The sequence below is a fragment of the Micromonospora sp. NPDC049102 genome, from assembly GCF_043197485.1.
Lineage (GTDB): Bacteria > Actinomycetota > Actinomycetes > Mycobacteriales > Micromonosporaceae > Micromonospora.
This window is the reverse complement of the sequence record NZ_JBICTE010000012.1, coordinates 115,115-171,324: the sequence shown is the minus strand read 5'-3', so window position 1 is coordinate 171,324 and position 56,210 is coordinate 115,115. Positions and strand designations below refer to the sequence as shown.

The window sequence follows — 56,210 nt, the reverse complement described above, 5'->3', positions numbered from 1 at the left end:
GCGTGGTCTGCTGGTGTGGATCGCCCGGGACTCGCCGGTGGCACACGAGGTGACCGAGGCGGGGCTCAACATGCGGGCGGTGCCGTTCGCCCAGTGGATCTCGTCGTCGTACCGGTTGGCGCACGGGCGGTGGAACGGTCCGCCGCTGCTGAAGTTCCTGCCCGCCGGGGCCGCGCATTCGGTGTGGTGGTTCCGGGACGCGCAGGGCCGGTTCGCCCACTGGTACGTCAACCTGGAGGAGCCCGGCGTCCGCTGGGACGACGGCCCGGTGGCCGGCGTCGACGTGGTGGACCAGGACCTCGACGTGGTGGTACGTCCCGACCTGAGCTGGCAGTGGAAGGACGAGGACGAGTTCGTCGAGCGGCTCGCCTTCGGCGACGACTACTGGGTGACCGACGAGAAGGCCGTCCGGGCCGAGGGCGAAAGGGTGATCGCGCTCGCCGAGGCGGGGAAGTTCCCGTTCGATGGCACCTGGTGTGACTTCACCCCGCCGGCAGACTGGGACGTACCGGATAAATTGCCCCCGGGGTGGGACCGTCCGCCGGTGCGCTGAGAGGTGTTCCGGATCACCGGTGACGTGGTGTCCGGGTCCGATGCGAACGATCGGCGGCGGATCTGGCAGAATGGGTCGCTGGTATCCGGCGCGCGTCCGGCGCCCTCTAACCCGGGCACGTCGCCAGTCCACCGAGTAGTCTCCGGCCCAACCCCACGGGTCCGGTCGGCGCTCACCCATGCACACCGCCCGCACGGGCCGGTGAGATCGCAACAGGAGCGAAACAACTGTGGCCGTAAAGATCCGGCTCCTGCGGATGGGCAAGATCCGCAACCCGCAGTACCGCATCGTCATCGCCGACTCGCGCACCAAGCGTGACGGCCGGGCGATCGAGTTCGTCGGGGTGTACCAGCCCAAGGAAGACCCCTCGATCATCGAGGTCAAGTCGGAGCGGGTCCAGTACTGGCTGTCCGTCGGCGCCCAGCCGAGCGAGGCGGTGCAGCGGCTGCTGGAGCTGACCGGTGACTGGCAGAAGTACAAGGGCCTGCCGGCCCCGCCGCCGCTGAAGGTCGCCCCCGAGCGGGCCGACCGCAAGGCGGCGTACGAGGCCGAGGCGAAGGCTGCCGCCGGGCTCGCCCCGGAGACCCCGGCCAAGCCGGCCAAGAAGGCCGCCAAGGCTGCCGAGGCTCCGAAGGCTGAGGCTCCGGCGGCGGAGGCTCCGGCGACGGAGACCCCCGCCGAGACCCCCGCCGAGACCCCCGCTGCCGACGCCGGTGAGCAGGCCTGACATGCCTCTGCGTCCCGCGTTGGAGCACCTGGTCAAGGGCATCGTCGACCACCCGGACGACGTCCGGGTCCGGCTGGTCGATTCCCGTCGGGGCAAGCGGCTGGAAGTCCGCGTGCACCCCGAGGACCTCGGCACGGTGATCGGGCGGTCCGGCCGGACCGCCAAGGCGCTGCGTCAGGTGATCGGCTCCATCGGTGGGCGCGGAGTACGCGTCGACATCGTCGACTCGTACTGATGCAGCTCGTCGTCGGAAGGATCGGCAAGCCGCACGGCGTCCGCGGTGAGGTCACCGTGGAAGTGCGGACCGACGAGCCCGAGGCGCGGTTCGCCCCCGGTACGGTGCTGCGCACCGAGCCGGGGGCGACACCCCCTCCCACCATCGATGAGCCCGGGGTGCCGTTCCAGGTTCCCGCGGAGCTGACCATCGGGGAAGCCCGCTTCCATCAGGGTCGGGTGCTGATCGCGTTCGAGGGTGTCCTGGACCGCAACACCGCCGAGGCTCTGCGCGGGACGCTGCTCGTGGTGGACAGCGCCGACGTCGAGCCTCCGGACGACCCGGAGGAGTTCCACGACCACCAGCTGGTGGGCCTGGCCGTGGTCACCCTGGCCGGCGAGCGGTTGGGCGAGGTCGCCCGGATCGACCACGCGCCGTCGTCCGACCTGCTGGTGCTGCGGCGTCCCGAGGGTCGTACCGCGCTGATCCCGTTCGTCCGGGCGATCGTCCCGGAGGTCGACCTGGCCGGTGGACGCGTCATCGTCGACCCGCCGGCCGGCCTGCTCGATCTTTAGGACCACCCCGCATGCGCGTCGACGTCGTGTCGATCTTTCCGGAGTACTTCGCCCCGCTGGACCTGTCACTGATCGGTCGTGCCCGGGCCAACGGCGTACTCCAGCTCGCCGTGCACGACCTGCGGACCTGGACCCACGACGTGCACCGCACGGTCGACGACACCCCCTACGGCGGCGGCCCGGGGATGGTGATGAAGCCCGAGCCGTGGGGCGCGGCGCTCGACGCGCTCGCCCCGGACGGGGCCGCGCCACCTCGGCTCCTGGTGCCGTCGCCAGCGGGTGTGCCGTTCACCCAGGCCATGGCCCACGAGCTGGCCGCCGAGCCGCATCTGCTCTTCGCCTGCGGCCGATACGAGGGCATCGACCAGCGGGTCCTGACGCATGCCGCCACCCGGATGCCGGTCACCGAGGTGTCGCTCGGTGACTACGTGCTCTTCGGCGGCGAGGTGGCGGTGCTCGTCGTCCTGGAGGCGATCACCCGGCTGCTGCCCGGGGTGTTGGGCAACGCCGGCTCGCTGGACGAGGAGTCGCACGCGCACGGCCTGCTCGAGGCGCCGATCTACACGAAGCCGCCGAGCTGGCGTGGGCACGACGTGCCGGAGGTCCTCCGCTCCGGAGACCACGGCAGGATCGCGCGCTGGCGGCGGGAGGAAGGGCTGCTGCGGACGGCGGACCGGCGTCCGGACCTGCTGGCCGCGCTGCCCGCCGACCGGCTCGACAAACGGGACATCGCGGCGCTGGAACGAGCCGGATTTCAGCCACCGCCGGGGGATGTGGCAAAGTAGGGGGGTTGCCGTATCCGTCCACGCCCGTGGGCGGCTGCGAGGATCCCCGACCGGGGTCGGCTCGCCGACCGCCACCCGGGGATCAGAATCACCCACCCGCGCACCGAGTGACGGTGCGCCGTGAGCCTTACGAGGACGCAGCGATGAACATCCTGGACGCCCTTGACGCCCAGTCGAAGCGGACCGACCTTCCCGACTTCCGTGCCGGTGACACCGTCAAGGTGCACGCGCGGGTCGTCGAGGGCAACCGGTCCCGTGTCCAGATCTTCCAGGGCGTCGTGATCCGCCGCCAGGGTGACGGTCTGCGCGAGACCTTCTCGGTCCGCAAGGTCAGCTTCGGCGTCGGCGTCGAGCGGACCTACCCGCTCAACGGCCCGGGCATCGACCGGATCGAGATCGTGACCCGCGGTGACGTGCGTCGCGCCAAGCTCTACTACCTGCGCGAGCTGCGCGGCAAGAAGGCCAAGATCAAGGAGAAGCGCGAGAAGCAGCCCAGCTGACTTCCCGCTCGCCACGCCGCCTGAGCTGCGCGTATGCCGTACCGACCGGACCGCACTACCCTGGTCGTACGGGCGCAGCCAGGCGGTGGTCCCGCCCACGAGGCGGGCAGCCGTCCACAACCGCCCGCGGAGCCTCGACGAGGCTCCCGGGCGGTGGTGTTTCTGCGGACCGGGGAGTGGTGACGTGGTGCAGACGCTTGACGAGGACGGCACCGTCGATCCGTGGCGCCGGCGGGTCCGCCGTGGCCGCCGCCAGATGCCCCTCTGGCAGGAGCTTCCGCTGCTGCTGGTGGTGGCCTTCTGCCTCGCGGTACTGATCCGCACGTTCCTGCTCCAGGCGTTCTTCATCCCGTCCGGTTCGATGGAGGACACCCTCCTGATCGGCGACCGGGTGCTGGTCAACAAGGTCGTCTACGACGTCCGTGACCCGGTGCGCGGCGAGGTGGTGGTGTTCCGGGGCACCGACCGTTGGGCGCCCCAGGTCGACGCGCAGCCGGAGCCCGGGTTCGCCGGAAAGCTCGGCCGGACCGTCGGCGACCTGGTCGGGGTGAGCCGTCCCGGCGAGAAGGACTTCATCAAGCGGGTGATCGGCCTGCCCGGTGACCGGGTGAAGTGCTGCGACTCCCAGGGGCGGGTCACCGTGAACGGCACCCCGCTCGACGAGCCGTACGTGCTGCGCGACTCGCCACTGGATCTGCCCCCGAACCCGCAGGAGTGCCGGTCCCGGCGCTTCGACGAGGTGGTCGTACCGCCGGGTCAGATCTTCGTGATGGGCGACCACCGCGAGGTCTCCCAGGACGCGCGCTGCCAGGGGCCGGTGCCGATCGACAACGTCGTCGGCCGGGCGTTCATGGTGGTCTGGCCGTCGTCGCGCTGGGCGGCGCTGTCGGTGCCGGCGACGTTCGACGACGTGGCCGCGCCGGCCACGGCCTCCTCCGGTGCGCCGCCGGTCCGCCCGTCCCCGCAGGGCGGTGTGCTGCTGATCCTCCCGCTGGCGGCCGCGCTGAGGGGTTCCCGCGCGTTCCGGACGGTGACGTCCGGCCCGGCAACGTAGGCTCCTTGGCGTGATTGACGAGCAGACCGACAAGCCCCGTAGCTCCTTCTGGAAGGAGCTGCCGATCCTGCTGGGTGTGGCGATCCTGGTCGCGGTGTTGGTCCGCGCCTTCGTGCTGCAGACCTTCTTCATCCCGTCCCCGTCCATGGAGAACACTCTCAAGATCGATGACCGGGTTTTGGTCAACAAGCTGGTCTACGACTTCCGGTCACCGCACCGCGGTGAGGTGATCGTGTTCAAGGCACCCACCGAGTGGAGCGGCAACCCCGACGGCGAGGACTTCATCAAGCGGGTGATCGGCGTCGGCGGCGACCACGTGGTCTGCTGCGACCCGCAGGAACGCCTGATGATCAACGGCAAGTCGCTCGACGAGCCGTACATCTTCTCGATCGACGGTGTCCAGGACAAGGCCGCCGACCAGGAGTTCGACATCACCGTGCCGAAGGGCCGGCTGTGGGTGATGGGCGACCACCGCTCGGCCTCCGGTGACTCGCTGGAGCACTGGCAACAGTCCGGGCAGAACATCACCGAGGCCACCATCCCCGAGGGCGAGGTGGTCGGGCGGGCGTTCACCGTCTTCTGGCCCGTCAGCCGGGCCACCTGGCTGACCGTGCCCGACCAGTTCGACGGCATTCCCAAGCCGTAGAAGCGGACGGGGCATGGGCGATCGGCCGCCCGTCTGGCAGGCTGGTGCGGTGACCGTGAGGAGTGAGAGCACGGGCCCGGAGGCCGCGAACAGCGCCCTCCGTGTCTGCACCCCTCGACGCGCGGCCCGGGTGCTGCTCGTCGACGCGGCCGGCCGGATCCTGCTGTTCCACGGCTTCGACCCGGTCCGCCCGGCGCACCGCTACTGGTTCACTCCGGGCGGCGGGCTCGACGAGGGGGAGTCGCCGGCGCGCGGGGCGGCCCGTGAGTTGGCTGAGGAGACCGGGCTACGGGTCGAGCCCGCCGAGCTGGGCGAGCCCGTCTGGTCGGACGAGACCGAGTTTCCGTTCGACGGCGGCTGGTACCGCCAGGAGCAGGACTTCTTCCTGCTCAGGGTGCCCGGGTGGCAGGTCGACACCATCGGTTTCACGGACATCGAGCAGCGCAGCATCGCCGGTCACCGCTGGTGGGCGCCGGCCGAACTGGCCGCCAGCGGCGAGCGGTACTACCCGCCCGAGTTGCCCGACCTGCTGGCCCGTCTCCTGCCGCCGGCTGGCGAGGCGTCGTGCTGACCCCGCCGCGTACCGTCGTGCGCCGGGAGGCCGGTCTGTACGCGTTGGAGCGCGCATTGCAACGGCGCGGCTTCCGGCACGTGGCCGGCGCCGACGAGGCCGGCCGAGGGGCGTGCGCCGGGCCGCTGGTCGCCGCCGCCGCCGTGCTCCCCGAGGGGCGACGCGGCGAGATCGACGGACTCGCCGACTCCAAGCTCCTCACCCCGGCCAGCCGGGAGCGGGTGTACGCCGAGGTCGTCGACCGCGCAGTCGCGTACGCCGTGGTGATCATCCCGGCGGAGGAGGTCGACGCCCGGGGGTTGCACGTGTGCAATCTGGCCGCGATGCGTCGGGCCCTCGCCTCGCTCACCACCCGACCGGAGTACGTGCTGACCGACGGCTTCGGCGTGGACGGCCTCGGTGTGCCGGGGCTCGCGGTGTGGAAGGGCGACCGGGTGGCCGCCTGTGTGGCCGCGGCCAGCGTCCTCGCCAAGGTGACCCGGGACCGGATCATGGTGGAGTTGGACGGGGTGTACCCGGCGTACGGCTTCGCCGAGCACAAGGGCTACATCACCCCGGAGCACAGCGCGACGCTGCGCGAGCACGGGCCGTGCCGGGAACACCGCTTCTCGTACGTCAATGTCGCCACGGTCTCCGGCCGCGACGGCCGGCCGCCGCGCGCCCGGCGGCCCGTCGACCCGGGCTCGGACGAGCCGATGGGGCACTCCCGCGCGTCAGGGGGTACCGTCGGCGTGGCGTTGGGCGAGCAGCCTCGGCCTTCGGCGCCGGTGGGGGAAGATGTGGTCATGGAAGGCGGAGTGCGATGAGCGCGGAAGATCTCGAGAAGTACGAGACCGAGATGGAGCTGCAGCTCTACCGGGAGTACCGCGACATTGTCCGCCAGTTCTCCTACGTGGTGGAGACCGAACGCCGGTTCTACCTGGCCAACCAGGTCGACCTGCACGTGCGCAACTCCGACGGCGAGGTCTACTTCGAGGTCGAGATGCACGACGCCTGGGTGTGGGACATGTACCGTCCTGCCCGCTTCGTGAAGAACGTCCGGGTGATGACCTTCAAGGACGTCAACGTCGAGGAGCTGGAGAAGCCGGACATCTCCCTGCCCGCCGACTCCGGCTTCGGCAACTGACCAACCGGTCGCCCCACGGCCCCCACCCGCGGCTGACCCACCGGTCACTCGGCCGGCACCACGACCTCGACGCGCTGCACCAGATTGTTGGCGAAACCGCCACGGTTCCACGGCTGCTCGACCGGCTGGGTCCGCCCGGACGCGTCGGTCGCCCGCGCGCTGAGCACGTACCGGCCGGGCGTCGCCGTCCACTCGTACCGCCACCGCCGCCAGGCGAACTCGCCGCCCGCCGGCGGGTCCAGCTCGGCCGGCGCCCAGCTCGCCCCGTCGTCGACGCTCACCTCCACCGCCACCACCGGCGCGTGCCCCGACCAGGCCCGACCGTCCACCGTGCACGGTCCTGCCCGCAGCACCCGACGGCGCGTCATGAAGTCCGGGAAGCCCGGCGGGCGGACCAGCGCACGCGGCTCGATCCGGGTGACCGCCTCGCCCGGGTCGTCGGCGTTGCGGCGCAGCCGGTAGGCGACCGCGTTCTGGTAGCCGTCGAACGGCGTCGTCCGGACGTCGATCGAGTGCAGCCACTTGACGTGCGCCATGCCGTACCAGCCCGGCACGATCAGCCGCAGTGGCGCGCCGTGCTGCGGCAGCAGGGGAGCCCCGTTCATCTCGTACGCCAGCAGCACCTCCTCGCGTAGCGCGTCGGCGATCGGCAGCGCCCGCTGGTAGTCCTGCTCGACACCCCGCTCGACACCGTGATCGGCGCCCGTGAAGACCACGTCGACCGCGTCCGCGCCCAGGCCCGCCTCGCGCAGCAGCGGCGCGAGTGGAGTGCCCGTCCACTCGGCGTTACCGACCGCCTCGACCAGCCACGGCTGACTCACCGGCCGGGGGTGCAGCAGGGCCCGACCGTTGCCGGCGCACTCCAGGGTGACCCGGTGGGTGACGCGGGGCCGCTCGCGCAGATCTGCCAGGGTGACGGTCGACGGCCGTTCGACCGCGCCGCCGATGGTCAGCGCGTGCGTGGCCGCATCCAGCTCCGGGATGTCGTAGTGGATCAGCAGGTAGTGCAACCCGGCCGGGGTGACGTCGTAGCGCAGCGCCTCCAGCGGAAGGCCGTGGTTACGGGCGGCGAGCTGCAACTCGTCGGCGCTGATCGCCTCGTCCGGTGCGGCGAGCCGCGACGGGCCGCTCACGTCGGCCACGCTCGGCCCCCGGTCGTCGACAGTGGTCATGCGGCCTCCCCGGTGCCAGACGACGCCACCCGCCGTACGCGGCCAGCCTAGGCCCTCTGCGGCCGTCTGCGGCCCTCCGGTGGTGGTGACCTGGTCCGGCGGACGCCGGGCTGGGGGGAGATCGCATAACAGATCATCGAGCCGCTGGGTGGTCGTCCACAGAGCCTCCGGTTGTCCACAGCTTCGACGCACGGGCTGGCGGACGAGCCGGTCTCGGTCGGAGGCTGCGGCCATGCGACCGCCACCTGTCGATCCGATCCGCCGTACGCTGCTGCTCTGCGTCGCGCTCCCGCTCGCACTGACCGTGCAGCTCTGCGGTCTGGCGGTGCTCGTCGCGTCGGTGCCCGGCCAGCCACCGACGCCGACCGTGCCGATCGCGTTCCAGGCTTCCGCCCCTGCGCCCGATTCCGCCGAGCGCTTCCGCTGGCCGCTCGACGGGCCACCGCGACTGGTGCGCCGCTTCGACCCGCCACCCCAGCCGTGGCTGCCCGGCCATCGCGGCGTCGACCTGGCCGCGCCGGCCGGAACCGTGGTCCGTAGCGCCGGGCCGGGCACCGTGCTCTTCGCCGGCCTGGTGGCCGGTCGACAGGTGGTCACCGTGGGGCACGCCGACAGGCTGCGGACCACCCACGAGCCGGTCCAACCCGCGGTACGCCCCGGTCAGGCAGTCGCCACAGGCGCGCCGCTGGGCGAACTGCTGCCCGGCCACCCGGGTTGCCCGGCAGACGCGTGCCTGCACTGGGGCCTGCGGCGGGGCGACGAATATCTCGACCCGCTGGCCCTGCTCGGCCTCGGCCCGGTGCGGCTGCTCCCGGTGCGCCCGGTCCGCTCGATCGGGGAAACGGGGTCAGCGCTGGGCGAGCAGCGCCGGCAGCCGCACGGCCAGCCGCTCGTACTCGTCGGCGCTGTTGTAGACCTGACCGGTGAGCCGCAGCCAGCCGCGACCGTCCCAGCTCATCACCGCGACCTCGGCGGCGAGCCGCGCGCCGATGCGCGTCTGCAACGCCCGCGCCGCGTCGATGGTGGTCGCCGTGCCGGCTGGCAGCGGGATGAGGCGCAGGGCAACCCCCGGTCCGCCGGGGTCGGGCAGATCGGTGGGGGGCACGCCGAGCGCGTCCCCCACGACCCGCTGGCCGTACGCGGCGAGCGCGGCGTTGTGCTGACGCACCCGATCGACGCCGAGGCTGCGCAGCGTGAACAGTCCCACCGGGGCGGCGAGCCACGAGGTGTAGTCGAGGGTGGCCTGCCATTCGATCCGAGTCGGAAAGCCCGTCTCCTGCTCCCACGACACGACCAGCGGTTCGATCCGCTCCCGCCACGGCGGGGCGACCGTCAGCAGGGCGGTGCCGCGCGGGGCGTACCCCCACTTGTGCAGGTTGCCCGCCCAGAAGTCGGCGCCGATGCTGGCGACCGTGGTGGAGAGCATGCCGGGGGCGTGTGCGGCGTCGACCAGGACCGGCACATCGCTCTCGTGGGCCACTGCCACGATGGCGGCGGTCGGGAAGAGCTTGGCGGTGGCGGAGGTGAGCTGGTCGACGACGAGCAGCCGGGTCCTCCCCGGGCGCAGGCCGGCCCGGATGGTCTGCACGATCTGCTCGTCGCTGGCGTCCAACGGGATCGGCAGGACCCGGCTCACCGCGCCGGTGCGGCGGCACTCCCGCGCGATGGCCAAACTGACCGCCCCGTACCCGTGGTCGGTACTGAGGATCTCGTCGTCAGGGCGTAGGCCCACCGACTGAAGCACCAGGGCGACGCCCGTGGTGGTGTTGCCGATCAGCGCGCTGCCCTCCGGGTCCGCGCCGAGGAACCCGGCGAGGTGCCGCCTGGTGTGCGCGATCCGGTCGACGAGCCCCTGGGTGAAGAAGCGCAGCGGGTTGGCCTCCATCTCGTCGCGCAGCCGCTGCTGGGCCCGCTGCACGCCGATCGGCACCGCGCCGAACGACCCGTGGTTGAGATGGCTGACCGCCGGGTCCAGGGAGAAGAGCAGGCGGGCGCCCGGAATCGGCTCGGGGGGCTGCGGGGCACTCACCCGATGATCGTAACCGTCGAGTCGTCCCGACCTTCGGTCCTCGATCAGGCGCGGGGATGGGCCTGCCGGTAGGCGGCGCGCAGCCGCTCCACCGAGACGTGCGTGTAGATCTGCGTACTGGCCAGCGACGAGTGGCCGAGCAGTTCCTGCACGGCGCGCAGGTCGGCCCCGCCCTCCAGCAGGTGGGTGGCGGCGGAGTGGCGCAGCCCGTGCGGGCTGGTCCGGGGCAGGCCGGCGGCCTCGGCGTACCTGCCGACGATCTGACGGGCGCTGGTCGGATTGAGCCGACCGCCACGGGCTCCGAGCAGCAGCGCGCCCCCCGAACGCGGGACGACCAGCGCGGGACGGCCCTGCCGCAACCACTCGTCGAGCGCACGCTGCGCCGGCACCCCGTACGGCACCGACCGCTCCCGACCGCCCTTGCCGAAGACCCGGACCACCCGTCGGCCGTGGTCGACGTCCTCGACGTCCAGCCCGCACACCTCGCTGACGCGTACGCCGGTGGCGTAGAGCAGTTCCAGCAGCGCCCGGTCGCGCAGGACCACCGCCGCGTCGGCCGCCCCTGCCGTCGTGGGGTCTCCGCCCGGGGTGGACTCCGTCGTGGGCGTGCCGGTTGCGACCGCCGGGTGCCGGGGTGGTGCATCGAGCAGCGCGGCGGCCTGGTCGGCGCGCAGGACGCTGGGCAGTTCCCGGTGCGCGCGAGGGCTGGCCAGTGCGGCGCCCACGTCGGTGGGGAGCAACCCGGCGCGGTGTGCCCACGCGCTGAACGCCCGTGCCGAGGCGGCTCTGCGTGCCAGTGACGTACGGGCGGCGCCGATGGTCCGCTGTCGGGCCAACCAGCTCCGCAGCACCGACAGGTCCACCTCGCACAGTTCTCGGCAACCCATCCGGACGGCGTGGTCGAGCAACGCGACCACGTCGGTGACGTACGCGCGGACGGTGTGCGTCGACCGGTTGCGGACCTGGGACAGGTGCGCGGCAAAGTCGTCGACCGCGTCGCGGAACGCGGGCGGCAACTCCTGGTGGGTGGCCCGGGTGCCCCGGGAGGCCCGGCTCACGGCCGCCGCGCCGACGGCGGCTTTGCGGTGGCTACACCCCCACGGACAGTTGGCACGGCACCAGCGTACGGCTCTACCGGCGATCGGCCGGACCCTTGGGCTTGTCGAGAGGAGCGAGGGCGTAGCCGTCGTCACGTCGTACCACCATGGACAGCGCTTCGAGTAGCGACAGCTTGCGGAGGGCGGTGCGCACGTCCAGGCCCGCTCGGGCGGCGAGGGCGTCCACACCCCGTGCGCCCCGGCGGGGCAACGCCTCCAGCACCGACCGGGCGTCGTCGTCCAACGCGTCCGTCGGCCGCTGCGGGCCACGGGCCAGCGGAGCCAGGTCCGCACCGATGCGACCCACCTCCTCGAGTACGTGTGCGACCCCGGTGACCAGCCGAGCCCTGGGGTTCTCGCGCAGTAGCTCGTGCGCGCCGACGGACATCGCCGAGGTCACCGGCCCGGGCACCACCATGGCCACCCGGCCGGTGAAGATGGCACGCCGGGCCGTCTGCGTCGCGCCGCTGCGCGCCGACGCCTCCACCAGGACGGTGCCCAGCGTGCCGCCCGCGATCACCCGGTTGCGGATCAGGAACCGGGGCCGCAGCGGCTCGGCACCGGGCGGCCACTCACTGACCAGCAGGCCCGTATCGGCGATCCGGTCGAAGAGGGCCGTGTTGCCCATCGGGTACGGCCGGTCCACCCCGCAGGCCAGCACCGCCACCGTCAGCCCGTCGGCGTTCAGGGCGCCCCGGTGGGCGGCGGCGTCGATCCCGAAGGCGCCACCGGAGACAACCGTCCAGTCCCGCTCGGCCAGCCCGTATCCCAGATCGGTGGCCACGTGTTGGCCGTAGCCGGTGGCAGCCCGCGCGCCGACCACGGCCACCGAGCGGTCCAGCGCCTCGCCGAGCGGCCACGCGCCACGTACCCAGAAGCACAGCGGGGGCGCGGTCTCCGCGTCCACCCGGCGGCTCAGGTCCGGAAGTCGCAGGCTGGTGAGATCGGCCACCCGGGCCGGCCACTCGTCGTCGTCCGGTGTGACCAGACGTGCGCCGAGCCGATCTGTCCGGTCCAGGGCCTCGGCCGCCACGGCACGAGCGTCGCCGGCGGACATCCGAGCGGCCACGGCGGCGGACAACCGCCGGTCGGGGCTGCCGCCGTCGAGCAACAGATCCAGCGTCGCCACCGGCCCCAGCCGTTCGACCAACCGGTACACCGTTCTCGTGCCCGGCTCGGCCAGCCAGGTCAACGCCACGCGGGCCAGCCTGCTCTCCTCGTCGGCGCTCATGCCGTCTCTCCTGTCCGTAGCTGGGTCGCCTCTCGTACGTCGTCGCAGTCCGGCCGATCCCGGCCGTCCAGATCCGCGATCGTCCAGGCCATTCGGATCACCCGGTCGAAGCCCCGCGCCGAGAGCGAGCCGGAGTCGAGCCGGCCGCGCAACTCGGCGGTGACCAGTGCCGGTAGCCGCCATGGCGGGCGGCGCAGGAGTGGACCGTCCACCTCGGCGTTGAGGCGTCGTCCGAGGCCGGCCCAGCGGGTGGCCGCCGCGCTGCGGGCCGCCGCGACCCGGGCGGCGACCGTGGCCGAGGACTCCGCGTCGCCACCGGATGCCATCAGCTCCGCCGCACGTACGGGCATCAACCGCACCTGCACGTCGATCCGGTCGAGCAGCGGCCCGGAGAGGCGGCCCAAATAGCGGCGGCGGACCAGCGGCGAGCACTCGCAGTACGCGTCGCCGGACGGCTTCGCGCAGGGGCACGGGTTGGCGGCCAGCACCAGTTGGGTCCGGGCCGGGTACTCGGTGCCGCCCCCGCTCCGGCTCAACAGGATGCGACCGTTCTCCAGCGGCTGGCGCAGCGCCTCCAGCGCCCCCTTGCTGAACTCCGGCGCCTCGTCCAGGAACAGCACCCCGCGGTGCGCCAGGGACACCGCTCCGGGGCGGGCCAACCCGGAACCGCCGCCGACGAGGGACGGGATCGTCGCCGTGTGGTGAGGTGCCTGGAACGGCGGGCGGCGCAGGAGTCGACCGCCCGGCGGCAGCAGCCCGGCGACCGAGTGCAGAGCGGTCACCTCCAGCGCAGCGTCGTCGTCCAACTCGGGCAGGAGTGACGGCAGCCGCTCGGCAAGCATCGTCTTGCCGGCGCCCGGAGGGCCGAGCAGCGCGATGTGGTGCCCACCTGCCGCGGCGACCTCCAACGCCCGACGACCCAACTGCTGCCCGGCGACCTCGGCGAGGTCGGGGCCGCCGAGAACCGGTGCCGGGGCGTCCGGGGGTGGTTCGATGAGCGGGCTGCCGTCGCGCACGAAGGCGACCAGGCGGTGCAGCGTGTCCACCGCCCGCACCCGTACGCCGGGGATGACCGCGGCCTCGGCCGCGTTGCCGGTCGGCACGATGACCCGTTCGATGCCGGCCCTGGCCGCGGCGGCGACCATCGGCAGCACACCGCGCACCGGCCGGACCGTGCCGTCGAGGCCCAACTCGCCGAGAACCACGACCCCCTCCAGCGGGAGCAGCGGCAGCTCGCCCGACCCGCCCAGCAGCGCGGCGGCGATGGCCAGATCGAACGCCGAGCCGAACTTCGGCAGCGTGGCCGGCAGCAGGTTCAACGTGATGCGCCGGTTCGGCCAGCGTTGGCCGGAGTTGACCACGGCGGCCCGGACCCGGTCGCGGGCCTCGTGCAGGGCCGTGTCCGGCAGGCCGGAGATCACCACCGCCGGCAGGCCGGCGGCCAGGTCCGCCTCGACCTCGACGAGGTGGCCGGTGACGCCGACCAACCCCACGCAGAGGACCTTCGCGTAGCTCATGGCGCGTCGCCGATGCGTCGGTGGCGCATCTCAGAACGCGCCCTTGACGTGGTCGACCTGCGCGGGACCGGCGGTGGGCAGCCGCACCGACAGCACGTCGAACCGCACCTCGGCGGCGCTCGTGCCGGTCTCGGCGAGCCAACGCGCGGCGAGCCCGCGCAGGCGGCGGGCCTTGGAGGGCACGACAGCCTCGGCCGGCGTGCCGAAGGTGTCGCCCCGACGGGTCTTCACCTCGCAGAACGCGAGCACCGGTCCGTCCCAGGCGATGATGTCGATCTCCCCGTCCGGGCAGCGCCAGTTCCGGACGATCGGGTCTAGTCCCGCCTCGCTCAGGTGCCGGGCGGCGCACCGCTCGCCGTACGCGCCGACCGCCTGGTTCCGCTTCGTCATGGCCGCGACGGTGCCCGGTCGAGTGCGCACGCCGCGACCCCGCCGCGCCCCGCCTGTGGATGACGGTCGTTCTGTGGACAACCGGACGATCAAGCCCCTGCTGTGCTACGACGCGGAGTGGGCGGTGGGGTCGACCAACCCTGCCGGGCCGAAATGGCGCGGGCACGGCCCCGTCGCATACGGTGCCTGACGTGGACGGACGACGGAGCTTTCCGGAAGATCAGGAGCCGCGCTGGCACCCCGACGAGCGGGGCCGCGGTTACGGCGAGCCCGAGTGGCGCGGTACGGGTGAACCGCGATACCGCGACGGCGATATCCCCGAGCAGCGTGGCATCGAGGACGGACGCTCCGTCGAGGACACCGGCGTCGGCCGACGCCGTGAGCCGGACCCCACCCGCTTCGGTGGTGCGTCAGAACCCGACTCGGGTCGTTTCGGCGCGGTGGACGCGGGTCGCTTCGGCGGTGCCCCGGAACCGGACTCCGGGCGGTTCGGTGCCGTCGAGGCGCAGCCGGGGCGGTTCGGCGTCGGGGAGGCAGATTTCGGGCGCGTCTCCGACCCGCTGGGTGACGCCCGCACCGACGCGGACGGTTACCGGACGACGCGCTCACGCAGGGCGGATCGGGATCCCTCGGAGATCTCCGGTGAGCTGCCCGGCCGCCGGGCCGCCCGAGAGCCACTGGCCATGACGACGCCGGACACCGTCCGAGACACCGTGTCGACCACCGCCCGGGACACCGGGCTGGTGACCGGCGGCAACGTCGGCCCGGCCCCCACCGGGGACGTCGGGCCGGCGGTCGCTCTGCTCGGTGGGCCGGGCCTGCCCGGGGAGCAGAGCCAGCCCGTCCCGCTGGCCGAGCAGAGCCGGCCCGCCCTGCTCGCCGGATACCCGATCGTCGAGCCGACCCGGGGCGGCAGCGGGGAGCACCCGCATCCGCTGGAGATGCCGACCGGCCCGATGCCGGGGATCGGCCCCCGCACCGACCCGACCGGGGGCGACGCACCGGCGTACCCTCCGGCGCCGGACGGTGTCTACCGGACCCGCCGGCCGGCGTTGGCGGCCCTCTTCGCCCTGCTGGCGTTGATCTTCGAGATCCCCGCGCTGCGGGTGTTGCTGGCCGGCGTGACGGGTGACCCGGTGGACGCGGGCAACGTCGTGGTGGGCATCTGCCTGGTCGCCGGGCTGCCGATCTTCGCAACCGGGCTGTACCGGCTCAGGACGGGCGGACTCGCGCTCTCCGACAGTGGTCGGGGTTGGCTGCGCCCTCCCACGGCGTACCTGACTGTCGGTCTCGTGCTCTTCGTCGCCGCGGCGCTCGCCGCCGGCTGACCCGCCGCGCGGCACCCCGGCACGGTGGAACCGGGGAGGGGCGTACACTGGCCAACTGGCGACCGCCTTGCGCGGTCGACCTCGCGCGCCCTCTTCACGAATCGTCGTGTAGCGACGGCCTCCCTGGTCCCGATCTTGATCGGGTCCACCATGGGCCGGCGACCAGGCGCCAGGACGCCCGGCCACCGGCCGGGCGTGACAACCAGGGATCTTGAGGAGTACCCACACCATGGCCGTCGTGACCATGCGTCAGCTGCTGGAGAGCGGTGTCCACTTCGGGCACCAGACCCGGCGCTGGAACCCGAAGATGAAGCGCTTCATCATGACCGAGCGCAACGGCATCTACATCATCGACCTGCGCCAGACTCTCGACTACATCGAGAAGGCGTACGAGTTCGTGCGTGGGACCGTCGCGGAGGGTGGCAGCATCCTCTTCGTCGGCACCAAGAAGCAGGCCCAGGAGGCCATCGCCGAGCAGGCGACGCGGGTCGGTCAGCCGTACGTCAACCACCGCTGGCTCGGTGGCATGCTGACCAACTTCCAGACCGTGTACAAGCGGCTCCAGCGGATGAAGGAGCTGGAGGGCCTGGGTGACCTCAGCGGCACTGCCGCCGGTTACACCAAGAAGGAGACCCTGCAGCTCTCCCGCGAGAAGATCAAGCTGACCCGCACGCTGGGTGGTCTGCGGGACATGCAGAAGCTGCCGGCCGCCGTCTGGATCGTCGACACCAAGAAGGAGCACATCGCCGTCGACGAGGCCCGCAAGCTGGGCATCCCGGTGATCGCCGTCCTCGACACCAACTGCGACCCGGACGAGGTCGACTTCCCGATCCCGGGTAACGACGACGCCATCCGCTCGGCCGAGCTGCTGACCAAGGTCGTCGCCGCCGCCGTCGCGGACGGTCTGATCGCGCGTTCCGGCCGTCGCCGGGGCAACGACGAGAAGCCCGAGGGTGTCGCGAGCGACGAGCCGCTGACCGAGTGGGAGCGCGAGCTGCTCGAGCCGAAGAAGGCTGACGAGTCGGCCGCCCCGGCCGAGCAGCCGGCCGCTGCCGCCACCGAGCAGCCCGCCGCCACCGAGGAGTCGGCGCAGGCCGCCACCGAGCAGCCGGCGGCCGCCACCGCGGAGTGACCGTACCGTCGCCGCCCGCCGTCCGTTTTCACGAACGGCGGGCGGCGACGGTACGACGGGCAGGTTCCGCCCGAATCCGGGTAACCGGCACCTCTGACCATCCACACGCCGACTCAACATCGAAGAGAGAGCCATGTCCCAAATCACCGCCGCGGACGTCAAGAAGCTCCGCGACCTCACCGGCGCCGGCATGATGGACAGCAAGAAGGCGTTGACCGAGGCCGAGGGCGACTTCGACAAGGCCGTCGAGATCCTGCGCGTCAAGGGCGCGAAGGACGTCGGCAAGCGGGCTGGCCGTACGGCCGCCAACGGTCTGGTCGCACACTCCGGCAAGGCGCTGCTCGAGCTCAACTGCGAGACCGACTTCGTCGCCAAGACCGAGTCGTTCATCGCGCTGGCCCAGCAGCTGGTCGAGCACGGTGAGCGTTCCGGCGTGAACAACGCCGAGGAGCTGCTCGCCAGTGAGCTCGACGGCAAGGTCGTCGCGGACCTGATCCAGGAGCAGTCCGCCAAGATCGGCGAGAAGCTGGTCCTCAACCGCTTCGCCAAGGTCGAGGGCACCACCGCGGTCTACCTCCACCGCAAGGCGCAGGACCTGCCGCCGGCCGTCGGCGTGCTGGTGTCGTACACCGGCAAGTCCGACGAGGCGGGCGACGCCGACGCCCGCGGCGTCGCGATGCAGATCGCCGCGATGCGGCCGAAGTACCTCAGCCGCGACGAGGTTCCGGCCGAGGTCGTCGAGTCCGAGCGGCGCATCGCCGAGCAGACCGCCCGCGAGGAGAACAAGCCCGCGGCGGCCCTGCCGAAGATCGTCGAGGGTCGGGTGAACGCCTTCTTCAAGGACTACGTCCTCGTCGAGCAGGCGTCGGTTGCCGACAACAAGAAGTCGGTGAAGCAGGTGCTGGCCGAGGCCGGCATCGAGGTCACCAGCTTCGTGCGGTTCGAGGTCGGCCAGGCCTGAGCCGCCACCCGGGCGCCGCGCGCGCCCGTGGGCGCAAGACGTCGACGAGGAGGCCGCCGGTGTACGTGACAGGCACCGCGGCCTCCTCGTCACATAGGGTCGGCAGCGGCAGGTTCGCGGTATCGCGTCGCCCGAGGGCGTGCGCGTGGGGAAGGCGGGGCGGATGACGCAGGTTGTGAGTGACCGGACTCTGGCGATGGACGATCCGACGGCACCGCCGCCCGGGCGGGCCCGTCGGGTGGTGCTGAAGCTCTCCGGTGAGGTGTTCGGTGGCGGCGCGATCGGCGTCGACCCGGACGTCGTACAGGCCATCGCCCGCCAGATCGCCACCGTGGTCCGCCGCGGCGTGCAGGTCTCGGTGGTTGTCGGCGGGGGCAACTTCTTCCGCGGCGCGGAGCTGCAGAAGCGCGGCATGGACCGCGCTCGCGCCGACTACATGGGCATGCTCGGCACCGTGATGAACTGCCTCGCGTTGCAGGACTTCCTGGAGAAGGAAGGCATCGAGACGCGGGTGCAGAGCGCCATCACGATGGCCCAGGTCGCCGAGCCCTACATTCCGCTGCGGGCGATCCGGCACCTGGAGAAGGGCCGCGTGGTCATCTTCGGCGCCGGCGCCGGTATGCCGTACTTCTCCACCGACACGGTGGCCGCCCAGCGGGCGCTGGAGATCCGGGCCGACGTGGTGCTCATGAGCAAGAACGGCGTCGACGGCGTCTACACCGCCGACCCGCGGATCGACCCCACCGCCAGCAAGCTCGACTCGATCACCTTCTCCGAGGTGCTGCGCCGCAACCTGCGGGTGGCCGACGCGGCGGCGTTCAGTCTCTGCATGGAGAACGGCCTGCCGATGCTGGTCTTCGGTGCGCAGGGTGACGACACCATCATCCGCGCGGTGGGTGGCGACAAGATCGGCACCCTGATCACCGCGTGAGCCGGACGACTTTCAGCAGAGCCCACCACGAGCACAGAAGGAGGCGAGGAGACCGGTGATCGACGACACCCTCCTCGAGGCCGAGGAGAAGATGGAGCGTGCGGTTGAGCACGCCAAGGAGGAGTTCGGCGCGATCCGTACCGGTCGCGCCAACGCCGCCATGTTCTCCAAGGTCATCATTGACTACTACGGCACTCCGACGCCGTTGACCCAGATGGCGTCCATCGCGGTCCCCGAGCCGCGGATGGCCATCATCAAGCCTTACGACAACTCGCAGATCAACGCGATGGAGAAGGCGATCCGCGACTCGGACCTCGGGGTCAACCCGAACAACGAGGGCAACCAGCTGCGCATCCTGCTCCCGCAGATGACCGAGGAGCGCCGCCGCGACATGATCAAGGTGGCCCGGCACAAGGGCGAGGAGGCCAAGGTGGCCATCCGGAACGTCCGCCGCCGCGCCAAGGAGGAGCTGGACCGGATCGTCAAGGACGGCGAGGCCGGCGAGGACGACGGCCGCCGCGCCGAGAAGGAACTCGACGACCTGACGCAGCGCTACGTCGCCAGCATCGACGACCTGGTCAAGCACAAGGAGACCGAGCTGCTGGAGGTCTGACCACCACCGCTCGCCACGACGAGGCCCGACCCGATCAGCGGGGCGGGCCTCGCCCCCTTTCCCGGTCGGTCCCGTCGCGCTGAACCAGCGCGTGGCGGGGGCAGCCCACCTCATGCGCGCCCTTTGCTCTGCTTCAACCGGGGCAACACCTCGTGTCCGGTATCCGGACATCGACTGTCGCCTCCGCTGAAGCAGTGCAAAGGGTGCGCATGAGGGGGTCGGCTCCCGGACGGGTGCCCCGAAGGGGCTGGGCCATCGTCCACCTCGCCCCGGCGGCGTGTGCAGTAGGCTCGGCAGGATTCCCGGCCACCGGGTGGTGCACACCGGGGATCCACCGACCGTCGCGGCGGTCGGGCCCGAGGAACACAGTCGCGCTTGTAGGGGATGCTTGTGGTCTTGCGTCATGTGGTGGCACTCGCGCTCCAACACGGTGCGTGATGTCCCACCCCGACCCCTACAGTGGCGAGCCGCGCGGCTGGGACCGACCGGAACACCCGGTCGCCCTGCCCTGGCCCGAGCAGGAGCTGGAGGCCGGCCAGTGGAGCCGCCGTCCGGCCGCCGGGCCTGAGCTGTACGCCGAGCCTCGGGCCCGGGCGTACGCCGAGCCGCAGCCAGCGGACCCGTACGACGAGCGGGGCCGTACCGTCCGCCCGAGCGACCGCGACCGTTACGACGACCGCGACCGTTACGACGACCGCGACCGTTACGACGACCGCGACCGTTACGACGACCGCGACCGTTACGACGACCGCGACGCCGCGCCACGGTACGACGATCGTGACGCCGCGCCGCGCTACGACGACGATGCCGGTTACCCGACCGCGCAGCTCGCGCCCATCGGCGCCGAGATCCTGCCGGACGACGAGCCGGTGGATGACCCGGAGCCGCCGACGGGTCGGCGACCGAAGGGCCGCCGTAGGGCCAGCATCGACCGACCGGCGACCCAGCAGGTGGGTACCGGGCGGGCCGGTCGCAACCTGCCGGCGGCCATCGGTGTGGGCCTCGCCCTCGGCGCGCTGATCGTGGTGCCGTTGGCCGTGTACCCGCCGGCGTTCCTGCCGGTGATCGCCGCCGCCGTCGCCATCGGGATCTGGGAGATGGCCCGGGCGGTGCGCCGCAGCGGCGCCCACCCGCCACTGGTGCCGCTGATCGCCGGTGGTGTCCTGACCGTGGGTCTGGCCTGGTTCGCGGGTCCGGACGCGCTCAGCCTCGGGCTGTTGGTGACGGTGCTCGGCACGATGATCTGGCGGTTGGGTGACGGCCCGGCCGGCTTCCAACGGGATCTCACCGCCGCCACCCTGATCGCTGTCTACGTGCCGTTCCTCGCCGGTTTCGCGGCGATGCTGGCGGCGGCGCCCGACGACGGCCGGCTGCGCATCCTGGCCACGCTGATCGCGGTGGTCCTCTCCGACACCGGTGGGTACGCGGCCGGTGTCCGCTTCGGCCGGCACCCGATGGCGCCGTCGATCAGCCCGAAGAAGTCCTGGGAGGGTTTCGCCGGCTCGGTCACCGCGGCGGCTCTGGGCAGTGCCCTGCTGCTGTGGTTGATGTTCGATCTGGCTCCCGGGTGGGGGGCGGTGTTCGGGGTGGCCATCTCCTGCGCGGCGGTCCTCGGCGACCTCGCCGAATCGATGATCAAGCGGGACCTCGGGATCAAGGACATGAGCAACCTGCTGCCCGGGCACGGTGGCCTGATGGACCGGCTGGACTCGATCCTGTTCGCCGTGCCCACCGCGTACCTGTTGCTGGTGATCTTCGTGCCGGTGGCGGGGTGAGGCATGCAACACCATGGCCCGAGCAGTGCCGACCCACGGCGGGGGCCGGTTCGACACCTCCGGACAGGTGCCGACCACCGGAGGCGTGACACACTGGACCAGCCATGACGAGTCTGCCGCTGATCCCCGCCATCTCGGACGCCCCGACCGCACGCCGGGCCTCCATGCCGCCGCAACACCTGGCCGACCTGGACCTGGCCGGCCGCCAGGCGCTGGTCGCCGGGCTGGGTGAGCCCCAGTTCCGTGCCAAGCAGATCTCCAACCACTACTTCGGGCGGCTGGTACGCGACCCGCAGGCGATGACCGATCTGCCCGCCGCGACCCGTGCGCGGCTGGCCGACGAGTTGCTGCCCACGTTGCTCACCCCGGTGCGCGAGCTGGCCTGCGACGACGGCGCGACCCGCAAGGCGCTCTGGAAGCTGCACGACGGTGCGTTGGTGGAGAGCGTGCTGATGGGCTACCCGGACCGGGTCACGGTCTGCATCTCCAGCCAGGCGGGCTGCGGCATGGCCTGCCCGTTCTGCGCCACCGGCCAGGCCGGGCTGACCCGCAACCTGTCCACGGCCGAGATCGTCGACCAGGCGGTCTACCTGGCGGGGGTGGCGGCCTCCGGTGCCGTCGCCGGTTCACCGCCGCGCCTGTCGCACGTCGTGTTCATGGGCATGGGCGAACCGCTGGCCAACTACAACCGGGTCATCGCGGCGATCCGTCGGCTGGTCAGTCCCGCCCCCGAGGGGCTGGGCCTCTCCCAGCGGCACATCACCGTTTCCACGGTCGGCCTGGTTCCGGCCATCCGCCGACTGGCCAGCGAAGACCTCTCTGTGACCCTTGCGTTGTCGTTGCACGCGCCCGATGATGATCTGCGCGACGAACTCGTGCCGGTGAACCAGCGCTGGAAGGTAGCCGAGGTGCTGGACGCAGCGTGGGACTATGCCGCCCGGACGGGCCGTCGCGTGTCCATCGAGTACGCAATGATCAAGGACGTGAACGACCAGCCGTGGCGAGCTGACCTGCTCGGGCGGCTGTTGGCCGGCAAGTTGACACATGTGAATCTCATCCCGCTCAATCCGACGCCGGGCAGCCGCTGGGACGCGAGCCCGAAGCCGGTCGAGCGGGAGTTCGTCCGGCGCTTGCGCGATGCGGGAGTTTCCACCACCGTACGGGACACCCGGGGTCGCGAGATCGACGGCGCGTGTGGCCAGCTCGCCGCCGCCGAGGACACCGACACCTTCACCGACCGCGCCGGAGAGGCACCGGCGTGACCGGGCGTGGCGAACGACACCAGGAGACATAGTGGCGAGTCAGGGTCAGCGTTTCCGGCGCAAGGCGGTTCGCCGGGGATACAAGGTCGACGAGGTGGATGCCTTCCTCGACCGGGTCGAGGCGACGCTCGACGGCCGGCAGGTGGGCGCGCCCGTGGCTTCCCAGGAGGTCCACGACGTCGTCTTCCGGGTGCGGTTCAACGGCTACGACGAGTGGCAGGTCGACCTGCACCTGGACCGGGTCGAGCGACAGCTGGCCGAGTTGGAGGAGCGCAACAGCGCCGGCCGCGGCGGCGATCCTCGGATGGGTGACCGGATGGGCCCTCCGGACCGGATGGGTCCGCCGATGCGCGACGACCGTGGCGGCATGGTTCCGCAGCCGATGCCGCCCCGGCCGATGCCCGCCCAGGCCGGCCCGCCAGCCGACCGTTACGGCCGGTACGACGAGCCCACCGGCGCCTTCGCCGGCGGGTACGACGCCCCTCGAGGCGGCTACGACGCGCAGCGCGGCCCCGGCCCCGGTGGCCCCGGCCCGGGCCCGGGTGGTCCCGGCCCGATGGGGCCCGGCGGGCCGATGGGCGGACACGGCCTTCCGCCGCGTGGCCTGCCGGCCGGCCCGGGTGGCTACGGTCCGCCGGATGATCAGCGCATGCCGGGCGGTTACGGTCCGCCGGATGATCAGCGCATGCCGGGTGGCTACGGTCCGCCGGATGATCAGCGCATGCCGGGTGGCTACGGTCCGCCGGATGATCAGCGCATGCCGGGTGGCTACGGTCCGCCGGATGACCAGCGCAGGCCGGGCGGTTACGGTCCGCCGGATGACCAGCGCAGGCCGGGCGGTTACGGTCCGCCGGATGACCAGCGCACGCACGGCGGGTACGGCCCGCCCGACGGCCTGCGGACGCCCGGCGGCTACCCGCCTCCGGAGGAGCCCCGCTTCGACGGCTTCGAGGCGGGCCGACGTGCTCGCGCCGACATGACGGCCGAGATCCGGATGCCCGAGCGCGACCTGCGTGACCTGCGTCGTGGCCCGGCCGGCCCGCCCCCGATGCCGCAGCAGGGCATCGGTGGTCCGCCGATGGCAGGCCCGCCCGCCGTGGCCGGTCCGCCGATGGGTGGCCCGCCGATGGCCGGCCCGCCCGGCAGCGACCTGTACCGGGTCGACCAGATCCGTCGTAGGTTCCAGGTGCGTCGGTTCGGCAGTGGGTACGACCCGGACCAGGTGGACCAGTTCTTCGATTCCCTGCTCGGCGGCATGCAGCGGCGCAACCCGATGCCGGTCGACCCGAAGGACCTGGACACGCTCCGGTTCGGCCTGGTGCCCGGCGGCTACTTCGAGGCCGAGGTCGACGCCGCGCTCAAGGACGTGCAGGACATCCTGTTCGGGCGCTGAGCCCGACGCGTACACGAAACGAGGGCCCGTCCCCGAGTGGGGGCGGGCCCTCGTTTCGTGTCCTGACCGGTCGCCCGGCGGCCGGTCGATTCAGGAGCGCAGGCCGTTGCGCCGCAGTACGGCATCGCCGATCACGATGACCAGCAGCAGCGCGGCGAGGCCGATCAGCCAGATGTCCTCGACCCTGCCTTCGTGGTTGCCGCACAACGCCATGACGACCAGCGCCAGCGCGGACAGCGCGGCGCCGATGCGCCCCGACTTGCGGTGCCCGGGCTTGTGCTGGTCCGGCGACGTTACCGGCTCGCTTCCTGCCACTGTCGGTCCTTCCCTCGCGATCGGATCTTTGGTTAGTCTGGCACGCCTCCCGCGCGGGGCGGTGTGGTGGGGGTTTACCGGCCCTTCGGCCCTGCCCGCCCAGGCCGGACGGCACTACGGGCGTCGCGGGGCGGCGGTCAGACTCCCTCCGGTAGCGTTTGGCGTACACCTGATTGTCTGTTTGAGGGGGACTGTGCGGTGCGAGTGACCGGAACCGGGCACGCCAGCATGCGGATCGACACGGCCGCGGGCAGCATCCTGTGCGACCCGTGGGTCAACCCGGCCTACTTCGCCTCGTGGTTCCCCTTCCCGGACAATTCCCTGCTCGACTGGGAGACCCTGGGTCAGGTCGACTACCTGTACGTCTCCCACCTGCACCGGGACCACTTCGACGCGAAGCACCTGCGGGACCACATCTCCAAGGACGCCACCGTCCTGCTCCCCGAGTTCCCTACCTCGGAGATGGAGGACGAGTTCCGGGCGCTGGGTTTCACGAAGTTCCTCAAGGCCCCGAACGAGCAGGTCGTCGAGCTGGACGGCGGTCTGAAGATCATGATCCAGGCGCTGACCAGCCCCACCGACGGCCCGATCGGCGACTCCTCGCTCTGGGTCGAGTACGACGGTGTGCGGCTGCTCAACCAGAACGACGCCCGCCCGACCGACCTCAGCGTGTTCGCCGAGCTGGGGCACGTGCACGCGCACCTGCTCCAGTTCTCCGGTGCCATCTGGTACCCGATGGTCTACGAGCTGCCGCAGGCGGCGAAGACCGCGTTCGGCAAGCAGAAGCGTGACCGGCAGTTCGACCGGACCTGGCGGTACATCGACGACCTGAAGGCCGACCACGTCTTCCCGATCGCCGGTCCGCCCTGCTTCCTCGACGACGAGCTGTGGCAGTTCAACGACATCCACGGCGACGAGGGCAACATCTTCCCCGACCAGTCCGTCTTCCTGTCGGAGTACGCGAAGGTCGGCGGCACCAACGGGATCGTGCTGCTGCCGGGCAGCGTCGCCGAGGTCACCACCGAGGGCGCGAGCACCACCCACCCGGTGCCGGTGCAGGAGTTCTTCGCGAACAAGGTCGCCCACCTGGAGGAGATGCGGGAGCGCAAGCGCCCGGTCATCGAGGCGGAGAAGGCGTCCTGGCGGCACCCCGAGGTGGACGTCCTCGGCGAGATGAAGCGTCGGATCGAGCCGCTGCTCGACGAGTCGATCTACCTGGCCAAGGGGGTCGGCGGCCCGGTCCGCTTCGACCTGGTCGGTACCGACAGCTCAGGCGGGGAGACCCTTGAATCAATCGTCGTGGACTTCCCGGGTAAGGAGGTCCGGCCGTACGCGGACGAGAAGGTTCGCTACCGCTTCCGGACCGAGCGGTCGCTGATCGAGCACCTGCTCTTCATCGACGAGGTGGACTGGGTCAACTCGCTCTTCCTCTCCTGCCGGTTCTCGGCGGCCCGGATCGGCCAGTACAACGAGTTCGTCTACGCGTTCTTCAAGTGCCTCTCCGAGGAGCGCCTCCAGTACGCCGAGGGCTGGTACGACGAGCACGAGCGTTCCACCGACGCCGAGGACATCACGTTGGGCGACTGGGTGGTGCAGCGCCGTTGCCCGCACCTGAAGGCGGACCTGACCCGCTTCGGCATCGTCGAGGGTGACCAGCTCACCTGCCAGCTGCACGGCTGGCGCTTCGACCTGCCCAGCGGCCGCTGCCTGACCAGCGTCGGCCACAAGGTCCGCGCCCACCGCGTAGACGCGGAGACCCCGGCCCCGGCCGGGGAGGCCCTAACCTGACCCCTTCCGCCCGCGATCTTGCACTTTCCGTGGGTGCAAGGCCCCGCAATGCCCCCAGAACGGCGACCGAAAGTGCAAGATCGCGGGGAGGGGTGCGCGCGCGACGTGGCATCGGGAGCGGGGTGGGCTGCGGCCGTACGTGCATCGGGCCGAGGACGCCTCAACTACCCAGGTCCGCGAGGATCCGGCGGGCGGCGTTGTGGCCGGCGGCGCCGATGACGCTGCCGGCCGGGTGGCAGCCGGCGCTGCCCGCGTACACGCCGTCGATGCCGGTGGAGTACGGCATCCGGTCGGTGAACGAGACGGTGTTGTCGACGTGGTGGATGTGGCCGCCGCTGATGCCGAAGTGCGCCTCGATGCCCGGCGGAGGCAGCGGCACCGCGTCGGCGATCAGGTCGGCGGTGCCGGGGGCGTACCGTTCGACGATCTCGACGAGCCGGTCGACGTAGCCGGGCAGTTCCGCGTCCCAGGTGGTGCCGGTCAGCTCGTAGGGGACGGACTGCACGAACAGCGCCGACGAGTGGTGGCCGGCGGCGTCGGAGAGCGACGGGTCGACTGTGGTGTGCAGGTACCACTCGATGGTCGGCTCCGCGGGCAGCCGTCCCGCCTGCACGTCCGCCCACATCGTGCGCAGCGCGGTCATCGGCGAGGTGGTGTCGCCGCCGACCAGCGACGCGGAGCCGGGCAGCAGGTGGATGGTCGGCCCGAACGGGCTCGGCGCGTCGGGCGGCAGGCAGGAGAAGCGCGGCAGGCCGCTGAGCGCCAGGTTGAGCTTGAGGGTGGTGCCGGGCCGGCGGACCGCCGCCATCCGTGCGCCGAGTCGCGCCGGGAGCGCGCCGTCGGGCAACAGCTCCATCAGGGTGTACGGGTCACACGCGCCGAGCACCACCCGCGCTGCGACCTGCCGACCGTCGGCGAGTACGACACCGCTGGCCGCGCCGCCGTCGAGGGTCACCGCGCTGACCGGCGTACCCGTTGTGATGGTGGCTCCGGCGGCGCGTGCGGCGTCGGCGAACGTCCGTGCGACGGTGCCCATGCCGCCCTCGGCGATCATCCAGGTGCCGCCCGAGCCGGGCAGTCGGCACATGTTGTGCACCAGGAAGTTGTGACCCGTTCCCGGGTCGTCCGGGCCGGCGTTGAGGCCGGAGAGGCCGTCGGTGACGGCGTACATGCTGACCAGCAGTTCGGAGCGGAACTCGAAGCGGGCCAGGTAGTCGGCGACGGACCCCCGCACGAGGTCGACGAAGATCTGCCGCAGCGCCGGGCGGACGTGCCGTTCGGCGGTCTCCTCGGCGGTCAGGGGCTCGGTCAGCCAGGCGGGAGCGAGGTCGTCGCGCAGCGCGGCCAGTTCGGCCTGCATGTTGTCGTCGGCGGCCACGTCGGCGGGGGAGAAGAATTCGGCGAGCTGCGCCCGGGTGGCGGCGGTGTCACTGCCGAAGAGCAGGTACGGCGAGCCGAGGCCACCCGGCGTGGGCAGGAAGTAGTGCGGGTCGCGGCGCAACACCGGGATGCGGACGTCGAGCGTGGCGAGCAGTTCGGGTGGCATGAGCCCGAGCAGGTACGAACCGGTGGAGTGGCGCAGCCCGGGCACCTTCGGAAACGGGTTCTCGGTGCGGGTCGCGCCTCCGATCACGTCGGCGGCCTCCAGCACGAGGACGTCCAGGCCGGCGCGGGCCAGCAGGACTGCGGAGACCAGACCGTTGTGCCCGGCCCCAACGATCACCACGTCGGCCCGAGCCGGAATCTCACCACTCATGCCGCCGCAGCCTAGTCCCCCCACCGCCCCCCGTGACCCGTTGATCAAGAGGTTCGCGTCAGGAAACGCCGTCCAGATGACGCGAACCGCTTGATCAGCGGGGGTGGGTGGGGAGGTGGACGGTGAAGGTCGAGCCTTTTGCCGGTTGGCTCTGGACTTCGACCGTGCCCTGGTGGGCCTCTACCAACTTGCGGACTATCGCCAGGCCCAGGCCGCTGCCGCCGGTCTGTCTGCTGCGGGACCTCTCCGCCCGCCAGAAGCGGTCGAAAACCCGGGGCAGATGCTCGGGGCTGATGCCGCTGCCCGTGTCGGCGACGGCGATGATCACCTGTCCGTCGGCCGCCCGGGCGCTGATCGTGACGCTGCCGCCGGCCGGTGTGTGGCGTACCGCGTTGCCGACCAGGTTGCCGACGGCCTGACGCAGCCGCACCGGGTCCGCGTACACCTGCGGATCGCTGTCGACCCGCAGCGCGAGCGTCACGCCGGCACGGCCGGCCTGGACGCGGTACGCCTCCGCGACCTGACCCAGCAGGTCGGCGAGGTAGACCGTCTCGGGGTGCAGTCGCAGCGCGCCCGCGTCCGCCTCGGCGAGGTCCTGGAGATCGGCGATCACGTGTTGCAGCAGTGTCGCCTCCTCCAGCAGCGAGGACACCAACCTCCGGTCCATCGGGGCGACGCCGTCCTCGGCGGCCTCCAGCCAACCCCGGATGGTGGTGACCGGCGTCCGTAGCTCGTGGGCGATGTCGCTGACCATGGCGCGGCGGAGCTGTTCGAGGTGTTCGCGCCGCTCGGACATGTCGTTGAACGCCTCGGCCAGCCGGGCGATCTCGTCGCGGCCGGTGACGCGGACGCGGGCGGCACCGTCACCGTCGCGCATCCGCTGGGCCGCGCCGGTCAGCGCGTGCAGCGGCCGGGTCAGCCGGACACCGGCCAGCACGGTGACGCCGACGGTCACCAGCAGCACGAGTCCGGCGACCGCCGCGATGCGGGCCTGGTTGGCCCGGGACAGGTCGAAGGTCGTGGTGGGGCGACCGCCCGGGTCGCTGACGAACAGGGTCGCCGCCGGGGCGACGTACGGGAGGAGCTGCTCCCGCCGGCTGGTGCCCACGCAGGCGTTGACCGCCTGGCCCTGGTCCTGGTCGACCTCGGTGACGTCCCGACGGCTGTCCGCCGCGGGGGCGGACCGCGTCGTCCAGGTCCAGTCCAGGGCGACGTTCACGGGGGCGATCTTGCGCCGGGCCAGGCAGGTGTTCACCAGCGCGTTGAGCTGTGCCAGCGCCTTGCGTTCGGTGGCCGTAGGGGCCGCCAGCTCCTCGCGTACCAGACCGCAGCTGGGGTCGTTGGGGTCGGTGCCGGGAGTGGCGATCCGTGGTCGGCCGGTGGCTCCCTGCTCGGCGACGGCCGCGATCCTCGCCCGCACCCGCAGGCACAGGACGGCCTGGTCCGCCCGATCGTGCAGCGTCTGGCGCTCGTTGGGCGGGAGCAGGTACGGGCCGGCGGCGCGGGGGTCGATGCGCGCGGCGTCGACGGCTGCGGGGGATCCCGGGGTCAGGGCGGTGTCGACGGCGAGCGCGTCGATGGTCGCGGACGGCTTCGTGGGTAGCGGGCCGGCCTGCGGTGCCGAGTCGGCGAGCGGCGCACCCGACTCGGTGGTCAGGGTGATGCGCCGGCCGACCTGCTCGGCGAGTGGTTGGAGGGTGGCGTCGACGCCGTCCCAGCTCGGGTGGGTCGCCGCGTAACCGACCAGGGTGTCGTAGATGCGGGCGTCGTCGGCGAGCGCCTGACCCTGTTCCTGCCGGATCGCCCCGGTCGTGGTGCGAACGGCCAGCCAGGCGGTGGCCGCGATCGAGCCCACGGCGATGAGGACGGCAAGCGCGAGCAGCCGGAGCAGCAGGCTGCGGTGCAGCGGCACCTCACGCCGCATGGTGGCTCTCCTCGACGAGTTTGTAGCCGACGCCGTACACGGTCAGCAGCCGGGTCGGTTTACGCGGGTTCGGCTCGATCTTCCGGCGCAGGTTCATCACGTGGACGTCGACGGTCCGGCCGGTGATGTACCTGTCGAAACCGTGCAGGTAGCCCAGGAGTTGGTCACGGGTGAACGCCCGTCCCGGCTGGGCGGCCATCGCCTGGAGCAGTTGGAACTCTCCGGGCGTGCAGTCGACCTGTCGTCCGTCGGCGCGTACCTCGTGGCGGACCGGGTCGACGTGCAGCGTGCCGACCCGCAGCACCGGGTCGGCCGTGCGGGCCGCCCGTTGGCCACGGCGCAGCAGTGTCCGCACCCGGGCCACCAGCTCGCGAGGGCTGTACGGCTTCGTCATGTAGTCGTCGGCGCCGAGGTCGAGGCCGAGCAGCAGGTCTTCCTCGGTCGTGCGGGCGGTCAGCATGAGCACGGGCAGGTCGGACTCCCGCCGCAGGATGCGGCACACGTCCAGGCCGTCGACCTTCGGCATCATCACGTCGAGGATCAGCAACTCCGGTGGGTCCTGGCGAACCTGCTCCAGGGCGGCCCGCCCGTCGCCGACGACGACGACCGTGTGCCCCTCGCGTTCCAGGTAGCGGCGGACCAGTTCGGCCTGCTTCTCGTCGTCCTCGGCTATCAGCACCCGCGCGGTCACGGCAGCGACTGTACGGGGCGCCGGCCCCCGCAGGTGCTGCCCGTGACCTGGGGCTACGGAATGAGCATCGGTTCCTGACAGGTCTCTGACAACTTCCCGTGAGGCTGCCGGCATGACGAACGCACCACGACGCGTCGGGTTCGCGGCGCTCACCCTCCTCGCCATGGTTCTCGCCGGTTGTGGCGGTGAGAAGTCCGACGCCGGGGGCACGGCCGACGTCGCTTCCCTCGCCACCGGCTCCGCCGCGCCGAGCGCGTCCGCCAGTGCTGCGGCTGCGGCGGCGGCCGGGCGCCCGCAGTTGCGCCTGGACATGAACGAGGACGAGAAGCAGCGGCTCTGGAACACGTACAACTACTGCCTGCGCGACCACGGGGTCAAGGAGAACAAGGAACGTTCGGCCGGGGCACCCAAGGGAAGCGGCATCATCTCCCTCGACCAGAGCGGTGAGCCGAAGGCGGCGTACGTGGCGTGCGCCGACAAGCTCCCCCTCCAGCCGCCCGAGCTGGACGAGGAGAAGAACCCGAACTACGTGATCCAGTGGAACGACTACGTGCAGTGCCTGCGCGGGCGCGGCATGAAGATCCACTCACTGCCGGACGGCTCCGGCTGGACGTACGACGACGTCGAGGACGCGACGGGCGGTCTGGTGGGCGCCGCGTACGACAAGGCGGACAAGGAATGCACGATGGAGGCGTTCCGTGGCAAGAAATAAACTGGCGATGGCGGCCCTGGTGACGGTGACGCTGGCCGTCGCCGGCGCCGGCGTCACGGTGCTGACGCTGCGGCGTGCCGGCGCGGACGACGCGGCGAGCGCCCCGCCGCCGTTGACGACGACGACGGTCACCCGTACCGACCTGTCGGACAGCCGGTCGCTCGACGGCACGTTGGGGTTCGGCCCGGAGCGCGTGGTCAAGGGCACGGGCGAGGGTGTCGTCACCCGCCTGCCGAAGGTCGGTGACACGGTCGCCCGGGGCAAGCCGCTCTACTGGGTCAACGACCAGCCGGTACCGGTGCTCTTCGGCAGTGTCCCGCTGTTCCGCACGCTCGACAAGCCCGGTCTCGTGGGCAGCGACGTGCGCGTCGTGTCGGACAACCTGGCCGCGCTCGGCTACCAGACCGGCACGCGGCCGACCCGGGCCAAGGACGGCGCGAAGATCCCCGCGGGGCAGTCCCTGCTGACCGACACCCTGGTGGCCGCGATCAAGAAGTGGCAGCAGTCGCTCGATCTGCAACCCACCGGCCGGATCGAGGTCGGGCGGGCCACGGTGCTGCCGGGACCGGTCCGGATCAGCGCGGTCAAGGCCGTGACCGGTGACCCCGCCGCCGGCGAACTCCTGGCTGTCACCGAGAAGGTCAAGCTGGTGACCGTCGCGGTGGAGGCGACCGAGGTCAGCAGTATCCGGGTGGGTGCCACGGTCACGATCACGCTGCCCGACACGACCGAGAGCCCCGGCCGGGTCGCCTCGATCTCGCACACCGTCGACGGCGGCGGCCCGGACGCCGGGGGTGGCCAGGCCAGCCCGCCGAAGGTGAACGTCCTCGTCACACCCACCAAGGCGGCGGACGTGGCGAAGCTGGACGCGGCGTCGGTCCAGGTCACGTTCACCACGAGCACCCGCAAGGGCGTGCTGGCCGTACCGGTCGGCGCGCTGGTGGCGCTCCGCGAGGGCGGGCACGCCCTCCAACTGCCCGAGGGCGGGCTGGTGGCCGTGGAGACCGGGATGTTCTCCCGAGGGCTGGTCGAGGTCAGCGGTAACGGCGTCACCGAGGGACTCACGGTGGTGACCGCCGCGTGAGCACCGTCATCCCGTTCCCGGTCCGGAACGCGCCGACCGAGGTGATCCCGGCGTACGCCGAACCGGTCCTGCAACTCGACGGGGTGAGCCGGACGTACCCGGGTGGCGTCACCGCCCTGGACGACGTCTCGCTGACCGTCCGCGCCGGAGAACTGCTCGCCATCGTCGGACCGTCCGGTTCCGGCAAGTCGACACTGCTGAACATCATGGGCACCCTCGACCTGCCCAGCAGCGGGCGGGTACGCGTCGCCGGGCAGGAGGTCACCGACCTGTCCGACCGGCGGCTCTCCGCGCTGCGGGGCCGGTGGCTCGGCTTCGTGTTCCAGCAGTTCCACCTCGTCGGCGGGCTCGACGCCGCCGAGAACGTCGCCACCGGGCTGCTCTACGCCGGCGTACCCCGTCGTCGCCGTCGCCGCACTGCCGTCGACGCGTTGGCCCGGGTCGGCCTGGCGCATCGGGTCGACCATCTGCCGCACCAGCTCTCCGGCGGAGAACGCCAGCGGGTGGCGATAGCGCGGGCGCTTGTCAACGAACCGGCGCTGGTCCTGGCCGACGAGCCGACCGGGGCCCTGGACACCGCCAACGGCGAGGCGGTCCTGGCGCTGCTGCTGAGTCTGCACGCGGAAGGCACGACCATCGCCGTCATCACCCACGACCGGGATCTCGCCGCTCGTACCCCTCGACAGGTGGACATCCGCGACGGACGGATCGTCTCCGACACGCGTGACAGGACGCCCGCATGAGCACACCGACAGCGGCACCCGGCGGCCGACCGCCCAGGCTCGCCCCGGGGGACGTACTCCGGCTCGGTCTGCTCGGGCTGACCAGCCGGCGGATGCGGGCGGTCCTGTCCGCCCTGGGCATCTCCATCGGCATCGCCACGATGATCGTCGTGGTGGGAATCCCCGCGTCCAGCCAGCGCGACCTCATGGACCAGCTCTCCGCGCTCGGCACCAACCTGCTGCGCGCCGAACCCGTACCGGATCAGGACCCGCCCGTGCTGCTGCCGGAGGACTCCGTCGCGATGGTGCAGCGGATCGGGCCCGTGGAGACGGTGAGCGCCGTCGCGAACACCCACGTGATGGTCCGCCGCAGCGACGTGATGGACCGGTACGACACCTCGGGACTCAGCACCCTGGCGACCCGACCGGACCTGCTGGACACCGTCAACGGCCGGGTCCGTGCCGGCCGGTTCCTCGACGACGGCACGGCTCGGCTGCCGACGGTCGTCCTCGGCTACGTGGCCGCGAGCCGGCTCGGGTTCGCCACCGTGGACCCGGCCCAGCCACCGCAGGTGTTCATCGGCGAGCGGTGGTTCACCGTGATCGGCGTACTCGATCCGCTGCCCATCGCCCCCGACCTGGACCGGTCGGTGCTGGTCGGCTGGGACGCGGCCCGGGACCTGCTCGGCTTCGACGGGCATCCCACCGTGGTGTACGTGCGGGCCCGCGAGAACGCGTTGGAGGACGTCCGGGCCGTGCTGCCGGCCACCCTGAACGCGCAGCTGCCCGGCCTGGTCCAGGTCAGTCGCCCCTCGGACGCGCTCGCCGCGAAACGTGCCACCGAGAACACGTTCTCCGCGCTGTTCCTCGGTCTGGCCGCGGTGGCGCTGCTGGTCGGTGGGATCGGGGTGGCCAACACCATGGTCATCTCGGTGCTGGAGCGTCGCCGGGAGATCGGTCTGCGCCGGGCGCTCGGCGCGAACCGTGGCCAGATCCGGGTGCAGTTCCTCACCGAGTCGGTGCTGCTGTCCGTGCTCGGCGGGGCCGCCGGTGCGGTCCTCGGCGTGCTCGCGACCGTCGGCTACGCCGGCTACCAGGGCTGGCCGCCGACGATTCCGATGACGTCCGTGCTGGGCGGCATCGCCGGTGCCCTGCTGGTCGGGATGGCCGCAGGCGTCTACCCGTCGATCCGGGCCGCCCGGCTCACTCCCACCGAAGCGCTCGCCGCCCCGTGATCAGCGCTCCCGCTGGGCGCGCCAGCGGGAGAGGGCCAGGGTCGCCGAGTAACCGGCCAGGACGATCACGTGGAACAGGTACAGCCACAGGAGCACCGCCACGCCCGCGCCGATCGGGTCGAAACCACCGAACGGTGTGCCCAGGTCCAGCGGAAGGGATGCGAACAGCACGAAGCCGTGCAGGAACCCGGAGAGGTTCGCGGCCGTGAACGACCCGATCCCGAGCGTGGAGAGCCAGTCCGGCGACGCCGGCCCGACCACCCGGAACACCCACACCAGCACCGGTGTGAGAACCAGCCAGACCGCCAGGAACGACAGCACCACACCCAGCACGCCGACCCAGCCACCCTGACGGACCAGGCGGGTGGTGAGCGGCAACGCCAGCAGGATCGACAGGAGCAGGGCGGGAGCCGGCGCGAGCAGCGGCAGCAGCAGCAGCCGGCCCCGCCAGCCCACCAGGTGCTCGTCGCTCCGCGGCGCCGCCACCGACACGAACGCCCGGCGCAGCCCCTCGCCGTAGAGCGACGCCGGCAGCAGTGAGGCGAGCGCCAGCAGCGGGGTCAACTGCACCCCGGCGTCGACGAGCGCGGCCACCGCCCGGGGCGCACCGATCGCCGTCGGCAGAGCATCCACGGCGTACGAGGTGAGCCGGCGTACCCGATCGGCGCCCGCGAGCAGCGAGGTGAGCCAGAGGGCCAGCAGCGCCACCGGAACCACGGCGATCGCCCCGTAGAAGGTGATCGCGGCGGCGTGCAGCGACAGGTCGCGCCCGCGCACGGGACGGAACGCGGCGCTGATGATCCGTTTCGCGCGCTGCCATCCGTTGCCCATCGGCTCCTCCTTCCCTGTCGCCGGGGCGGTCACTCCTTAAGATCGCCGGTCATGACTGTTGTCACCACCGAACGTCTCATCCTGCGCGACTGGACCGACGAACCGGCGGACCTGGCCCGGATCTACGACATCTACTCGCGCCCGGAGATCACGCGTTGGTTGGGCGTTTCACCGGGTCTGCCGATGGTGGAGCCGGGTCAGGCCGCCGAACGGCTGCGGTTCTGGCAGGAGCGGCACGCCGGCGACGGCGGACGGTACGGCACCTGGGCGATCGAGGTACGCGACACCGGGCGGGTGGCCGGAACGATTCTGCTCAAGCCGCTGCCGGGGCGCGACGAGACACGGCGTACCGACGACATCGAGGTGGGCTGGCACCTGCACCCCGACTCGTGGGGGCAGGGCTACGCCACCGAGGCGGCCCGGGCGCTTCTCGCCCGGGAGTTCGCCACCGGTACCCCGGAGATCTACGCGGTCGTGTCGCCGGGCAACGAGCCGTCGATGGCGGTCTGCCGACGACTCGGCATGGCGCACGTGGGCCGGCGCACGGACTGGTATGGCGGCGAGGAGTTGGAGACGTTCGTCCTGACCACGCCGGACGGCTGACCCCGCCTCCGCTTCGCGCGGAACCACCTGCCGAGCCGCACACCGCGTTGAGCCGTATACCTGTGGGTCATATTTATGGGTCTTGTGACGTGTTTGTGGGTGGTTGGGCGCGTCGTTTATGGCGCACGCCGTTGTCCTGCCTAGGTTCTGGCTTGTCGAAGGTCAGAACTTTTGGGGGCGGGAGAACGGCGTGCGTTCTGCCAGGGTATGGGCTGGGCTGCTCGGGGTCGAGCAGGCGGTGGTCGAGGGTGTGGAGTTCGATCCGGTCGAGTCGGTGGTGGTGGCTCGGGTGCGGGTGCGCAAGGGCGCGTCGCGGCGGTGTCCGCATTGCCGGCGGCGGTGTGCCCGCTATGACGCCGGGGTGCGGCGGCGGTGGCGGGCGTTGGATCTGGGGACGGTCCGGGCGGTGATCGAGGCGGACGCGCCCCGGGTCTCCTGTCGGGTGCATGGGGTGGTCGTGGCGGCGGTGCCGTGGGCGCGTCACGGGGCCGGGCATACCCGGGCCTTCGATGCGACGGTGGCGTGGTTGGCGGTGCATACCGCGAAGTCGGCGGTGTCGCAGTGCGTGACGGAGTCTGGCGCACGTCGACCCGGTCCGGCAGCGAGGGCGACTGCGTCGAGGTGGCGGGGTTCGCCGACGTGATCGGCGTACGCGACAGCAAGGACCGGCAGGGGCCCGTGCTGACCTTCACCGATTCGGTCTGGTCCGACTTCGTCGCGGCGACCCGCGCACGTCAGTTGAACACTCGCCGCTGAGCCGCCCGCGCCACCCGGTACGTCAAAAAACTCGGCCTTTGGAGGGCACCTCGCCTCCAAGATCTGTCGCAGGGCCGGGTCTGGAGGGCAGCGACGATGCCTTCTACGTGGAGGCGGTGTTCGACGGTGCCACCGTCGTCGCCGTTGACGATGAGCGGCTGTGCGTATGGGACCTCGCTACCGGGAAGCTGGTGCTCGCCACCGACCCGGACGACATTCCCCGCCGAGCGGGCCGCCTCGTCAGCCTCGCGGTCGGCGTCGGAGTCGCGGTCACCGGCACCGAAGGCGGTTACCTGCTGCTGTGGGATCTGGCTGACGGCAGGCAGTTGGCCAGGACCGCCGCCCACAGCGGAGATGTCTTCCAGGTGGCGATCAGTGCGGGCGATGGGCCGGCCGTCCTGAGCCTCGGCGGCGAGGACACCGATTCCATGAACCTGTGTTTCCACGACCTCGACGGCCTGCGCCGCACCGGTGAGGTGGCCGTGGCCGGGTCTACGACGTGCGGCGGCTGGACGGTGCTCGACGGTCAGCGGCGCGCGGTGACCGTCGGCGATGGCCTCCTGAGCGTGTGGGACGCCACCGCGGTCCAGCCAACAGCGCAGTTTCCCACCACCACAAACCCGTACGACGCTCCGGTGTTTCTCGCCGGCGGTGCCTGGGTCGTGCTCGGCGAGTGGCGTGCGCTGCGGATCATCGATCTGCGGGACGGCACCGTGCACGGCACGATCCGGACCGACTTCACCCAGCGTGTCGGTCAGGTCGCCGTGCGCGGCTCGTTGCTCTTCGTGGCGCAGGCGGGCAGCACCGAGGGCCGGACCAACCTTCTCGAACTCGCCGACCCACTCCCACAGGACGACTCGGACCGGCCTTACTTCCAAAACGCCGTGATTTCCGGGATCGGCGGACGGCCCGTGGTCGTCGCCGTGGACAAGGGGGGCGTATTCGAGATCGCCGATGCCGCGGATGGCAGCGGGCTCGTAGGACCGGCTGGTGAACGGCGGATCGTCCAGCGGGCTGCGGGCGGCTATCCGCGACTGGTCTCCACTACCGTTGCCGGCCGCGACCTGCTCGTCGTGATGGACCGCCTCAGGCCGACGATAGTCGACCCGGCCACCGGCGAGATCCACACCGCGCCCGAGCCGCCGCTGACACCCGCTGTGCTCCACGAGGTCGCCGCGCGCGGTGGCGTCATTGCCGCGATCAACCTTGGCGGCCTCCTCGCCGTTTGGGACGCCGCCACCCTGACCCTGCGGGCCTCCGTCCGACTGGAATCGCGGGAGACGACCTCATTGGCGCTTGTTGACCTTCACGGCCGCACCGTCGTGCTGACGGGCACCGATGCGGGCGGCTTCCGCTGGTTCGACAGTGCCGACCTGACCGAGCTGGAACCGCCGGGCCGGTTCGCCGAGCGGACCGGCCGAACCGCCCCGGAGGGTTGGGACTGGCCGGGGCCAGCCGCCGTCAGGCGCTTGCACGTCCTTGGATCAGCCGTGCTCAGCGTCGTCGGCGGCACGGTCACCTGCGCCGACATCGCCACCGGGGAGTCGGTCGGCCCAGCTCTGGCGCATCCCGGCACGGTCGACGCGATCCTGCCGGTGGTCCTCGACGGCGTCCCGGTGGTCGCCACCGCGGGCACCGACCGGGTCCTGCGGCTCTGGGATATCGGGACCGGCAGCCTCATCTGGTCGGTAGCGCTACCCGAGCAGGTTCACCGCATCCTCTCGGTCACCGCCGACCAGGTCGTCGTCCACACCAGTGGGTACGTGATGGCTGTCGGTCCGCTGACCGTGCTTCCGTCCGCCTGAGCGGACGTGATCGCCCCCGCTTCGTGTGTGTGGTCCGCAGATCCTGGACAGTTGCCGTTGAGGCCGAACGGAAACTGTCCAAGATCTGCACGCGCCGTGCTGGATGCAGCAGCTGATTGGTGGCGGACTCGGTGTGCGATGACGTGCTGCGCGGGCTGCGGTGGCTAGGCTGATCTGAGCAGGATGGTCCGCTGAGGGGGTGAGCCCAGATGGCCCAGGCAGCGTTCGCGCCGGAGCCGGCGCCGCAGCACACCGAGCCGTCGTTCGACGTGCTGCGGTGGCACGACGAGCCGTGGACCGCGCAGCTCGCCCTCGACCTGTTGCCGGAGACCAACGGCCCCAAGGTTGAGGTCCGGAGCGGAAGCGTGATCGTGACACCACATGCCGGGTACGACCATCAGGACGCGGAGTTGGACCTCGCGTTCCACCTCAAGCAGGCAGCCCGCCGGGCCAAGCTGTGGCTCTATCTTGAGACGAACGTCGTCTCGGGTCAGGACCTGTTCATCCCGGACATCGTCATCCTCGACGCTCCGGGCGGCGGTCGAACGACCATGGAGATCAACCACGCCGTGCTTCTCGGGGAGATCGTCTCTCCCAGTCACCGGCGCAAGGACATCATCGACCGGCCGCGCGAGTACGCCGCCGCCGGCGTGCCGTTCTTCCTCCGGGTCGACCTGCGCAATCGGGTGCCCACGATCGCCTTGTACGAGCTGACCGAGGGGGAGTACCGGCCGGTGGCCGCCGCCGCGGCCGGGACGCGCTTCGTCATGCGGGAGCCGTTCGAGTTCTCCATCGATCCGGCCGACCTGCTCGGCGAGGAAGCGGTCCCAGAGGAGCCTGGCACCTCTTGATCGACACGAGTTTGGCGAGGTGGGGGTGTCCTGCTGTCGAGATACCCCCAGGTCGGCGATGTGGTGTCGATCAAGGGGCCCCAGAGGCCGGCGGGGAGGGCTGAGGCTCCCAGCGGGCGTACAGCGGCGGTGGGGGAGAATGGCGTCGTGACTTCCCCCCGCGACCTCGTCCTGCTCGGGTCCACCGGTTCGATCGGCACGCAGGCCGTCGACATCGTCCGGCGCAACCCGGACCGGTTCCGCGTGGTGGCGCTCGGCGCCGGTGGCGGCAACGTCCAGCTGCTCGCCGCGCAGGCCCTCGAACTGGGCGTCGAGGCGGTCGGGGTGGCCAAGGCGTCCGCCGCGCAGGACCTGCAACTGGCGTTCTACGCTGAGGCGAGCCGTCGGGGCTGGGCCACCGGCGACTTCAAGCTTCCCAAGATCGTGGCCGGCCCGGACGCCATGACCGAGCTGGCGCAGTGGCCCTGCGACATCGTGCTCAACGGGGTGGTCGGCTCGCTGGGCCTCGCTCCTACGCTGGCCGCTCTGCGCGGTGGTCGTACCCTCGCGTTGGCCAACAAGGAGTCGCTCGTGGCCGGCGGCCCGCTGGTCAAGGCCGCGGTGACGCGGCCGGGGCAGATCGTGCCGGTCGACTCGGAGCACTCGGCGCTGGCCCAGTGTCTGCGCTCCGGGTCGCGCGGTGAGGTGCGGCGGCTGATCGTCACGGCCAGCGGCGGCCCGTTCCGGGGGCGGCGGCGCGACGAGTTGACGCAGGTCACACCGGAGCAGGCGCTCGCGCACCCCACCTGGAACATGGGGCCGGTCGTCACGATCAACTCGGCGACCATGGTCAACAAGGCGCTTGAGGTGATCGAGGCACACGAGCTGTTCGACGTGCCGTACGCCGACATCACCGTGATGGTGCACCCGCAGTCGGTGATCCACTCGATGGTCGAGTTCGTGGACGGGTCGACGATCGCCCAGGCCAGCCCACCGGACATGCGGCTGCCGATCGCGCTGGGCGTCGGCTGGCCGGACCGGGTGCCCGAGGCCGCCACCGCCGTCGACTGGACGGCGTCGCACACCTGGGAGTTCGCGCCGCTCGACGACGAGGCGTTCCCGGCCGTCGCCCTCGCCAAGGCCGCCGGGGAGGCTGGGCGGTGCCGCCCGGCGATCTACAACGCGGCGAACGAGGAGTGCGTGGCGGCCTTCGTCGCGGGCCGACTGCCGTTCCTCGGCATCGTCGACACCCTCGAGCGGGTGCTGGAGGACGCTCCGGACTTCGCCGAACCAGGTACCGTCGGGGACGTGCTCGCGGCCGAGTCGTGGGCGCGCGCGCACGCGCAGGAGTTCATCGCGGGTTCGGTGGAAGGAGCTTGATGTCGTACCTGCTCGGGGTGGTCCTCTTCGCCCTGGCCATCCTCATCTCGGTCAGTCTGCACGAGGCGGGGCACATGCTCACCGCCAAGATGTTCGGGATGAAGGTGACGAAGTTCTTCGTCGGCTTCGGCCCCACCATCTGGTCGTTCCAGCGCGGTGAGACCGAGTACGGGCTCAAGGGCATCCCCCTCGGCGGATTCTGCAAGATCGTCGGGATGACCCCGCAGGACGACGACGTCGAGCCGGGCGACGAGCCACGGGTGATGTGGCGTTACCCGGTCTGGAAGCGGACGATCGTGATGGCCGCCGGGTCGATCACGCACTTCGCGCTCGCGCTGGTCACCATCTGGATCCTCGCCGTCTCCGCCGGCCTTCCCAACCCGGACTTCCCGACCACCGACGCGCAGGCCCGCCAGGAGCCCGCCGTCATCCAGCTCAGCGACTGCGTGGTGCCGGAGAACGCGGTCCGGGCCTGCACCTCCGCGGACGCCCCCAGCCCGGCAGCCCAGGCCCAACTCCGCGACGGCGACCGGATCACCTCGATCAACGGCACCCCGATCGGCAACTACGGCGAGCTGTTGACCACGCTGCGCGCCCTCAAGCCGGGGGAGACCACGCAGATCGCGTACGTCCGCGACGGGCAGCCTGGCACCACGAGCACCGTGCTCGCGCAGACCCAGCGCCCACCCCTGGACAACCCCGAGGGCGCCGCCGGGCCGGTGGCCGCGCTCGGTGTCGGCCTCGTCCCCAGCACCCCCACCCGCGTCACGTACGGGCCGGGGGGCGCCTTCGGGGCGACCGCCAACTTCACCGGTCAACTCGCCGTCGGCACCGCGCAGGCGTTGCAGCGCATCCCGCAGAAGGTCCCCGCCCTGTGGACCGCCCTCACCGGCGGCGAGCGGGACGTGGACACCCCGATCAGCGTGGTCGGCGCCAGCCGGCTCGGCGGCGAGGCCGTCCAGAACAACGCCTGGCTGGTCTTCTTCATGCTGTTCGTGTCGCTGAACTTCTTCATCGGCGTGTTCAACCTGCTGCCACTGCTCCCGGTCGACGGCGGCCACATCGCGGTCGCCTGGTTCGAGCGGGTCCGCTCCTGGCTCTACGCCCGGATCGGCCGAGCCGACCCGGGCCGGGTCGACTACCTCAAACTGATGCCCTTCACGTACGCGGTGATCCTGATCGGTGGCGCGTTCACACTGCTCACCATCGCCGCGGACGTCGTCAACCCGATCACGCTCTTCTCAAGGTGAGTGCCTGAAGTGACCGCTATCAGTCTCGGTATGCCCGCCGTGCCGCCCCCGCCACTGGCTCCCCGCCGGGCCAGCCGCCAGATCATGGTCGGCTCGGTGCCGGTCGGTGGCGGCGCGCCGGTGTCCGTGCAGTCGATGACCACGACCCTCACCTCCGACGTCAACGCGACCCTTCAGCAGATCGCCGAGCTGACCGCATCCGGCTGCCAGATCGTCCGGGTGGCGGTGCCGTCCCAGGACGACGTCGAGGCGCTGCCCGCGATCGCCAGGAAGTCGCAGATCCCGGTGATCGCCGACATCCACTTCCAGCCCAAGTACGTCTTCGCCGCCATCGACGCCGGCTGCGCGGCCGTCCGGGTCAACCCGGGCAACATCCGGCAGTTCGACGACAAGGTCAAGGAGATCGCCGCAGCGGCCTCCGCCGCCGGTACGCCGATCCGCATCGGCGTCAACGCGGGCTCGCTCGACAAGCGGTTGCTGGCCAAGTACGGCAAGGCCACCGCCGAGGCGCTCGTCGAGTCGGCGCTGTGGGAGTGCTCGCTGTTCGAGGAGCACGGCTTCCGCGACATCAAGATCTCGGTCAAGCACAACGACCCGGTCGTGATGATCCGGGCGTACCGGCAGTTGGCCGAGCAGTGCGACTACCCGCTGCACCTCGGCGTCACCGAGGCCGGGCCGGCCTTCCAGGGCACCATCAAGTCGGCGGTCGCCTTCGGCGCGCTGCTCGCCGAGGGCATCGGCGACACCATCCGGGTGTCGCTCTCCGCCCCGCCGGTCGAGGAGATCAAGGTCGGCAACCAGATCCTGGAGTCGCTGGGCCTGCGCGAACGGGGTTTGGAGATCGTCTCGTGCCCGTCCTGCGGGCGTGCCCAGGTGGACGTCTACAAGCTCGCCGAGGAGGTCACCGCCGGCCTCGAAGGGCTGCCCGTGCCGCTGCGGGTGGCCGTCATGGGCTGCGTCGTCAACGGTCCGGGCGAGGCCCGTGAGGCCGACCTCGGCGTCGCGTCCGGCAACGGCAAGGGCCAGATCTTCGTCAAGGGTCAGGTCGTCAAGACGGTGCCCGAGGCGCAGATCGTGGAGACGCTGATCGAGGAGGCGCTGCGCATCGCCGACGAGATGGGCGCCGAGCTGCCCGAGGAGCTGCGCGGGCTGGTCACCGGCCCGACGGTCACCGTGCACTGAGCCAGTTCGAAGAATGCGCGCCGTTCCCCCTCGGGGAGCGGCCCGCATTCGTTCTGGCGCGTCTCACTCTGATTCGGCGAGGATCGCGTACAGCTTGCGCCGGGTCTCGTCGAGCACCTGGGCGGCCCGCTCACACTGGTCGTCGGTGCCGTCCATCATCACCTGACGCAGGGCGTTCATCGCCTGCGCGCCGGAGTCGTGGATGTCGTGCCAGCTGCTCACGGTGCCCTGGGCGACGTCCGCCCAGGCGGGCGTCTGCGCGGCGGCGGTGGCCTCGGCCTGACCGGCCTCGGTGACGGTGAACCGCTTGCGTCCGCCGCTGGACTCCTCGGCGGTTTTTCGCCATCGCCGCCGACACCCGCGCCGGCTACCTCACCCTGATCCTGACCACGGCGGCGGCGTCGCTGGCCGCAGCGGCGATCTCCGTCCGGCTGCCCACTGTCGCGCCCGTCGCCGCTCCCACGCGCGGACCCCGACTGGTCGCCCTGCGGGATCGCCCGTTCCTCGCCTCCACCCTGCTCGACGGGCTGATGTCCATGCACTTCAGCCTGCTCACCCTCGCCCTGCCGCTGTGGATCGCCGGGCACACCATCGCACCGGTCTGGATGATCTCGGTGTTGACGCTGGTCAATACCGCGATGGTGGTGCTCCTACAGGTACGGGCGGCGCGCGGCGCCGTCACCCTGCCGGGAGCCGCCCGCGCGTCGCGCCGGGCGGGCGCGGTCATCGCGCTGGCCTGCGTACTCTTCGCCGCCAGCGGCGCCCTGCCCACACCGGGCGCCATCTGCCTGCTCTGCGTCGGATCGCTGGCGCACGTCATCGGGGAGCTGCGGCACTCCGCCGGCGGCTGGGGGATCTCCTGCGGGCTGGCACCGGCCGACGCGCACGGGCAGTACCAGGGGACGTACGGCATGGGTTACGAACTGGGCAAGATGCTCGCGCCCGTCGTGGTGACCAGCCTCGCCCTCGGTTGGGGCGTACCGGGATGGCTCGTGCTGGCCGGGCTGTTCCTCCTGCTCGGTGCCCTGGTGCCCCCGGTCGTCCGGTGGGCGGGCCGAACCCGACCGACCAGCGCGGTCACCGAACCGGCAACGTCTGAGACCGGGCTCGCCACTCGGCGGCGGGGTGGGGGGTCGATCTGGCAGGCTGGTAGGCGTGCTGACGGTGCCGGTACGGCAACTGGGGGAATCGGAGCGCCGCGCGGTCGAGCGCCTGCTCGACCGTGACCCGTTCGCGGGCGCGCAGGTCGCCGAGCGCATCGCCGCGCGCGGGCTGTCCTGGTGGCGGGCCGAAGGGCGAATCCTGGGGTACGGCGCCCGGCGTAACCTCGAATCACTGTGCTGGCTCGGCGGCAACCTGACGCCGGTGCTCGCCAACGACGCCGCCGTGTCGGCCTTCGCCGACCTGCTCGCCGGCGAGGAGAGGCTGTGCTCCTCGATCGTCGGCCGCGCGGACGCCGTCCTCGCCCTCTGGGACCGGCTCTCCGGCACCTGGGGTCCGGCCCGCGACGTCCGCCCCAACCAGCCGCTGCTGGCCACCGACACGACGCCGGCCGTGCCGGCCGACCCAGAGGTACGCCGCGTCCGCTCCGGCGACGTCGACCGACTCTTCCCGGCGGCCGTCGCCATGTACACCGAAGAGGTCGGCGTCTCCCCACTCGCCGAGGACGCCGGCCGCAGCTACCGCCGCCGGGTCAACGACCTGGTCCGCGCCGGCCGTGCGTACGCCCGCTTCGTCGACGGCAAGGTCGTGTTCAAGGCCGAGTTGGCCGTCGTGACCAAGCGGACCGCCCAGGTCCAGGGCGTCTGGGTCGCGCCGGAATGGCGGGGCCGGGGCATCGCTGCCGGTGCCATGGCCGCGGTGGTACGCGACGCGCTGGTCCGGGTCGCTCCGACGGTCAGCCTGTACGTCAACGACTTCAACCTGCCGGCCCGCCGGGTGTACCAACGTTGCGGCTTCCAGCCGGTCGGCACGCTCGCCACGGTCCTCTTCTGAACGGTCGCGGGTACGTCGATGGCCGGCACCCCGGGTGGGGTGCCGGCCATCGGTTTGTCTTAGCTGTTCCAGTGCTGGGCAACCAGGTCGGTGGCCTGCTGCTCCCACTGGGCGTACGCGTCGGGGTAGGCGGACACCTGTACGGTCTGGGCGGCGTCGGTCAGGGGCATGTCCTGCCAGCCGTCGACCTGCTTGAGGCCCTTGAGGAACGCCGTCGTGGAGTACTCCGGGTTGGTGATCTGCTCCGGCGTGCCCCAACCACTGGTGGGGCGCTGCTGGAACAGGCCCAGGGAGTCGTGGTCGTTGGCGTCGCCGAGGTGGCCCAGGTTCTCCAGCTTGGACTCCTGCAGGCTCGTGGCGATGGAGATGACCGCGGCCCGCTCGGGCAGGCCGGCCTTCTTCGTGGCCGCGATGATGGCCTTGACGTTGGTCCTCTGCTCGTCGTTCAGGGTGATGTGCGACTGGTCGCCCTGCGGCTTCGGTGCCGCAGTCTGCACCGTCACGGCGGCGGGCTTGGCATCGACCGGAGTGGCGGCGTGGGCGGCGATCGGGCCGGCGAACACACCACCGGCGAACGCGAGACCGGCAACGGACAGCATGCTCTTGCGGAAGATCGTGTTCATGGGGGTAGCTCCTTCGGGGGTCGGAAACACCCACACACCTGCTCGGGGGGATCGGGTGACGTGGGGGTCAGCACCTCGTCCGGGCGCTTGAGAAGTCTCGGGTCGGCGGCCTGCGAGCGGGGGGGCTCGTGGCGCCGGGACCGGGTGTAACGACCGGCTGACCGGGGTCATTCCCGGGGGGCCGTGGCGCCTACGGGGCGGGTTCCTCGGCGGCCGGTCCGTGTGTAACGACCCGGTGGCCGGGGCCATTCCCGCAGGCGGCCGGCTCGTGCGACGAGCCGGTGGTCCTGCGATCGTCCGGATGTGTAACGACCCCCGGCCCGCCACGATTCCGGCCGGCGGGTGCAGCCGGTCACCACGAACGCCCCACAAGCCGACATAACGCTCGGGCGACGCGATCGAGCGCGTTGATCAACTCCGGATCGCCGAACTTGGGGCATCCGGGACCGGTCGATAGCCCCAGATCGGCGAAGTCGTGTCGATCACGTCAATGCGGGGCGCGCGGGTCTCGCGTCCCCGTGGTCGGGCGCATCGGGCATCGCGGATGTCCTGCTCAGGGGCGGGTAAATCGGTTGAGGGGACAGGGCCGCTGCCGGCACGCTGGGTGTTCCGCCACCCACGTCCGGAGGAACTCCGATGCGCCTGCTCCGTGATCTGTGGGCCACCTCGCCACGTCGCCTCACGCTCGTGGGCGTCCTGATCGTGCTCGGCGCGGCCGGTCAGGCGGGCGCGTCCGCGCTCGCCGGCGCGGTGCTCGTACACCGGTCGGCCACGTCCTTCACGATCCTCGCCGCCGCGTTGGCCGCCGTGGTGCTCACCGACCTGGTGGTGAGCCTGCTGATGGCGGGGCTGACCGCCGACTGGTCCGCCGACGTCCGTCGGCGGCTCTGCCGCGTCGCGCTCGGGCAGGATCTGCCGAGCCTCGAGACCACCCCGGTGGGTGAGCTGCTGGACCGCATCGACGGTGATGTCTACCAGGTGGCGTCGGCGGTACGGAACCAGGGCTCGCGCCTCGCCCAGGGGCTCTGCGTGGGACTGCTGTCGATGGTCGTCGCGCTCGTCGTGTGGTGGCCGGCCGGAACCGCGATGCTGCTGCTGACGGTGGTGCTCGCGGTGGGTCTGCGCCGGCCCGCGGCACGGATCGGCCCGGCCCGGATGGCCGAGGAGGAGGCCTGGTCGGACCTGGCGGCCGTGATGGAGGAGGCGGTGCACGGCCAGGACGACGTACGAACCAGCCTGGCCCAGCCGTACGTGCTGCGGCTGTACGCCCGACGGGCCGCCACCGTGCTGTCCCGCGGCCACCGGGTCTGGGTGCTCTCCGCCAAGGTGGCCACGGTCGCCACCGCGACGATCCGGGTGGGCGTCGGCGCGGTGGTGCTCGGCGGAGCCTGGGCCCTGGCCACCGGTCGGGTCGACGCCGCCCGGCTCACCGCCATCTGGCTGCTCGCCCTGGCCTTCGGGGCCACCGCGGAACATGTCAGCCGGATGGTGCCCGAGCTACAGGAAGCCCTCGGTGCGTGGGCTCGCGTGCAGTTGCTCCAGAAGGCCCGGCAGGAGCCGGTCGGCGGGGCCGCCCCGGTCGAGGGTGACCTGCGCATCCGGGACCTGACCTTCGGGTACGAGGTCACCGGGCCGGAGAGCGGGCGGGGTCCTGCCCTGCGCGGGCTCAGCCTCACCTTCGCGCGGGGCCGCTCGTACGCCCTGATCGGGCGTACCGGTTCGGGTAAGTCGACGTTGGCGAAGGTGCTCACCCGGGCGGTGGACGTGCCGCCGGGCACCGTCTTCCTCGGCGGCACGGACCTGTGCGACCTCGACGTCGAAGAGCTGCGACGTTGGGTGGCGCTGGTGCCGCAACGCACCGAGATCCTGGCCGGAACGCTCGCCGAGAACGTCGCCCTCTACGACCCGGAGCTGCTCGACGCCGCCGCCCGGGCGCTCGACGAACTGGGCCTGGCCAGCTGGATCGCGGAGCTGCCCGACGGGTTGGCGACCCGACTCGGGGAGGGTGGGCACGTGCTCTCCGCCGGCCAGGAGCAACTGGTGGCGTTCGCCCGGATCCTGGTCCGTGACCCGCACGTCGTGATCCTCGACGAGGCCACCGCCCGGTTGGACCCGGTGACCGAGGCGCGCGTGCAGCGGGCCACCGAACGGCTGCTGCGCGACCGCATCGGCATCGTCATCGCGCATCGGCTCTCCTCGGTGCGCCGTTGCGACGAGGTGGTGGTGCTCGCCGACGGCGCGGTGGTCGAGGCCGGTCCGTTGGAGTCGTCGACGCGTTTCGCCGAGCTGCTGGCAACCAGTCACGCCGCCGTGTACGCGGGCGGACCGACGGCGTTCCACCCCGGCGGCGGCACCGACCTTCTGACCGGCCCGAACACGATCGGCGCGTACGCCGCCGGTGGTGCTGCTCCGGTCGAAGCGGAGGTGGCGGGCGAGCGGGTGCCGGGGGCGCGTACCGAGCCGCCGCCGTTGCCACCGACGCCGCGGGCGCGCACGTTCCGGGAGATCATCCGGCTCTGCACCAACGACCCTCGCTACGGGGCGGTCGCAATCGTGCTGTTCCTCGGGCTCAGCCTGCTCGGGCTGGACGGACCGCTGCTGCCGTGGCTGTGGGCCGACCTGGTCGACGGGACCGGCAGCCCGTACCTGCCGGCGCTGGGCATCGTGGCCGGACTGCTGGTCACCCTGCCGCTGCCGTTCTACACCCACGTGTGGTTCCCGCACTGGTGGGTGCGGCAGATGCTGCGGATCGGTCTGCGGTTGGTGCACGGCCAGACCGGCCCTCGCCGGGTCAGCTCGCACACCCCGGCGGAGGTGGTGGCGCAGGGTGGCGACACCGAGCGGGTGGTACAGCTCGCCGACAACGTGCTGGACCAGTCCGTGGCGGTGGTGCTGGTGGTCGCCATGACGGCGGTCACCGGCAGCGTCGTGCCCGGGCTGTTCTTCTTCGGCACGATGGTCGTCTCCGGCCTGGCCGCGACGTTGTTCGGCCCGAAGTTGGAGCGCGCGGCGCGGGCGACAGTGGCGGCGCGCGCCGCCTTCGCCACCGCGCTCGTCTCCGCGCTCTCCGCGGCCCGGACGGTCAAGCTCGCCGGCGCGACGTCGGCGGTGCTGCGGCACCTGGCCGACCTCGACGTGCTGCGCAGTGACCGGCAGCGGCGGGAGATCGCGGTGCAGGTGTGGTCCCGCTCGACGCCGTCGGTGGCCAGCGGGCTGCTACCGATCGGCGCGTGGGCTCTCTACCTGGGCGGTGACCTGTCGGCCGGTGCGGTGCTGGTGGCCGTCTCCACGCTGGGCGCGGCCCGGTGGTTCGCCTGGACCACCGCGTCGTTGATCTCCCAGCTGCCGTCGGCGCGGGTCTGGACCAAGCGGACGGTGGCGATGACCGGCGTGGGGGCGTACTCGGCGGGCGTGCCGGCGGTGGATCTGGCCGGCGGGACGGCGCCGGCGCCGGCGTCGCCGCCCCGGCGCCCGCTGCGCCGGTTGGAGCTGCGCGGCTTCTCGGTGGTGCACTCCGACGGCACGGTCGCCGTGCGCGACGTGGACCTGACGGTCCAGCGCGGGCAGTTGGTGCTGGTCGTCGGGCCGGTCGGGTCGGGCAAGTCCTCGCTGCTGCGGGCCCTGGCCGGCATCGTCCACCACACCGGCGAGCTGTCGTGGAACGGTGACCCGGTCACCGAGCCCGAGCTGTTCCTCCGCCCCAACCAGGTCGGTTACGTCGGTCAGCTGCCCCGGGTGCTCTCCGGGACGGTGGCCGACAACATCGCGCTCGGCCATCAGGTGGACGCGGCGGGCGCGGTCAGTACGGCACAGCTCGACCACGATCTGGCCGCCGCCGGTGGGGGACTGGGTCTGCTCATCGGGCACAAGGGCACCCGGCTGTCCGGCGGGCAGCTTCAGCGGCTGGCCCTGGCCCGGGCGCTGGCCCCGCGTACCGAACTGTTGGTCGCGGACGATGTGTCGTCGGCGCTCGACGTCACGACGGAGCTGGCGCTGTGGCAGGCGCTGCGGGCGCACGGGGTGACCGTGGTGGGGTCCACCGCGAAGCGCGCCGCGCTGGTCCGCGCCGACCACGTGGTGGTCCTGCGGGCCGGCTCGGTGGCGGCCCAGGGCACCTGGCGGGAGTTGGAGGGCGAGTGGTCGCACCTCGCCGGCTGAGAGCCGGGTCGGGCGGCTGCCGGTGACGGCAGCCGCCCGCGAAGGGTTCCCGATCAGGCGCGGGCGTACTGGGCGGGGCCGTTGTACGCGACGCCGAGCTTTCCGGCGGCGCGGCGCGGCCAGTACGGGTCGCGCAGCAGTTCCCGGCCGAGCAGCACCAGATCGGCCTCGCCACTGGCGATGATCTGCTCGGCGTGCTCCGGCTCGACGATCAGGCCGACCGCGCCGGTGGGTACGCCGGCCTCGCGGCGGATCTGGGCGGCCAGCGGCACCTGGTAGCCGGGGCCGAGCGCCGGGATGCGCTGCTCGGTGCTGACGCCACCGGTGGAGGTGTCGACCAGGTCGACGCCGACGGCGGCCAGCTCACCGGCGAGCACCACGCTGTCCTCGATGGTCCAGCCGCCCTCGACCCAGTCGGTGGCGGAGATCCGGGTGAGCACCGGCACGCTCTCGCCGACCACGGCGCGTACCGCGCGGGCGACCTCCAGCGTGAGGCGCATCCGGCCGGCCCGGTCACCGCCGTAGGCGTCGGTGCGGTGGTTGGTCAGCGGCGACAGGAACTCGTTGAGCAGGTATCCGTGCGCGGCGTGCACCTCCACGGCGGCGAAACCGGCGGCGAGAGCGCGCTCGGCGGCGGCGGCGAACGCGTCGACCACGCCGGCGATGCCCGCCGCGTCGAGCGCGGTCGGCGTCCGGTAGGTGGGGCTGAACGGCTCGGCGCTCGGGGCGACGGGCGTCCAGCCGCCCTCGGCGTCCGGCACCCCGCCGTTGCCCGCGTCCCACGGCCGGTAGGTGGAGGCCTTGAAGCCGGCGTGTGCGAGCTGGACGGCCGGCACCGCGCCGTGCGCGGCGACGAACGCGGTCACCGGCCGCCAGGCGTCGACGTGTGCGCCGGACCACAGCCCGGTGTCCTGCGGGGAGATCCGACCCTCGGCGAGTACGGCGGTCGCCTCGGTCAGCACCAGCCCGGCCCCGCCGATCGCGCGGGTGCCGAGGTGCACGAGGTGCCAGTCGGTGGGCAGGCCGTCCGGGCCGGCGGAGTACTGGCACATGGGCGCCATGGCGATGCGGTTGGGCAGGGTGACCCCACGCAGAGCCAATGGCGTGAACAGGGAACTCATGACGTCATCCTCTCGGTACGGCGACGGACCCCGCTTACGAGGGGTCCGTCGCCGTGGTGAACGGGTCAGGCGGGTACGGGGTTCAGCTCCGGTCGCGTGTCGGCGGCCACCGGCTCCGGGTCGGTGAGGCCTCGTCGACCAGCCGACTCGTACGCGGCCCGGTCGAGGGTGCCCTCCCGGGCGGCGACCACCGTCGGCACGAGCGCCTGCCCGGCCACGTTGGTGGCGGTGCGCATCATGTCCAGGATCGGGTCGATGGCCAGCAGCAGACCGGCCCCGGCCAGCGGCAGGCCCAGCGTGCTCAGGGTGAGCGTGAGCATCACGATCGCACCGGTCAGCCCGGCGGTGGCCGCCGAGCCTACCACCGAGACGAAGGCGATGAGCAGGTAGTCGGTGACGCCGAGCTGCACGCCGAAGACCTGGGCGACGAAGATCGCGGCGAGGGCCGGGTAGATCGCGGCGCAGCCGTCCATCTTCGTGGTGGCGCCGAACGGCACCGCGAACGAGGCGTACTCGCGGGGGACGCCGAGGCGCTCGACGGACCGCTGGGTCACCGGCATGGTGCCCACCGAGGAACGGGACACGAAGGCCAGCTCGATCGCGGGCCAGGCGCCGGCGAAGAAGCGCAGCGGGTTGAGCTGGCCGGCGAGGACCAGCACCAGCGGGTAGACCACGAACAGCACGATGGCGCAGCCGACGTAGACGGCGGTGGTGAACTTCGCGAGCGGGGCCAGCAGGTCCCAGCCGTACGAGGCGACGGCGTTGCCGATCAGGCCCAACGTGCCGATCGGGGCGAGCCGGATGACCCACCAGAGGGCCTTCTGCACGATTTCCAGCAGCGAGCGGTTCAGCGCCACGAACGGTTCGGCGGCGTCGCCGACCAGCAGGGCCGCGGCGCCGATGACGACGGCGAGGAAGACGATCTGCAGGACGTTGCCCTCGACGAACGCGCCGACCGGGTTGGTGGGCACGATGCCGGTGAGGAAGTCCGTCCACGAGCCGGTCTTCTTCGGTGCCGCAGCGCCACCCAGGTCGAGGGTCACGCCCCGGCTGGGGTCGACGAGCAGGCCGAGGCCGATGCCGATGCTCACCGAGATCAGCGCGGTGATCCCGAACCACATGAGGGTCTTGAGGGCGAGCCGGGCGGCGTTGGCCACGCCGCGCAGGCTGACCACGCTGACCACGATGGCGGTGAAGACCAGCGGCGGGACGGCCAGCTTGAGGAGCTGGACGAAGAGGGAGCCGATGGTGTGCAGGGTGGTGGTCAGCCAGCTCACGTCGTTGGCGCGGGCCAGGAAGCCGAGCGCCACGCCGAGCACGAGGCCGAGCAGGATCTGCACGGAGAAGGGGATTTTTCGCAGGCCGAAGGGCATGGGATGTCCAATTGTCCGTTGTCTGGGCGGGGTAGGCGTGTGGAGGCGGCTACGCCGGACAGACGCCGCTGGCCTGCAGTCGGAGATCGACATACAGGCGGACGGTGAGGCCCCAGACATTGGTCATCGTCAGCCGACGATACGCCGATCAGCCCGATCTGCAAGCTGCAGATGCGCGTGACGCTCCTTACAGGCTTTGCCTGCGGCAAGTCAGGGCCAGGGCCGTGCCGGTCGCCACGCCCCAGAGCACCGCGAGCCCGAGGACCACCCGCTCCACCACGCCGACCAGGGAACCCCGGCCGACCACGAGCATGGCCAGTCCGATCGTGGCGCACAGCGGCAGGGCGAGCGCCGCCGCACCGGCCGCCAGCCGGCGTACCACCGGTCCGGCCGGCCCGGACACCGCCAACGCGACCATGGCGAGGACCGCCGCCGCCGTCGCCGCGATACTCGCGCCACCGTGCACCAGGTCGGCCACCGTGGTCCGCTCGAACGGCGGCAGCGGGCAGCCGGCGGAGCAGGTCACTGCCCCCGACACCGCCGTGAGCACGGCACCGGCGGCGAGCAGCGCCGCCGCGACCCGGACCCCGGGCGGCAGCGCCGCGGCGATCAACAGCAACGCGCCGGCCAGGGCGAGAACCCCGATCCGGTACGTCACGGCGTGCGCGCTGCCGGCGATGCCCGCCTCGCTCACGTACCCGGTGAAGCCCGGACCGGGACCGGCGACGACCGCGACCGTCACCGCGGCAGCCCCGGCCACCGCGCTCCCGGCTGCGGCGGACGCGGCGACCCGGCGGGCGACGTCCCCGCGGACGGTGGGCGTCGTCGCGGTGCCGGCCCGACCCCGGTCAGCCACGCCCGTGCGGCGTCGTCCAACCGGACTCGTCGGGCCCCAGTGGCACGATGCCTGTCGGGTTGATCTCCCGGTGGGTGCCGTAGTAGTGCCGCTTGATGTGGTCGAAGTCCACCGTCTCGCCGAAGCCCGGGGTCTGGAACAGGTCCCGGGCGTACGCCCAGAGCACCGGCATCTCGGTCAGCTTGTCGCGGTTGCACTTGAAGTGCCCGTGGTACGCCGCGTCGAAGCGGACCAGCGTGGTGAACAGCCGCACGTCGGCCTCGGTGATCGCGTCCCCCATCAGGTAGCGCTGCCCGGCCAGCCGCTCGGACAGCGCGTCGAGCCGGGCGAACAACGCCCGGAACGCCTCGTCGTACGCCTCCTGCGAGGTGGCGAAGCCGCACCGGTAGACGCCGTTGTTGACGTCGGCGTGGATCTCGGCCATCAGCGCGTCCATCTCGGGGCGCAGCGCGACCGGGTACAGGTCCGGCGCGTCGGGGGCGTGCAGTCGCCGCCACTCGGTGGAGAAGTCGAGGGTGAGCTGCGGATAGTCGTTGGTCACCACCCGGCCGGTCAGGGTGTCGACGAGCGCCGGAACGGTCACCCGGCCGGTGTAGTCCTCGTCGGTGGCCAGGTACGCCTCGGAGAGGAAACGGACGCCGAGGACCGGGTCGAAGCCGTCCGGGTCGAGGGCGAACGCCCAGCCGCGCTCGTCCCGGATCGGGTCGACGGTGCCCAGTGAGATCGCGTCGTCCAGCCCGAGGAGCCCACGTACGATCCTCGCCCGGTGCGCCCAGGGGCACGCGCGGCACCAGATGAGCCGGTAGCGGCCGGCCTCCAACGGCCAACGGTCCTGCTCGTCCGGACCGCCACCGGGAGGTGCGGTCGAGTCGGCGGTGACCCGACCGGTGAACCGGTTGGGCTGACGGACGAAATCGCCGCCACGGCTGGTCTCTGCGCTGAACTGGGCCCGGGCCATGCCGTCAACCTATCCGCTGCCGGCGCGGATATCCTGGCTGCCGGCAGCCCCCGTGATCCGGTGGGTTCGCCCATCCCGCCGTCTGCACCCCTGAGGACTCGCGATGACCGTGGCATACCTGGTGGCTGGTGTCCGTACCCCGATCGGCCGGTATGCGGGCGCGCTGGCCGGCGTCCGCCCCGACGACCTGGCCGCCCACGTCATCCGCGAGCTGGTCGCCCGGCATCCGTCGGTGGACTGGGCCCGCGTCGACGACGTCGTCCTCGGCTGCGCCAACCAGGCCGGCGAGGACAACCGCAACGTGGCCCGGATGGCGGCGCTGCTCGCCGGCCTGCCCGAGGAGGTGCCGGGCAGCACTGTCAACCGGCTCTGCGGCTCGGGCCTGGACGCCCTCGCCACCGCCGCCCGGTCCATCGTGGCCGGGGACGCGGATCTGGTGATCGCCGGCGGGGTGGAGAGCATGAGCCGGGCGCCCTTCGTCGTGCCGAAGGCGACCTCGGCGTACTCCCGCTCGGCCGAGATATACGACACCACCCTGGGCTGGCGGCTGGTCAACCCGCTCATGCGCGACGGCTGGGGGGTCGACTCGATGCCCGAGACGGCGGAGAACGTGGCCGCCGAGTACGGCGTCGACCGGGCCGAGCAGGACGCCTTCGCGTACCGCTCGCAGCAGCGCGCGGCCAAGGCGCAGGCCGACGGCCGGTTCGCCGAGGAGATCGTGCCGGTTTCCGTGCCGGCCGGCCGGCGGGAGACCCGGCTGGTCGAGGTCGACGAGCACCCCCGCGAGACGTCCCTGGAGAAGCTGGCCGCGCTGCCCACCCCGTTCCGCGACGGCGGCACGGTGACCGCCGGCAACTCCTCGGGCGTCAACGACGGCGCGGTCGCGCTCCTGGTGGCCAGCGAGGCGGCGGTGCAGCGGTACGGTCTCACCCCGCTGGCCCGCGTCGGCGGCGCGGCGACGGCCGGCGTGCCGCCGCGGATCATGGGGATCGGTCCGGTGCCGGCCACCCGCAAGCTGCTCGACCGGGCCGGCGTCGACCTGGCCTCGGTGGACGTCGTCGAGCTGAACGAGGCGTTCGCCGCGCAGTCCGTGGCGGTGCTGCGCGAGTTGGGGCTGCCCGTCGACGCCGAGCACGTCAACCCCAACGGAGGCGCGATCGCGCTCGGGCATCCGCTGGGCGCCAGCGGCGCGCGCCTGGCGCTGACCGCTGCGCTGGAGCTACGCCGGCGCGGTGGCCGCCGTGCCCTCGCCACCATGTGCATCGGTGTGGGTCAGGGCATCTCGCTGCTGCTGGAGTCGCCCGCCTGAGGGCGGAAAGTTACGTGAAGGGATCTCCCGTACGCCGTGGTCGGCGGCCTAGAGTGGTCCACACCACACGACCCGCGGGGTCGGCCGGCGGCCGCGCGCGCCCGCCGACGCCGGTGCCGCCCCGCGCCGCGAACTGGGGAGCACACCGATGCCGGACGCACCGCCGACCGAGATTGATCTGACCAGGCCGAGCGCGGCCCGGGTGTACGACTACTTCCTGGGCGGGGCGCACAACTTCGAGATCGACCGGCAGTTGGCCGAGCAGATCGCCAGCATGACCCCGAACCTCGCCGCCACCATGCGCGCCGGCCGGGACTTCCTGCGGCGGGCCGTCCGGGTGCTGCTCGACGCCGGTATCGACCAGTTCCTCGACATCGGCTCCGGCATCCCGACCGTGGGCAACGTGCACGAGGTGGCCCAGGCGGCGAACCCGAAGGCACGCGTGGTCTACGTCGACATCGACCCGGTGGCCGTCGCGCACAGCCGCGAACTGCTCGCCGGCAACGACCTGACCGGGGTGATCCACGCCGACCTGCGCGAGCCGGAGCGGATCCTCACCGAGACGCGGCGACTCGGGTTGATCGACATCAGTCGGCCCATGGGCATCCTCCTGGCCGGGGTGGTGCACTTCGTCCCGGACGCCGCCCGCCCCGACGAGATCCTGGCGACCCTGCGGGCCGCCGCCGCGCCGGGCAGCTTCCTGGTCGTCTCGCACTCCACATTCGAGGACCAGCCGCAGGAGATGCTGGACGCCCAGCGCCTCTCCTCCCGTACCGACACCGAGATCACCCTGCGCTCCCGCGCGCAGGTCACCGGCTTCTTCGGCGACTGGACGGTCCTCGAACCAGGCGTGGTGCACATGCCACTGTGGCGGCCCGACTCGCCCGAGGACGTGGACGAGCACCCCGAGCGGTTCGGCGCCTTCGGGGGCGTCGCCCGGTACGACCAGCACGCCGGCTGATCCGGTGGCCGCCGTGCCGGACCCCACCGGGGTCGACGTCGGCCGGACCGGTGTCGAGGCGTACGCCGCTGACTGGGCCCGTGCCGTACGCCGCATCGGTTTCGTGCCGCTCAGCGCGGCCGAGACCGAGCGGCTGTTGCTGCTGCACACCATCCGGCTGGCGGAGGTCGTACGAGCGGAGCCGTTCAGCGCCCGCCCGGCCGAGGAGGTCGGGCGGGCCTTGGTGGAGGCGCACCTGACCGAGCCCCGGGCGTTGGAGTGGTCGCTGCGCGCCCTCGGTGACGACTTCCCCGCCCGGGTGCTGGCGGTCGACGGCCGACCGGCCGATCTGGGCGAGCGGATCGCGGCGGTGCAGGGCGGGCTGGCGGCCGGGTTCGCCCGCGCGCTGCGCGACCGCATCTTCGCCCAGC

The 56,210-nt window shown here is 72.0% G+C and carries 53 protein-coding genes and 3 pseudogenes (2 of these 56 running past the window's edge); 39 read left to right on the top strand and 17 right to left on the bottom strand.

Features of this window, described 5'->3' with window-relative positions:
• The 11 genes from ACGFH9_RS15150 to ACGFH9_RS15100 all read left to right on the top strand — a co-directional run.
• Positions 1 to 553: the 3' portion of a DUF402 domain-containing protein gene (locus tag ACGFH9_RS15150; protein WP_393219031.1), read on the top strand. The gene continues 146 nt to the left of window position 1, outside the view; only the last 553 of its 699 coding nucleotides appear in the window; the start codon falls outside the window, past its left edge; the stop codon is at positions 551 to 553.
• A gap of 229 nt (positions 554 to 782) precedes the next feature.
• Complete coding sequence (gene rpsP / locus ACGFH9_RS15145) at positions 783 to 1,280, top strand: 30S ribosomal protein S16 (protein ID WP_393219028.1); 498 nt, start codon at positions 783 to 785, stop codon at positions 1,278 to 1,280.
• Positions 1,255 to 1,515 carry an RNA-binding protein gene (locus tag ACGFH9_RS15140; RefSeq protein WP_186718042.1) on the top strand — a complete coding sequence of 87 codons (261 nt, stop codon included), beginning with the start codon at positions 1,255 to 1,257 and terminating at the stop codon, positions 1,513 to 1,515. The genes rpsP and ACGFH9_RS15140 overlap by 26 nt, the downstream gene beginning before the upstream one ends.
• Positions 1,515 to 2,069 carry a ribosome maturation factor RimM gene (gene rimM / locus ACGFH9_RS15135; protein WP_393219025.1) on the top strand — a complete coding sequence of 185 codons (555 nt, stop codon included), beginning with the start codon at positions 1,515 to 1,517 and terminating at the stop codon, positions 2,067 to 2,069. The genes ACGFH9_RS15140 and rimM overlap by 1 nt, the downstream gene beginning before the upstream one ends.
• A gap of 11 nt (positions 2,070 to 2,080) precedes the next feature.
• Positions 2,081 to 2,854 carry a tRNA (guanosine(37)-N1)-methyltransferase TrmD gene (gene trmD, locus ACGFH9_RS15130; protein ID WP_393219022.1) on the top strand — a complete coding sequence of 258 codons (774 nt, stop codon included), beginning with the start codon at positions 2,081 to 2,083 and terminating at the stop codon, positions 2,852 to 2,854.
• Between the two features lie 143 nt (positions 2,855 to 2,997).
• The gene (gene rplS, locus ACGFH9_RS15125; RefSeq protein ID WP_007456548.1) at positions 2,998 to 3,354 is read left to right on the top strand and encodes a 50S ribosomal protein L19; all 357 of its coding nucleotides are present in this window, start codon (positions 2,998 to 3,000) and stop codon (positions 3,352 to 3,354) included.
• 184 nt (positions 3,355 to 3,538) lie between these two features.
• The gene (gene lepB, locus ACGFH9_RS15120) at positions 3,539 to 4,408 is read left to right on the top strand and encodes a signal peptidase I (RefSeq protein WP_393219019.1); all 870 of its coding nucleotides are present in this window, start codon (positions 3,539 to 3,541) and stop codon (positions 4,406 to 4,408) included.
• A 10-nt stretch (positions 4,409 to 4,418) separates the two neighbouring features.
• On the top strand, positions 4,419 to 5,054 hold the full coding sequence (lepB, locus tag ACGFH9_RS15115; protein WP_393219016.1) for a signal peptidase I: 636 nt from the start codon (positions 4,419 to 4,421) through the stop codon (positions 5,052 to 5,054).
• 55 nt (positions 5,055 to 5,109) lie between these two features.
• The gene (locus ACGFH9_RS15110; protein WP_393219055.1) at positions 5,110 to 5,625 is read left to right on the top strand and encodes an NUDIX hydrolase; all 516 of its coding nucleotides are present in this window, start codon (positions 5,110 to 5,112) and stop codon (positions 5,623 to 5,625) included.
• Complete coding sequence (locus tag ACGFH9_RS15105; protein WP_393219014.1) at positions 5,619 to 6,431, top strand: ribonuclease HII; 813 nt, start codon at positions 5,619 to 5,621, stop codon at positions 6,429 to 6,431. The genes ACGFH9_RS15110 and ACGFH9_RS15105 overlap by 7 nt, the downstream gene beginning before the upstream one ends.
• Entirely contained in the window at positions 6,428 to 6,751 is a 324-nt protein-coding gene (locus tag ACGFH9_RS15100) for a DUF2469 domain-containing protein (RefSeq protein WP_018218957.1), read from the top strand. The genes ACGFH9_RS15105 and ACGFH9_RS15100 overlap by 4 nt, the downstream gene beginning before the upstream one ends.
• 44 nt (positions 6,752 to 6,795) lie before the next feature.
• Here ACGFH9_RS15100 and ACGFH9_RS15095 read toward each other — a convergent pair whose 3' ends face one another.
• Positions 6,796 to 7,923, bottom strand: a complete 1,128-nt coding sequence (locus ACGFH9_RS15095; protein WP_393219011.1) for a sulfite oxidase — start codon at positions 7,921 to 7,923, stop codon at positions 6,796 to 6,798.
• 232 nt (positions 7,924 to 8,155) lie between these two features.
• On the opposite strand from ACGFH9_RS15095, the pseudogene ACGFH9_RS15090 reads away from it, so the two are divergent.
• Positions 8,156 to 8,740 (top strand): annotated as a pseudogene (locus ACGFH9_RS15090) (M23 family metallopeptidase); the annotation flags it as partial.
• Between the two features lie 30 nt (positions 8,741 to 8,770).
• Here ACGFH9_RS15090 and ACGFH9_RS15085 read toward each other — a convergent pair.
• The 5 genes from ACGFH9_RS15085 to ACGFH9_RS15065 form a co-directional block, all read right to left on the bottom strand.
• On the bottom strand, positions 8,771 to 9,952 hold the full coding sequence (locus tag ACGFH9_RS15085; RefSeq protein WP_393219008.1) for an aminotransferase class V-fold PLP-dependent enzyme: 1,182 nt from the start codon (positions 9,950 to 9,952) through the stop codon (positions 8,771 to 8,773).
• Positions 9,953 to 9,996: 44 nt separating this feature from the next.
• Positions 9,997 to 11,010: a tyrosine recombinase XerC gene (locus tag ACGFH9_RS15080; RefSeq protein ID WP_393219006.1), complete on the bottom strand. Its 1,014-nt coding sequence runs from the start codon at positions 11,008 to 11,010 to the stop codon at positions 9,997 to 9,999.
• Positions 11,011 to 11,083: 73 nt separating this feature from the next.
• Positions 11,084 to 12,280 carry a DNA-processing protein DprA gene (locus ACGFH9_RS15075; protein WP_393219003.1) on the bottom strand — a complete coding sequence of 399 codons (1,197 nt, stop codon included), beginning with the start codon at positions 12,278 to 12,280 and terminating at the stop codon, positions 11,084 to 11,086.
• Complete coding sequence (locus ACGFH9_RS15070) at positions 12,277 to 13,797, bottom strand: YifB family Mg chelatase-like AAA ATPase (protein WP_393219000.1); 1,521 nt, start codon at positions 13,795 to 13,797, stop codon at positions 12,277 to 12,279. The genes ACGFH9_RS15075 and ACGFH9_RS15070 overlap by 4 nt, the downstream gene beginning before the upstream one ends.
• 30 nt (positions 13,798 to 13,827) lie before the next feature.
• Positions 13,828 to 14,187, bottom strand: coding sequence for a YraN family protein (locus ACGFH9_RS15065; protein WP_393218998.1), 360 nt, complete (start codon positions 14,185 to 14,187; stop codon positions 13,828 to 13,830).
• Between the two features lie 191 nt (positions 14,188 to 14,378).
• On the opposite strand from ACGFH9_RS15065, the gene ACGFH9_RS15060 reads away from it, so the two are divergent.
• From ACGFH9_RS15060 to ACGFH9_RS15025, 8 genes are all read left to right on the top strand, one after another.
• The gene (locus ACGFH9_RS15060; protein ID WP_393218995.1) at positions 14,379 to 15,515 is read left to right on the top strand and encodes a hypothetical protein; all 1,137 of its coding nucleotides are present in this window, start codon (positions 14,379 to 14,381) and stop codon (positions 15,513 to 15,515) included.
• 229 nt (positions 15,516 to 15,744) lie between these two features.
• Positions 15,745 to 16,647: a 30S ribosomal protein S2 gene (gene rpsB, locus ACGFH9_RS15055; RefSeq protein WP_393218992.1), complete on the top strand. Its 903-nt coding sequence runs from the start codon at positions 15,745 to 15,747 to the stop codon at positions 16,645 to 16,647.
• Between the two features lie 133 nt (positions 16,648 to 16,780).
• The gene (gene tsf / locus ACGFH9_RS15050) at positions 16,781 to 17,608 is read left to right on the top strand and encodes a translation elongation factor Ts (protein WP_393218989.1); all 828 of its coding nucleotides are present in this window, start codon (positions 16,781 to 16,783) and stop codon (positions 17,606 to 17,608) included.
• Between the two features lie 163 nt (positions 17,609 to 17,771).
• On the top strand, positions 17,772 to 18,539 hold the full coding sequence (gene pyrH / locus ACGFH9_RS15045) for a UMP kinase (RefSeq protein ID WP_110562390.1): 768 nt from the start codon (positions 17,772 to 17,774) through the stop codon (positions 18,537 to 18,539).
• A 55-nt stretch (positions 18,540 to 18,594) separates the two neighbouring features.
• Positions 18,595 to 19,152: a ribosome recycling factor gene (frr, locus tag ACGFH9_RS15040; protein ID WP_354856362.1), complete on the top strand. Its 558-nt coding sequence runs from the start codon at positions 18,595 to 18,597 to the stop codon at positions 19,150 to 19,152.
• Between the two features lie 437 nt (positions 19,153 to 19,589).
• The gene (locus ACGFH9_RS15035) at positions 19,590 to 20,927 is read left to right on the top strand and encodes a phosphatidate cytidylyltransferase (RefSeq protein ID WP_393218985.1); all 1,338 of its coding nucleotides are present in this window, start codon (positions 19,590 to 19,592) and stop codon (positions 20,925 to 20,927) included.
• 104 nt (positions 20,928 to 21,031) lie between these two features.
• Complete coding sequence (gene rlmN, locus ACGFH9_RS15030) at positions 21,032 to 22,189, top strand: 23S rRNA (adenine(2503)-C(2))-methyltransferase RlmN (protein WP_355233049.1); 1,158 nt, start codon at positions 21,032 to 21,034, stop codon at positions 22,187 to 22,189.
• Positions 22,190 to 22,220: 31 nt separating this feature from the next.
• Positions 22,221 to 23,582 (top strand): DivIVA domain-containing protein, encoded by a 1,362-nt coding sequence (locus tag ACGFH9_RS15025; RefSeq protein WP_393218982.1) that lies wholly within the window; start codon positions 22,221 to 22,223, stop codon positions 23,580 to 23,582.
• A 90-nt stretch (positions 23,583 to 23,672) separates the two neighbouring features.
• Here the strand turns inward: ACGFH9_RS15025 and ACGFH9_RS15020 are convergent, their stop codons facing one another.
• Positions 23,673 to 23,897 (bottom strand): DUF2631 domain-containing protein, encoded by a 225-nt coding sequence (locus tag ACGFH9_RS15020; protein ID WP_393218979.1) that lies wholly within the window; start codon positions 23,895 to 23,897, stop codon positions 23,673 to 23,675.
• Between the two features lie 198 nt (positions 23,898 to 24,095).
• Between ACGFH9_RS15020 and ACGFH9_RS15015 the strand changes: the two genes are divergently transcribed.
• A complete protein-coding gene (locus ACGFH9_RS15015; RefSeq protein ID WP_393218976.1) occupies positions 24,096 to 25,685 on the top strand; it encodes a Rieske 2Fe-2S domain-containing protein in 1,590 nt (529 codons plus the stop codon).
• A gap of 160 nt (positions 25,686 to 25,845) precedes the next feature.
• Here the strand turns inward: ACGFH9_RS15015 and ACGFH9_RS15010 are convergent, their stop codons facing one another.
• The 3 genes from ACGFH9_RS15010 to ACGFH9_RS15000 form a co-directional block, all read right to left on the bottom strand.
• Positions 25,846 to 27,441 carry a phytoene desaturase family protein gene (locus tag ACGFH9_RS15010; protein ID WP_393218974.1) on the bottom strand — a complete coding sequence of 532 codons (1,596 nt, stop codon included), beginning with the start codon at positions 27,439 to 27,441 and terminating at the stop codon, positions 25,846 to 25,848.
• A 94-nt stretch (positions 27,442 to 27,535) separates the two neighbouring features.
• A complete protein-coding gene (locus tag ACGFH9_RS15005) occupies positions 27,536 to 29,365 on the bottom strand; it encodes a sensor histidine kinase (RefSeq protein WP_393218971.1) in 1,830 nt (609 codons plus the stop codon).
• A complete protein-coding gene (locus ACGFH9_RS15000; RefSeq protein ID WP_393218968.1) occupies positions 29,355 to 30,056 on the bottom strand; it encodes a response regulator transcription factor in 702 nt (233 codons plus the stop codon). The genes ACGFH9_RS15005 and ACGFH9_RS15000 overlap by 11 nt, the downstream gene beginning before the upstream one ends.
• Before the next feature lie 112 nt (positions 30,057 to 30,168).
• Between ACGFH9_RS15000 and ACGFH9_RS14995 the strand changes: the two genes are divergently transcribed.
• From ACGFH9_RS14995 to ACGFH9_RS14980, 4 genes are read left to right on the top strand one after another with little or no spacing between them, the layout of a single operon-like run.
• On the top strand, positions 30,169 to 30,768 hold the full coding sequence (locus ACGFH9_RS14995) for a hypothetical protein (protein WP_393218965.1): 600 nt from the start codon (positions 30,169 to 30,171) through the stop codon (positions 30,766 to 30,768).
• A complete protein-coding gene (locus ACGFH9_RS14990; RefSeq protein WP_393218962.1) occupies positions 30,755 to 31,852 on the top strand; it encodes an efflux RND transporter periplasmic adaptor subunit in 1,098 nt (365 codons plus the stop codon). Before ACGFH9_RS14995 ends, ACGFH9_RS14990 begins: the two co-directional genes overlap by 14 nt.
• Positions 31,853 to 31,896: 44 nt before the next feature.
• Positions 31,897 to 32,595, top strand: a complete 699-nt coding sequence (locus ACGFH9_RS14985; RefSeq protein WP_393219052.1) for an ABC transporter ATP-binding protein — start codon at positions 31,897 to 31,899, stop codon at positions 32,593 to 32,595.
• Complete coding sequence (locus tag ACGFH9_RS14980) at positions 32,592 to 33,809, top strand: ABC transporter permease (RefSeq protein WP_393218959.1); 1,218 nt, start codon at positions 32,592 to 32,594, stop codon at positions 33,807 to 33,809. Before ACGFH9_RS14985 ends, ACGFH9_RS14980 begins: the two co-directional genes overlap by 4 nt.
• Here the strand turns inward: ACGFH9_RS14980 and ACGFH9_RS14975 are convergent, their stop codons facing one another.
• The gene (locus tag ACGFH9_RS14975; protein ID WP_393218956.1) at positions 33,810 to 34,640 is read right to left on the bottom strand and encodes a YhjD/YihY/BrkB family envelope integrity protein; all 831 of its coding nucleotides are present in this window, start codon (positions 34,638 to 34,640) and stop codon (positions 33,810 to 33,812) included. It lies immediately after the preceding gene.
• A 51-nt stretch (positions 34,641 to 34,691) separates the two neighbouring features.
• Between ACGFH9_RS14975 and ACGFH9_RS14970 the strand changes: the two genes are divergently transcribed.
• From ACGFH9_RS14970 to ispG, 8 genes and pseudogenes are all read left to right on the top strand, one after another.
• Positions 34,692 to 35,243, top strand: a complete 552-nt coding sequence (locus ACGFH9_RS14970) for a GNAT family N-acetyltransferase (RefSeq protein ID WP_393218954.1) — start codon at positions 34,692 to 34,694, stop codon at positions 35,241 to 35,243.
• 190 nt (positions 35,244 to 35,433) lie between these two features.
• Positions 35,434 to 35,805 (top strand): annotated as a pseudogene (locus tag ACGFH9_RS14965) (transposase family protein); the annotation flags it as partial.
• Entirely contained in the window at positions 35,805 to 35,999 is a 195-nt protein-coding gene (locus ACGFH9_RS14960) for a DUF397 domain-containing protein (RefSeq protein ID WP_393218951.1), read from the top strand. The pseudogene ACGFH9_RS14965 and the gene ACGFH9_RS14960, both read left to right, overlap by 1 nt.
• Before the next feature lie 107 nt (positions 36,000 to 36,106).
• Positions 36,107 to 37,804, top strand: a complete 1,698-nt coding sequence (locus ACGFH9_RS14955; RefSeq protein WP_393218949.1) for a hypothetical protein — start codon at positions 36,107 to 36,109, stop codon at positions 37,802 to 37,804.
• 209 nt (positions 37,805 to 38,013) lie between these two features.
• The gene (locus ACGFH9_RS14950) at positions 38,014 to 38,655 is read left to right on the top strand and encodes a Uma2 family endonuclease (protein ID WP_393218946.1); all 642 of its coding nucleotides are present in this window, start codon (positions 38,014 to 38,016) and stop codon (positions 38,653 to 38,655) included.
• A gap of 147 nt (positions 38,656 to 38,802) precedes the next feature.
• On the top strand, positions 38,803 to 40,014 hold the full coding sequence (gene dxr / locus ACGFH9_RS14945) for a 1-deoxy-D-xylulose-5-phosphate reductoisomerase (RefSeq protein ID WP_393218943.1): 1,212 nt from the start codon (positions 38,803 to 38,805) through the stop codon (positions 40,012 to 40,014).
• Positions 40,014 to 41,264, top strand: a complete 1,251-nt coding sequence (locus ACGFH9_RS14940) for a M50 family metallopeptidase (protein WP_393218940.1) — start codon at positions 40,014 to 40,016, stop codon at positions 41,262 to 41,264. The genes dxr and ACGFH9_RS14940 overlap by 1 nt, the downstream gene beginning before the upstream one ends.
• Positions 41,265 to 41,273: 9 nt before the next feature.
• Positions 41,274 to 42,446: a flavodoxin-dependent (E)-4-hydroxy-3-methylbut-2-enyl-diphosphate synthase gene (gene ispG / locus ACGFH9_RS14935; RefSeq protein WP_393218937.1), complete on the top strand. Its 1,173-nt coding sequence runs from the start codon at positions 41,274 to 41,276 to the stop codon at positions 42,444 to 42,446.
• 63 nt (positions 42,447 to 42,509) lie between these two features.
• On the opposite strand, the pseudogene ACGFH9_RS14930 reads toward ispG, so the two are convergent.
• Positions 42,510 to 42,782, bottom strand: a pseudogene (locus ACGFH9_RS14930) (PadR family transcriptional regulator); the annotation flags it as partial.
• A 194-nt stretch (positions 42,783 to 42,976) separates the two neighbouring features.
• Here ACGFH9_RS14930 and ACGFH9_RS14925 point away from each other — a divergent pair.
• Positions 42,977 to 43,672, top strand: coding sequence for a hypothetical protein (locus tag ACGFH9_RS14925; protein ID WP_393218934.1), 696 nt, complete (start codon positions 42,977 to 42,979; stop codon positions 43,670 to 43,672).
• Positions 43,602 to 44,441, top strand: coding sequence for a GNAT family N-acetyltransferase (locus tag ACGFH9_RS14920; RefSeq protein WP_393218931.1), 840 nt, complete (start codon positions 43,602 to 43,604; stop codon positions 44,439 to 44,441). The genes ACGFH9_RS14925 and ACGFH9_RS14920 overlap by 71 nt, the downstream gene beginning before the upstream one ends.
• Before the next feature lie 59 nt (positions 44,442 to 44,500).
• Here the strand turns inward: ACGFH9_RS14920 and ACGFH9_RS14915 are convergent, their stop codons facing one another.
• The gene (locus ACGFH9_RS14915; RefSeq protein WP_393218928.1) at positions 44,501 to 45,064 is read right to left on the bottom strand and encodes a hypothetical protein; all 564 of its coding nucleotides are present in this window, start codon (positions 45,062 to 45,064) and stop codon (positions 44,501 to 44,503) included.
• A gap of 636 nt (positions 45,065 to 45,700) precedes the next feature.
• On the opposite strand from ACGFH9_RS14915, the gene ACGFH9_RS14910 reads away from it, so the two are divergent.
• Positions 45,701 to 49,222, top strand: a complete 3,522-nt coding sequence (locus ACGFH9_RS14910) for an ATP-binding cassette domain-containing protein (protein WP_393218925.1) — start codon at positions 45,701 to 45,703, stop codon at positions 49,220 to 49,222.
• A gap of 53 nt (positions 49,223 to 49,275) precedes the next feature.
• Here ACGFH9_RS14910 and ACGFH9_RS14905 read toward each other — a convergent pair whose 3' ends face one another.
• From ACGFH9_RS14905 to ACGFH9_RS14890, 4 genes are all read right to left on the bottom strand, one after another.
• On the bottom strand, positions 49,276 to 50,343 hold the full coding sequence (locus ACGFH9_RS14905) for an NADH:flavin oxidoreductase/NADH oxidase (RefSeq protein WP_393218922.1): 1,068 nt from the start codon (positions 50,341 to 50,343) through the stop codon (positions 49,276 to 49,278).
• 65 nt (positions 50,344 to 50,408) lie between these two features.
• Entirely contained in the window at positions 50,409 to 51,704 is a 1,296-nt protein-coding gene (locus ACGFH9_RS14900) for a dicarboxylate/amino acid:cation symporter (protein WP_393219049.1), read from the bottom strand.
• 199 nt (positions 51,705 to 51,903) lie between these two features.
• A complete protein-coding gene (locus tag ACGFH9_RS14895) occupies positions 51,904 to 52,572 on the bottom strand; it encodes a DUF998 domain-containing protein (protein WP_393218919.1) in 669 nt (222 codons plus the stop codon).
• The gene (locus ACGFH9_RS14890) at positions 52,565 to 53,530 is read right to left on the bottom strand and encodes a glutathione S-transferase family protein (RefSeq protein WP_393218917.1); all 966 of its coding nucleotides are present in this window, start codon (positions 53,528 to 53,530) and stop codon (positions 52,565 to 52,567) included. The genes ACGFH9_RS14895 and ACGFH9_RS14890 overlap by 8 nt, the downstream gene beginning before the upstream one ends.
• A 103-nt stretch (positions 53,531 to 53,633) precedes the next feature.
• Here ACGFH9_RS14890 and pcaF point away from each other — a divergent pair, with 103 nt between their 5' ends.
• From pcaF to ACGFH9_RS14875, 3 genes are all read left to right on the top strand, one after another.
• Positions 53,634 to 54,839 carry a 3-oxoadipyl-CoA thiolase gene (gene pcaF / locus ACGFH9_RS14885; protein ID WP_393218914.1) on the top strand — a complete coding sequence of 402 codons (1,206 nt, stop codon included), beginning with the start codon at positions 53,634 to 53,636 and terminating at the stop codon, positions 54,837 to 54,839.
• A gap of 148 nt (positions 54,840 to 54,987) precedes the next feature.
• Positions 54,988 to 55,800 carry an SAM-dependent methyltransferase gene (locus ACGFH9_RS14880; RefSeq protein ID WP_393218911.1) on the top strand — a complete coding sequence of 271 codons (813 nt, stop codon included), beginning with the start codon at positions 54,988 to 54,990 and terminating at the stop codon, positions 55,798 to 55,800.
• 4 nt (positions 55,801 to 55,804) lie between these two features.
• Positions 55,805 to 56,210: the start of a putative bifunctional diguanylate cyclase/phosphodiesterase gene (locus ACGFH9_RS14875; protein WP_393218908.1), read on the top strand. Its footprint extends 1,757 nt past the window's final position; only the first 406 of its 2,163 coding nucleotides appear in the window; it begins with the start codon at positions 55,805 to 55,807; its stop codon lies beyond the right edge, outside the window.

What these genes read in the sequence shown, in the direction of transcription:
- ACGFH9_RS14925 (WP_393218934.1), top strand. Translation starts at nt 42,977, where the DNA reads ATGTCCATGCACTTCAGCCTGCTCACCCTCGCCCTGCCGCTGTGGATC.
- ACGFH9_RS15100 (WP_018218957.1), top strand. Translation starts at nt 6,428, where the DNA reads ATGAGCGCGGAAGATCTCGAGAAGTACGAGACCGAGATGGAGCTGCAG.
- ACGFH9_RS14950 (WP_393218946.1), top strand. Translation starts at nt 38,014, where the DNA reads ATGGCCCAGGCAGCGTTCGCGCCGGAGCCGGCGCCGCAGCACACCGAG.
- rpsB (WP_393218992.1), top strand. Translation starts at nt 15,745, where the DNA reads ATGGCCGTCGTGACCATGCGTCAGCTGCTGGAGAGCGGTGTCCACTTC.
- ACGFH9_RS15075 (WP_393219003.1), bottom strand. Translation starts at nt 12,280, where the DNA reads ATGAGCGCCGACGAGGAGAGCAGGCTGGCCCGCGTGGCGTTGACCTGG.
- ACGFH9_RS14975 (WP_393218956.1), bottom strand. Translation starts at nt 34,640, where the DNA reads ATGGGCAACGGATGGCAGCGCGCGAAACGGATCATCAGCGCCGCGTTC.
- ACGFH9_RS15065 (WP_393218998.1), bottom strand. Translation starts at nt 14,187, where the DNA reads ATGACGAAGCGGAACCAGGCGGTCGGCGCGTACGGCGAGCGGTGCGCC.
- ACGFH9_RS15095 (WP_393219011.1), bottom strand. Translation starts at nt 7,923, where the DNA reads ATGACCACTGTCGACGACCGGGGGCCGAGCGTGGCCGACGTGAGCGGC.
- ACGFH9_RS15070 (WP_393219000.1), bottom strand. Translation starts at nt 13,797, where the DNA reads ATGAGCTACGCGAAGGTCCTCTGCGTGGGGTTGGTCGGCGTCACCGGC.
- ACGFH9_RS15035 (WP_393218985.1), top strand. Translation starts at nt 19,590, where the DNA reads ATGTCCCACCCCGACCCCTACAGTGGCGAGCCGCGCGGCTGGGACCGA.
- ACGFH9_RS14880 (WP_393218911.1), top strand. Translation starts at nt 54,988, where the DNA reads ATGCCGGACGCACCGCCGACCGAGATTGATCTGACCAGGCCGAGCGCG.
- ACGFH9_RS14890 (WP_393218917.1), bottom strand. Translation starts at nt 53,530, where the DNA reads ATGGCCCGGGCCCAGTTCAGCGCAGAGACCAGCCGTGGCGGCGATTTC.
- ACGFH9_RS14905 (WP_393218922.1), bottom strand. Translation starts at nt 50,343, where the DNA reads ATGAGTTCCCTGTTCACGCCATTGGCTCTGCGTGGGGTCACCCTGCCC.
- ACGFH9_RS14915 (WP_393218928.1), bottom strand. Translation starts at nt 45,064, where the DNA reads ATGAACACGATCTTCCGCAAGAGCATGCTGTCCGTTGCCGGTCTCGCG.
- ACGFH9_RS15010 (WP_393218974.1), bottom strand. Translation starts at nt 27,441, where the DNA reads ATGAGTGGTGAGATTCCGGCTCGGGCCGACGTGGTGATCGTTGGGGCC.
- ACGFH9_RS14940 (WP_393218940.1), top strand. Translation starts at nt 40,014, where the DNA reads ATGTCGTACCTGCTCGGGGTGGTCCTCTTCGCCCTGGCCATCCTCATC.
- rlmN (WP_355233049.1), top strand. Translation starts at nt 21,032, where the DNA reads ATGACGAGTCTGCCGCTGATCCCCGCCATCTCGGACGCCCCGACCGCA.
- ACGFH9_RS14970 (WP_393218954.1), top strand. Translation starts at nt 34,692, where the DNA reads ATGACTGTTGTCACCACCGAACGTCTCATCCTGCGCGACTGGACCGAC.
- ACGFH9_RS14910 (WP_393218925.1), top strand. Translation starts at nt 45,701, where the DNA reads ATGCGCCTGCTCCGTGATCTGTGGGCCACCTCGCCACGTCGCCTCACG.
- pyrH (WP_110562390.1), top strand. Translation starts at nt 17,772, where the DNA reads ATGACGCAGGTTGTGAGTGACCGGACTCTGGCGATGGACGATCCGACG.
- ACGFH9_RS15005 (WP_393218971.1), bottom strand. Translation starts at nt 29,365, where the DNA reads ATGCGGCGTGAGGTGCCGCTGCACCGCAGCCTGCTGCTCCGGCTGCTC.
- ACGFH9_RS14995 (WP_393218965.1), top strand. Translation starts at nt 30,169, where the DNA reads ATGACGAACGCACCACGACGCGTCGGGTTCGCGGCGCTCACCCTCCTC.
- rimM (WP_393219025.1), top strand. Translation starts at nt 1,515, where the DNA reads ATGCAGCTCGTCGTCGGAAGGATCGGCAAGCCGCACGGCGTCCGCGGT.
- trmD (WP_393219022.1), top strand. Translation starts at nt 2,081, where the DNA reads ATGCGCGTCGACGTCGTGTCGATCTTTCCGGAGTACTTCGCCCCGCTG.
- pcaF (WP_393218914.1), top strand. Translation starts at nt 53,634, where the DNA reads ATGACCGTGGCATACCTGGTGGCTGGTGTCCGTACCCCGATCGGCCGG.
- ACGFH9_RS14980 (WP_393218959.1), top strand. Translation starts at nt 32,592, where the DNA reads ATGAGCACACCGACAGCGGCACCCGGCGGCCGACCGCCCAGGCTCGCC.
- rplS (WP_007456548.1), top strand. Translation starts at nt 2,998, where the DNA reads ATGAACATCCTGGACGCCCTTGACGCCCAGTCGAAGCGGACCGACCTT.
- tsf (WP_393218989.1), top strand. Translation starts at nt 16,781, where the DNA reads ATGTCCCAAATCACCGCCGCGGACGTCAAGAAGCTCCGCGACCTCACC.